The following is a 43,797-nucleotide window of genomic DNA, read 5'->3' as shown; positions in this document are numbered from 1 at the left end:
GCGGCGCAGCGGCGAGCCGGCCTCAGCGAGGGCACGCTGCAACGCATCGCCCGCCGCCCGTTGCAGTCCCTGCTCTACATCGCCGGTGCCGCTGGCGTGGTGTACCTGATGCTCTGGCCTTTCTTCACGTTGACATGATGACCGCGACGGTCATGGCCGACGCGGCGACCTCAGGCAAGCGCAGGCTGGCCGAGCGGTTGCGGTGGTCGGCTGCGCCGGGCCTACTGTCCCGCCAACGGTAAGCGGAAGGTGACGCTGTCCGGCCCGAGTGCCAGGCCGCCGCCGTGGTCCTGGGCGACGCGCTCGGCGGCCTTGGCCATCAGGCGCAGATCGGCGCGCTCGCGCGGCGGATCCGGTGGTTGAGCACCGGTGACCCCGATGACGAGCCAGGCCTCGCCGTCGCGTTGCCCGGTATGCAGGAGCGGCCGTTGCGCGCAGACACCGTTGCCATCGGTGCCGACACCCAACAGACGCAATGCATGGACGAAGGCCGCCTCCAGACTACAGCGCTCGGCGGGCATGACGATGCCGGCGGCGGCATCCGCCGCCGCATCGCCGCCGAAGCTGCGCACCACGGTAGCGGCCAGGGCGCCTACATCCAGCCGTTGGCGCGGACCATCACCGAAACGCGTGGCATTCACCGTCTCAGAGAGCTCAGTGGCCAGACTGCCCGCCGCCGTCTGAATGCGCGCCAGACGCTCGGCGAGCCGGGTGTCGTTGCGGCTTTCCGACTGCAAGGTCTCGGCGATGAGGTCAATGACACTCAGTGGTGTGCGCAGCCGGTGTGCCTGCTGACGCGCCTGCTCGGCGAGCAGGGAGCGCCGCTCCAGATCCGTGAGACGCTCCAGCACGGGATCGAGGTCGTTACCAGCCGTGGGCGCATCGGTCGCGGTGGGGCCGGATCCACCGCGGCGCAGCCTACTCCTTACCATCTTGGTGCCATGCGTGCTGTCAATCGGTCAGTCATCACTGGATGGATTGGCTCGCGCCATGTTGCATCAGCTGTACCAGATTCGAGCGTGAGCGTCCTGCCGCCGCCGTGACGCGCGACGCAGCGCCTGCGGCCGTCGCCGCCGTCGCGATGCCATCGGGTGATTTGCGCCAGTGCCCGGTCGCTAAGCCCCAACGCCGCATTCGGCGCCGCTCGCGCCGGCACGGACCCGCAGCCGGCTGCCCCGTACCCGACGGCGCTCCTCCGATACCGTCAGTCGAGCGCTTCGTTGTAACCACAATCGTTTGCGCCAATGGCGTATGGGCTCGCGCATATGAACGCTTGTCGCGGCGCGAAAACACATGGCCGGAGACACCCCCATGTCCGAGCCCGCTGTCCAAGCCCTGCTGCACGCGGCGCGCGTGCGCGTCGTGGCGGGGACGCTGGCCCAGCTGCTGGTGATGCTGGCACTGCTCTCTGCGGTGCCGACGATGGTGGCGCTGGGCCTCGGCAGCATTGCTCTGGCGCAACGCCTTGGCGTGATGACAACGCTGCTCTGTGTGGCTGGTGTCCTGCTGCTGCGGCTGCCGGGGCTCGACCTGCGGCGGATCGACCTGCAATGGAACGAGGCGCTGGCGGTCACAGCGCTGGCCTTCCTGCTCGCCGCGGCCGCGATGGTGTGGCCCTTGATGGCGGCGGGCATCGAGCCCCTGGACGCGCTGCTGGAGAGTGTCTCTGCAGTGACCACCACCGGCCTCACGGTGCTGCGAGGTCTCGAGACCACTGACCCGGCCGTGCTCTTCCTGCGCGCCTGGATGCAATGGTACGGCGGGCTCGGCATCGCCGTGCTGACGGCGGCGCTGATCATGCGCCATCACACCAGCGCCCGGCGCCTGCTGGAGTGCACCGGCGAGCACCTGACCAGCGCCGGGGCCCGCCAGCATGCGCGTACGGTGTTCGCCGTCTACGCGGCCTTGACGCTGCTCGCGGTGGCCGCCGTCTGGGCTGCGGGGGTGGCGCCCTTCGACGCGCTGCTCTACGCCCTGTCGGCGGCGGCCACCGGCGGCTTCGCCCCGGCGGACGCCAGCCTGGCAGGCCTGCCTCTGGCGGCCGTCGGCGTGCTGACGGCCGTCTGTGCACTCGCGGCGGTGAGCCTGCCATTGTACGCGCAGGTGCCCACACGCGGGCTGGCGATACTGTGGCGAGATGAAGAAGTCCGCATGCTGGTGGCCGTGGTACTGCTGGCGGCCCTGGCGCTGACGCTCATCGGTCTGTGGCAGCAGGGTCTCGACTGGCCCGAGGCCCTCGGTCATGGGTTGGCGCTCGGCGTCTCGGCGCAGACGGACACGGGCTTCAGCACGACGACGATCGCGGCGCTGCCGGCCGCAGCGCTGCTGGTGCTGATGCTGTCCATGACCATCGGCGGCTGCACCGGCTCCACCGCCGGCGGGCTCAAGATCGTGCGGCTGCTGGTGGTGCTGCGGCTGGTGCAGCTGGCCCTGCGGCGCACGGCGGTGGCCGAGCGGGCGGTGCTCAATGCCCGCATCGACGACGAGCGGGTGGAGCAGGACATGATCACCAGCGCCCTGCAGCTGCTCACGCTGTGGCTCGCGGTGCTGCTGCTGTCCTGGCTGGTGTTCCTGTTGCATGGCGCGCCGCCGCTGCCGGGCCTGTTCGAGGTGGTCTCCGCCACCGCCAATGCCGGCCTCAGCGCCGGGCTGACGGGTCCAGCGCTGGCACCGGCACTCAAGACCGTGCTCATCGCCGACATGCTCTTCGGCCGCGTCGAGATCATCGCCATGCTCGTGCTGTTGTACCCACCCACCTGGATCGGCCGGAGGCGCAAGACCTGATGCGAACCGCATTCATCGGCAGCAACTCGCTGACCATCACCACCGCCGAGCTGCTGCTGGCCGATGGCCACGAGGTGATCATCGTCGAGCGCGACCGCAACCGCATCGACGCGCTGAGCGAGCGCCTGGACGCCGGCTTCGTCCACGGCGACGGCACCTCGCCCGATGTGCTCAGGGACGTAGAGCCCGAGAATACGGGTGTGCTGTTTTGTCTGCTGGAGTCCGATCAGAGCAACATCCTGGCGGCGCTCATCGGCCGCTCCCTGGGCTTCGAGCGCGTGGTGCCGCGCATCAACGACCGTCAGTTCCAGCACATCACAGACGAATTGGGGCTGGATGACACGGTGCTACCGAACCAGGCCGTCGCCAGCCACCTGCGCGACCTGCTGGGCGGCGAGAAATCCCTGGAGCTGTCGTCTGTGATCCGGGACGATGCGGCGGTGTTCAGCTTCGTCGCCGGCGACGACGAGGCCGGTCCGCTGGAGGCTCTGGACCTGCCCGAGCGCACCCGCATCGTCTGCCTCTACCGCCGGGAGCGCTTCCACCTGCCCGAGCGCACCCGTCGTATCAAGGCCGGCGACGAGATCATCCTCATCTGCGCCCGCGAGCGTCTCGATGCGCTGCACCGCCGCTGGGGCGAGTCGACCGAGGCGCATAACTGAGCTCCGCCGCCGCGCCGACGCAGGCCGGTGAAGACGCTCGCCCGCTACCGTCCTGCCATCGCCTGCGCAGAGGACGGCGCCCCGCAAGACGCCACACCGCGCCTCTGGCCCCGGCAATGGCGGCCGACCAGCACGGCCGTGTCAGATTGTGCGCCGATGCAGCCCGCCGCGCTCCGAGTGCCCTCTGCGTGCGTCGCCGGGCATCTGGAGATCAGGCACCGGCGGCGCCCGGGCCCACCCCGCCGTGGGCGCTGTCCGCGGGCTCCGGCGCGTGCCCGCGCTCGGCGTTGAGATGGTATTTCTGGATGCGGTAACGCAGCGTCTCACGGGTGGTGCCAAGGGCACGGGCGGCGGCGGTCACGTTGTGCTGGCTGCGCTCGAGCGCCGTTTTGATGATGTAACGATCCATGTCATCCAGCGCCATGCTGCCGTCCAGCGGAATGCTGATGCGATTGCCGTCGACGAAGGGGCCGGCATTGGGCTGAGCATCCGTCGGCGCGGCGACGCCATGACCGAGCTGCAGCCACTCGATGGGAAACACCTCGTCCCTGGCGAGCAACACCGCGCGCTCGATGACATTGCGCAGCTCGCGCACGTTGCCCGGCCAGGTGTAGGCGCGCATCTGGCGATAGACGGCATCGGGGATATCATGCACCTGATGCCCGGAGCGGGCGTTGTACTCGTCCACCAACGCGGGCACCAGCTGCTCCAGATCGTCCAGGCGCTCACGCAGCGGCGGCAGGTCCAGGCGGAACACGCTCAAGCGGTGGTAGAGGTCGCTGCGGAAATCGCCCGCGCGCACGCGCTCTTCGATGTTGCGATTGCTGGCGGCGATGATCTGGACGTCGACGTCGATGGATTTCTCGCCGCCGAGACGCCGCAGACTGCGGTCTTCCAGCACCGTCAGCAGCTTGGTCTGCAGGTCCGGATCCATCTCGACGATTTCGTCCAGAAACAGCGTGCCCTCGTGGGCCTGCTCCAGGTAGCCGCGATGGCGGCCCTTGGCGCCGGTGAAGGCGCCGGCCTCGTGGCCGAACAGCTCCGACTCCAATAGATCCCGCGGCAGTGCGGCACAGTTCACCTCGATCATCGGACCGCCGGCGCGCGGACCGCCATGGTGAAGGATGCGCGCCACCAGGCCTTTGCCGGTGCCGGTCTCACCGCCGATGATCAGCGCGCTGAACGGCACCTCCGCCAGCCGCGCGATCATACGGCGCGTCGCCTCCGTGGTGGCGCTGGCGCCGATGTAGGACGCGGGCGAATAGCGCCTGCGGCCGTCGCGGCTCTGGGTATCCAGCCGGCGCTGGGCCAGCGCGCTGCGGCGTGCGCCGGTGACGACGATTTCCAGCCGCGACAGGGGACAAGGCTTCTCCAGAAAATCGTATGCACCGAGGCGCAGCGCGCGCACCGAATCCGGCACGCCGCCATAGCCCGTGAGCAGGATCCATTCCCCGGGCCTCTTTTGCTTGCGCGCCTCCTCCAACAGGTCCAGCGCGTTGCCATCCGGCAGGCTCATGTCGGCGAGAACCACCAGCGGCTCCAGGCGCCGGCCCAGCACCGCCTCACGCGCCGCTTTCAGGGTTCCGGCGCGCTCCACATCCCAGCCCTTGGCGGAGAAATGGCGCCCCAGCTCGGCGGCGAGCACGGGCTCGTCCTCGATGATCAGCAATGCGTCGGACATACGGGGAACCTCTGTCGGTGTGCACCGCGGCGAACACGTTTGCCCTGTTGGGCGCTGGCTCAAGCATGATGACAGCCAACGGGCATCATGCCTCGAGCGCGCGCAGCATAGCCCGCGCCGATGATCGCGTGCGTGCTTCACCGGATGCGGGCACGGCGCACGCCGACCAGACCCCGTGGTGCGGGGCTGCGGCCCCCGCGGCCAACCAGACCCGGAGCGGCAGACACCATGGCCTCCCGAACCGACCAGATAACGGGGCGACGCACTGGTGTGTCACCACCGTCTGCACCCAGGCGGAGATATCCCGCGAACTGCACGGCCGGCCGTGCATCTCACAGCGACGAAGGCACGTGCACGCACATGCTTCGGCGGACGCCGCGAGGCCGCCGATGCCCAATGAGTGTGTACCGGGCACAACTCGCTCATCTGAAAATAAGCTACTCTGAAAAAGAGGCATGCGGCAGTGTCGCGGGCTTCGCGCCGGCGCCGAGGTGTAGCGGCCCGCGACACCACCTGCACCGCCGCGATGCCGGCGGCGCCGTCGCATCGCGGGCATTCACTGAACGGAGGTCATTATGCTGCTCAAAGACCAAGACACCGGCAAGATCGTCGAGGTGCTCGCCTTGGGCGATCTCTACAGCCCACGACACGAGCGGGTCGCCGGGCGCCTGCATTATGGCGAGGAGGCCCAGGACCCGGCCTACTTCGACAAGACCAAGCTGCACTTCGCCTCCGGCGAGCCGCTGCCGCGCTGCTGGACCGACCCGCACTACCGCGATGCCGAGGTCGACGCGGCCCATCATCACGGCAAGGCCGCCTGAGCCAAATCGGTCGGGGCCGCCCCCACCGGGCCGCTCGCCGGCGGCCCGGTATGCCGCCGGCACCGCCGGGGGAGCAGTACCCAATTGGCGGTGTATACCCGTCGCATCTCGGTTTTCGCTTTCTGTGGGCTGGGTTGCGGCTGGCGGGGGTCTCGACAGCAGGGATGCTGTCGTGAAGCCTACAGGGACGTATTCACGGTGTCCTCCGCCAGCTGCAACCTAGCCCGCAGACGCCTGCGCCGGACATTGACATCCGCCGGGTATAAGCCGCACGTCCTTTGTCAGACGAGCCGGTGCCTGATGCACCGGCATGCTCCACCCGCAAAGCCCGGGACACCGGATCGAGCCGCAGCCGCTCGGTTTCTGGCCTGGGCCGACGCCGACCGGGATCTGCGCCCGCGCCGCACCCTCGGGGGTCAGCTCCACCACCCCGAACGCCATGACATCGCACTGGCCGTTGAAGCGTTATCATGCGGTTGGCGCACACACGCGCGGCAAAAGATCCCACCAGAGACGCGGCTATGTCCCTGCTCCAGCGCCGGCCACTGGTCGTCATCGTCATTGCGCAGCTGTTCGGGACCTCGTTGTGGTTCAGCGTGAACGGTGTGTGGCTTGCGCTGGCCGCCGAGCTGGGCCTCGATGAGGGCGACCTCGGGCGTCTGACGCTCATGGTTCAGGTTGGGTTCATTCTCGGTACGCTGACCCTCGCGACGACGGGTCTGGCGGACCGGTTCTCCGCCAGTCGCGTCTTTGCGGCGGCGAGCCTGCTCGGGGCACTGGTGAATGCCGGCCTCGTCCTGGCAGCCCCCGATGCGTCGGTGGCCGGCGTGCTGCGATTGCTGACCGGCCTGTGTCTGGCCGGGATCTATCCGCTCGGCATGAAAATGGTGATCGCCTGGACGCCTGCCCATGCGGGTGCCGCGCTCGCTTGGCTGGTGGGCATGCTGACCCTGGGCACGGCCACACCGCATCTGATGCGCAGCCTCACGCTGGGGCTGCCCTGGGAGTGGGTGTTGCTGAGCGCCTCGGGGCTGACGCTGGTCGGCGGTGCGCTGGTGCTGCGCCTGGGCGACGGGCCGCATCTGCCGCCCACCGCGGCGCCAATCGCCTGGCGCGGTGGCCTCGAAGCCCTGCGCCTGCCCCATTTCCGAGCCGCCGCCGGCGGCTACTTCGGCCACATGTGGGAGCTCTACGCCGTCTGGATGCTGGTGCCACTGCTGGTGGCGCGCGAGATCAGCCGCCTGAACGCGGCCGCGGGCCTCGTGCCGATGCTGTCCTATCTCATCATTGGCATCGGGGTGGTGGGCTGTGTCATGGGTGGACAGCTCAGTCGAAGTCGCGGAAGCGCGTGGGTGGCCGCACGCGCACTGGCCATCTCCGGCACGCTCTGCCTGGCCTATCCCGTGCTGGCCGCACTGGGCACATCGCCGCTGGTGCTGATCGCCCTGTTGTTTCTCTGGGGGCTTGCGGTCATTGCCGACTCGCCGCAGTTCTCGGCGCTGGCATCGGCCAGCGCACCCTCGCATCGCGTTGGTGCCTCGCTGGCCATCATGAATGCCATTGGCTTCGGCCTGAGCATACCCGCCATCTGGCTCACCGGCCATCTCTGGGCCAGCCAGGGTCCCTGGGTGCTGTTGTGGCTGCTCCCCGGCCCGGTGTTGGGCCTCTGGGCCCTCGGTCAGCGGCCATCAGCGGCCTGAAGCCGCGAAGCCAACGAAGGCGCCGTCGGGCGGGCACTAGCGGGCCGACACCGTGTTCAGCAAACGCCACGGCGCGGGTCAGCGGCGCAGCAGGCGACAGTATCCGGTCGGGAGCGCGCACTAAGGAGTCATGGTCCAACGCGAATCGGCAACCGGCGCGCAGTTGCTCAGGCGAGCCAAAGTGTCTGCTGATTGACGAATTCCCGGATACCCAGGCGGGAGAGCTCGCGACCATAGCCCGAGTCGCGGATGCCGCCGAAGCGGCAGCCTGGGGTTGGCGCGGCCCGCAAGCATCACCCCGTAACCGCGGTGTGTCGACCCGCGGGCGGGACTCGGCCGGCGGGCGCAGGGCCCGGGGGCGTGTCAGTCCTGCCAGTCGCCGAGCTCCCGCAGCAGTGCCGTCGCATAGCTGCCGGCGGGCAGGGTAAAGGCGAGGCCCAATACATCCGGAGCGCTCCTGTATAGACGCAGCGCCTCGGGATACAGCACCAGCGGACGGCGCTCCTGCTTGAGCCCGGCGGCGGCGAGGCCCCGCAGCCACTGCCCAAAGGGCGCGGCGACGGCGGCCTCCAGCGCCGCAACGGTGCCGGTCGTCAGCGGCTCGCCGGCGCCGAACAGCGGCCCGGTGGGCTGCGCGTCACCGCTGGCCACGCGCGCGCGGATGTGCTCGTCCACGCGCTCGGCCAGGAAGTGGGAATGGCTGCCGCGCAGTTGCAGGCGCTCACCCGGCAGGGCCCGGTGCCAATCGCCGCGCTCGACGCGGGCGGCGAGCAGCTCATTGAACAGTTGCGAGCGGGCGGCGGAGAGATAGAGCCCGCGCCGGTGGCGGTCGGGACGCTGCCCCCGCGCATCCGCCGCCGTGGCCATGAACATGGCCTCGGCCCGTGCCAGATTGCCGGCGTTGCGACCGAAGCGCTGGGGGCCGAAATAATTGGGCACGCCCTGCTGCGCGATGGCATCCACACGCGCGGCCAAGCCCTCCAGATCGCCGCTCACATCGCGCAGCACCAGCTGGAAGGCATTGCCCGCCAGGACACCGCGGCGGAGCTTGCGCTGGTGGGCATGGACTTCCAGCACCTCGATGTTGTCGGCGGCGAGCAGCGCCCAATCCGGCTCGGGCCGTTGGCCGAGGTGCACCGAGAACCATTGCGTGGTCACCGCATGGCGGTCCTTGAGGCCGGCGTAGCCCACGGCCTTGTGCGGAATGCCGGCGAGGCTCGCCAGGCGCCGTGCCACCCAGTCGGTGTTGGCGTCGGTTTTGCGGACCTTGAGCAAGCGATGCTCGCCGTCGCCGTCCGGACCGAAGGCCAGGATCTCGTCGACCACGAAATCCGCCGCCTGGGCGCGGATGCGAAAATGCATCAGCGGCGCGCCATGGGCCCGGGGCAACGCGTGGAAGTCGCGCCAGCGTGGCGTCGCCGCCGGGGCTTGTGCGGCCCCCGTGGCATCCGCATCGATGCGTGCAACGGGGATCGTCATGCTTCGTCCAGCAGCACCACGGCGAAGGCGGCGATGCCCTCGCCGCGACCGGTGAAGCCCATGCGCTCGGTGGTGGTGGCCTTGACGTTGACCCGGGCGCGCGGACACTCGAGGTCCGCCGCCAGGGTCTCGCACATGGCGGCGATGTGCGCGGCGAGCTTCGGACGCTGGGCGGCGATGGTCAGGTCGGCGTTGTGCACGGCGAGGCCGCGCTCGCGCAAGGCATCCATGACCCGCGCCAGCAGGATGCGGCTGTCGACGCCGGCGTAGGCGGCATCGGTGTCCGGGAAGTGATGACCGATGTCGCCCAGGCCGGCGGCGCCGAGCAGCGCGTCGCAGAGGGCGTGGATGACGACGTCGCCGTCGGAATGCGCAGCCAGACCCTGGTCGTGCGGGATCACCACACCGCCCAGCACCAGGGGCCGCCCGGACTCGAAGCGATGGGCATCGATGCCTTGGCCGATCAGCATGGGGGAACCTCGCGTGACCCTGGACGTCCGGCTGCAACGGGCCGGAACCTCCGCGGCGTGGCTCCGCGGCGGAGTTGGCACCGCCGCTGTCTGCCGGTGCCGGACTGCGCGCTCAGCACGCCGGTGGATGCGGTCGTTGGGGGCATACTCGCGCCTCGCTATTGATCGGCTTCGGATTGCTGTCCGCGGTGCTGTCGCTGCCGGGTCAAGCCTCAGCTATCAAGCAGCGTACAACCAAATTCTAATATTAAGTGCCCGAAACTGCAGGACGATGTGATGAATCCGGCGATACCGGCCGCAACGCCACCGCGAGGCCCGAGCCTGATCCGGCAGGCACGAAGCCCCCCCGCGTTGCTCCCAGCGCGCCCCCCGGGGGCTATCCGCTTCGCCCCTGCACGTCCAACTGCTGCTGCTGAAGATAGAAGGCGGCCAATGGCAGATCCTCCGGCCGCGTGATCTTGATGTTGTCGGCCTGACACTCGATGAGTGCCGGCCGCAAGCCCAGCAGCTCCACGGCGCTGGCATCGTCGGTGACCACCACATCCCGGGCTTGCGCCTGCGCCAGGGCCCGGCGCAGCAGGCCGAGGCGAAACGCCTGAGGCGTGTAGGCCCGCCAGAGCGCACTGCGCGGTAGGGTTTCTGCCACCTGGCCCGCGTCGGCACGCTTGACGGTGTCGGCGATGGGCACTGCCAACAGGGCGCCCACGGGCTCCTCGCGCAGCGCCGCCAGCAGCCGGTCCAGATCAGACCGCCGCAGGCAGGGGCGCGCGGCGTCGTGCACCAGCACCCAGTCGTCCTCGGCGGCCCGGTCTGCCAGCGCCGTGAGGCCGTTGCGCACCGAGTGGCAGCGCTCCGCGCCGCCGGGCGCGCGCAGCACATCCGGGTGGTTGGCGTAGGCACTGACATCCGACCACCAGCCATCGGCGCTGCCCAGCACCACCGCACAGCCGGCGATGGCCGGATGCCCGATGAAGGCGGCGATGGCGTGGTCGATGACGGGTCGGCCGGCGAGCGCGAGATACTGCTTGGGCACCTCGGCGCCGAAGCGGCGGCCGACGCCGGCGGCCGGGATCAGCGCCCAATGGCGCACGGCGCCGCTCACGCCAGCATGCCCTGCCGCCCGCCGGCGGCGCTGCGGCCCTGCGGCGCGGTCATTGGCCGCGCTCCCGCTTGGGCTTCTCGATGACCTGGAGGAACACCTCGCCGCGCTGGATCATGCCGAGCTCGCTGCGGGCCCGGTCCTCGATGGCCTCCAGGCCGGTGCGCAGATCTTCCACCTCCGCCGCCAGGGCCAGATTGCGCGCCTCCAAACGCCGCAGCTCCGCACGGTGCTCGTCGATCTGTGCGCGCAGAGCATACAGATCCTTGATACTGCCCTCGCCCACCCACAGGCGGTACTGGAGCAGGCCTAAGAGCAGCAGCAAACCGAGACTGACCCAGCGTGTCACGACACCGGCCCGCGCTGCTTATGCATGATGACCCGGGTATGTCTGCGGCTCTTAAAGATGCTTGAACGCCGCGCGACCGGGATAGACGGCCGCGTCGCCGAGCTGATCTTCGATGCGCATGAGCTGGTTGTACTTCGCTACACGGTCGGAGCGCGAGAGTGAGCCCGTCTTGATCTGGCCGGTGCCGGCGGCGACCACCAGATCGGCGATGGTGGTGTCTTCGGTCTCGCCGGATCGATGCGAGACCACGGCGGTGTAGCCCGCGTCCGTCGCCATCCGGATGGCCGCCAGTGTTTCGGTCAGGGTGCCGATCTGATTCACCTTGATGAGGATGGAGTTGGCGATGCCCTTGTCGATGCCTTCCTGCAGGATCTTGGTGTTGGTGACGAACAGGTCATCGCCCACCAGCTGCACCTTGCCGCCGAGGCGGACGGTGTGGTCCCGCCAGCCGTCCCAGTCGCCCTCCGCCAGGCCGTCCTCGATGCTGATGATGGGATATTGCTCGCACCACTGCAGCAGCAGGTCCGTCATGCCGGCGGCGTCGAGCTTGCGGCCCTCGCCCTTGAGATTGTAGACGCCGTCCTCGTAGAACTCGGAGGCGGCCACATCCATGCCCAGGTAGATTTCCGAGCCGGCCTTGAAGCCGGCCTTGTCGATGGCCTCCAGGATAACCTCGATGGCGGCCTCGTTGCTCGGCAGGTCAGGTGCGAAGCCGCCCTCGTCGCCGACGCCGGTGGCGAGTCCGCGGCCGTTGAGCACGGCCTTCAGCGCATGGAAGACCTCGGCGCCGTAGCGCACCGCCTCGCGAATGCTGGACGCGCCGACGGGCAGGATCATGAATTCCTGGAAGTCGACGCTGTTGTCGGCGTGCTCGCCGCCGTTGATGATGTTCATCATGGGCACCGGGAGGGTGCTCGCATCCTTGCCCAGAGACTGATAGAGCGGCAGCGCGCCCTCCTGGGCGGCGGCGTGAGCGGCCGCCATGGACACGCCGAGGATGGCATTGGCGCCGAGACGCCCCTTATTGTCGGTGCCGTCGAGGTCGATCATCTTGCGGTCGACGGCCTCCTGCTCGCTCACGTCCATCCCCTTGACAGCCTCCTTGAGCTCGCCGTTGACATGGGCGCAGGCCTTGAGCACGCCCTTGCCGCCGTAGCGGGCCTTGTCGCCGTCGCGCAATTCCAGTGCCTCGCGGGAGCCGGTGGAGGCACCCGAGGGCACGGCGGCGCGGCCGATGGCACCATCGGCGGTGATCACATCCACCTCGACGGTGGGGTTGCCGCGGGAATCGAGCACCTCACGGGCGCGGACATCGACGATCTCGGACATGGTTCGGTTCTCCAGCTTGGGTCGCGGTTACTGCGGGGCGAATCGCCCATTGGGGAGCCTGTCGGAAAGCCTGTTCGGGACGTGGAATCGATGCGTTACGTGTCCGGCGGGCTGTGGGGTACGTTGGGGCGTCGGCGTCAGGCCACCGGCTCCGGTGCTGGCGCCTTGCCCGCCGGCATCGCGCCGCTGCGGCGCTGCTGCGCCAGCGCGGCCTCCACGAAGCCGCGGAACAGCGCATGGCCGTCGCGCGGCGTCGACGTGAACTCCGGGTGGAACTGACAGCCCACGAACCAGGGATGATCCGGTATTTCGATGATCTCCACCAGCCTGGAATCGAGCGACCAGCCGGAAAAGCGCAGGCCCGCGTCTTTCATGGCATCGCAGTACCGGTTGTTGAACTCGTAGCGATGGCGGTGGCGCTCGCGGATCTGGTGACGGCCGTAGACGCGGCGCGCGAGGCTGCCGGGCTCGAGCCGGCAGTTCTGTCCGCCCAGGCGCATGGTGCCGCCCTTGTCGGCATCCGCCGCGCGGATTTCGCGCTGGCCGCTCTCGGTCTGCCACTCGGTGATGAGGGCGATGACCGGATGCGGGGTGTCGGGATCGAACTCGGTGCTGTGGGCGCCGGCGAGCCCGGCGACGTTGCGCGCATATTCGATCACGGCCACCTGCATGCCGAGACAGATGCCCAAGTAGGGCACGCGCCGCTCGCGGGCGAAGCGGGCGGCGGCGATCTTGCCCTCGATGCCGCGCTCGCCGAAGCCGCCGGGCACCAGCACGGCATCGATGCCCGCGAGGCAGTCGGTGCCGGTGCGCTCGATCTCCTCGGAGTCCAGGTAGCGGATCTGCACCCGGGTCCTGGTGTGCACGCCGGCGTGCGCGAGGGCCTCCGACAGGGATTTATAGGCCTCGGTGAGGTCCATGTACTTGCCGACCATGCCGATGGTCACGGTCTGCCGGGGATGCTCGAAGCCCTCGAGCACCCGCTGCCACTCGCTGAGATCCGCCTGCGGCACGTCGAGCCCGAACTGTTCCACCACCAGCGCGTCGAGGCCTTGGGCGTGCAACAGCATCGGGATGCGGTAGATGTTGTCCGCATCGACGGCGGAGATGACGGCCGCCTCGGGCACGTTGGTGAACAGCGCGATCTTGCGCCGCTCGTCCGGCGGCAGATCCTGCTCGGCGCGGCACAGCAGCACGTCCGGCTGGATGCCGATGGAGCGCAGTTCCTTGACCGAGTGCTGGGTGGGCTTGGTCTTGATCTCGCCGGCGGTGCGGATGTACGGCACCAGCGTGAGATGGATGAACATCGCCGCCTTCGGGCCGAGCTCCACCCGCATCTGGCGGATGGCCTCCAGGAAGGGCAGGGATTCGATGTCGCCCACGGTGCCGCCGATCTCCACCAGGGCCACGTCGGCGTCGTCGACGCCCAGCAGGATGCTCGACTTGATCTCGTCGGTGATGTGCGGGATCACCTGCACGGTGCGGCCGAGATAGTCGCCCCGGCGCTCTTTGCGGATGACGCTGTCGTAGATCTGGCCGGTGGTGTAGTTGTTGTTGCGGCCCATGCGTGTGCGCAGGAAGCGCTCGTAGTGGCCGAGGTCCAGGTCGGTCTCGGCACCGTCGTCGGTGACATAGACCTCGCCGTGCTGGAACGGGCTCATGGTGCCCGGGTCCACATTGATGTAGGGGTCGAGCTTGATCATGGTGACCCGCAGACCGCGGGCCTCCAGCAGCGCGCCGAGGGACGCGGACGCGATGCCTTTACCGAGGGACGACACGACGCCGCCGGTGACGAAAATGAGCTTGGTCATGGCTTCCTTGAAGGCCCGACGCCGGCTTTGCCGACACACGGGGAGAGCGCACAGGGCTGCGTGAAAAGTAACAAATATACCCCCCGCTCTCAATTGGCGCGGCAAACCATGCGTCTCCCCATGCGTCTCCCTGAGACTCGCGCCGAATTGCCTCAAGAAACCGATCCCTACCGCGCTTCACAAGCCGAAACCCGACACGTATACTCCGCCTCGTTCGTATCCTACGGACCACGGGGATCGGCGGGCGGACGCGCCGCTTGGGCCACCCCGGTACGCTGCACTCACAAGAGAATTCCTCAGGAGCGTCAGATCATGCAAAAGCTTGCCAAAGTCCTCGGCATCGCCGCCATCGCCGGTGCGGCCACCTTCTCGATGAGCGCCGCGCAGGCGTGGTTCGGCCCTGGCTACGGTGGTCCGGGCTACGGTGGTCCGGGATACGGCTCCGGTTTCGGTGACGGCATGGGCGACATGCTCGGTGACATGTTCGGAGACGGCTACGGCGACTTCAACATGAGCATGTCCGGTGGCGGTCGCGGCTACGGCCGTGGCTATGGCCGCGGCTACGGCTACGGCCGCGGCTACGGCTACCCCTACGGTGGTGGCTACGGCTACCCGGGCTACGGCTATCCGGGCTACGGCTACGGCGCACCGCCCATGCCCTACGGCGCCCCTTACGGCGCTCCGGCTGCCCCCGCCGCACCGGCTGGCGAACAGGCCAAGTAAGCTCAAGCCCCAGGAAGCTCAGGCTCAACGTAGCTACCGCCGCTGCTCAGCGGCGGCGACAAAAACCGCGCCCGCAGGCGCGGTTTTTGCTTGGGGCGCCAAAAGTCAGCCAATCGCGCTAGCCGACCGACTGGCGCGGCGCCCAGCGGCCGGGCACCGCGATGCGGTGACCTTTGGAATGCCGCGCCTCGAGCCACAGCCGACAGTGCAAGCCCCACGGGTTTATCGCATCGCCTTAGGCAATAACATCAACATGGGCGCGTGAAAACGACGATATTTACCCTTGATGCATGTCAACCTGGGTTGCACAATGGAATCGTCAACTAGCCAGGTACACTGCCTTGACTCAACGAAAAGTTATCTCCTTCGAGACCATCAGGGTCGCCTGCAAGAACTGCACGCTGTCTCAGTTGTGCCTCCCCATGGGCATGTCGCCAGAGGACGTGGACCGGCTGGACAGCATCGTCAAACGCTCACGTCCACTGCACCGGGGGGATCACCTCTTTCGCAGCGGCGAGCGCTTCCGCTCGTTGTATGTCGTCAAAACCGGCTCAGTCAAAACTTACACGCCGAGCGAGGAAGGCGGCGAGCAGGTGTTGGGCTTCCATCTGCCCGGAGAGATCATCGGTCTCGACGCCATCGACCAGGACGCCCATGCCTGCTCGGCGAAGGTGCTGGAGACCTCAGCCATCTGCGAGGTGCCCTTCCAGCGCTTCGAGGAGCTGGCCGCGTCCATCCCCAGCTTGCAGCATTCCATGTTCCGCCTGCTGAGCAAAGAGATCGGCCACGACGCCGAGATGCTGCTGCTGCTCGGCAAGAAGAACGCCGAGGAACGCCTCGCGGCCTTTCTGGTGAGTATGTCGCAGCGGCTGAGCAAACGCGGTCTGTCGCCGACGGACTTCTACCTCAGCATGTCACGGCACGAGATCGGCAACTATCTGGGCCTCGCGGTCGAGACGGTGAGCCGGCTCTTTACCCGATTCCAGGACGAAGGGCTGGTGAAGGTGGACCGCAAGCACGTCGAGATTCTGGATCTGCACAGCATCGAGACGATCGCGGGCGCCGCACAAGCCGCCGGCAGCCGCAAGCACTCCAACTGAGCGCCGAGCCGGAGCGGGCTCTTGCCCATGGCATGCGGTGGGTGCCCGCCCGGGTGTGCGGCATGCTTGCGTCTTCCGCAGGCTCATGCGGGCGAACGGGCGCGCGCATGGCGCTCGTTACGGTCTGTGATGCGGCCCGCACCTTGGCGTCTTGGCTCGGCCATGCCGCCATCCCCGGCCACGGGCGAGCGGTCTTCTCTGGCAGGACGCCCCATCAGCCGGTGGCTGTCCCGACGGCAGCATCGTCCGGCGCCAGCCAAACGCAGGCACCACTGGCCTGGTGGATGGCGGCGAGTCGGGCGTTATGCGCTACAAGCTCGTCGCTGCTCGGGCGGATGACGCGCAGCTGGCCGCGAGGCACCGACACACGACGCACCGCCTCCCGCCGCAGCCCCGTCTCCACGTGCTCATCGCCGCCCAGATGCAGGCTCACCTGGCCGCCGGTCATGGCCAGGTAGACCTCGGCCAAGATCTGCGCGTCCAGCAGCGCGCCGTGGAGATCGCGCTGGGTGTTGTCGATGCCGTAGCGTTTGCAGAGTGCGTCGAGGCTGTTGCGCTGCCCCGGGTGCAAGCGGCGCGCGAGCACCAGGCTGTCGGTCACCGAACAAATCGCATCCATGGCCGGCGCGTCCTTCTGCCAATGCTTTAGCTCGTGGTTCAGGAAGCCGATATCGAAGGGGGCATTGTGGATGACCAGCTCGGCGCCGCGGCAATAGTCCAGGAGCTCGTCCACCACGTCGGCGAAACGCGGCTGGTCGGCAAGAAAGTCGTTGGTGATGCCGTGCACGGCCGCGGCGCCGGCATCGACCTCGCGGTCCGGCTGCAGGTAGCGATGGAAGTTGTTGCCGGTGGGCCTGCGCTCGATGAGCTCGACACAGCCGATCTCGATGATGCGGTGGCCCGCCGCCGGCTCCAGGCCCGTGGTTTCCGTATCCAGCACGATCTGGCGCATGATGTGTTGAGGCCTCCTGAGGCCATTGGTTACTGGCACCGAGAGCAATGACGACACCGCGGACCGTCGCGCCGGGTACCACCGAGGGCGACTGCAGCGGGAGCTTACCCAACCCGAGCCCATCAGCACAAAACGCGATCCGACACCATGCCCGATACCCCGCCCAGCATCCCACCCAGTATCCCATCCAGCATCGACCTGAAGCTCCCGCCCCTTGGCCATCATGGCCCGCGGCGTGCCCGCACGCTCATGATTCAGGGCACTGCTTCCGACGTGGGCAAGAGCCTGCTGGTGGCGGGGCTCTGCCGGGCCTACGCCCGCCGGGGACTGGTGGTACGCCCCTTCAAGGCACAGAACATGAGCAACAATGCGGCGGTGACCGAGGACACGGACGCGCCGCCCGGCGCCGACGGCGAGGCGCCCCGCGGTGAAATCGGACGTGCTCAGGCACTTCAGGCGCGGGCCTGCGGTGCGCCGCCGTCCATTCACATGAATCCGGTGCTGCTCAAGCCGCAGACCAACGTGGGCTCCCAGGTGGTGCTGCGCGGCCGGGCGCTCGGCAACTGCCCGGCGCGGGTCTACCACCAGATGCGCCAGGGCATGATGCCCGCCATCCTCGACAGTTTCGAGCGCCTCTGCGCCGAGGCCGACCTGGTGCTGGTGGAGGGCGCCGGCAGCGGCGCAGAGATCTATCTGCGCAACAGCGACATCACCAACATGTATTTCGCTGAGCGCGCCGACGTGCCGGTGGTCTTCGTCGGCGATCTCGACAAGGGCGGCACCATGTCACATCTGGTGGGCACCTGGCTGCTGCTGAGCCAGGCCGACCGCGAGCGCGTGGTCGGCTACATGGTGAACAAGTTCCGCGGCGACTTCTCCCTGTTCGAGCCCGCCTGCGCGACCATCACCGATCATACCGGCTGGCCCTTCCTCGGCGTGGTGCGCTGGTTCGAGGGCGCCTCCAGGCTCCCCGCCGAGGACTCGCTGGCCTTGGAGCGCCCGGCGGAGGACAGCTGGTCCAGCACCGGCACCCTCAACATCGCCGTGCCGCGCCTGTCCCGCGTCGCCAACTTCGACGACATGGACCCACTCGCCGCCGAGCCAGCGGTGAATCTGCGCTGGCTGCTGCCGGGGCAGGCCCTGCCGGCGGACACGGATGTCGTCATCCTGCCCGGCTCCAAGGCCACGCGGGCGGACCTGGATATCCTGCGCAAAGAGGGCTGGGACATCGACATCCTCGCCCATGTGCGCCGCGGCGGACGGGTCGTGGGACTGTGCGCCGGCTTCCAGATGCTCGGGCGCGTGGTCCGCGACCCGCAGGGCATCGAGGGTGCACCCGGCGACACGCCAGGCCTCGGGCTCCTGGACATCGAAACCGAGATCGGCGGCGACAAGCGCCTCATCGAGCTGGCGGCCACGGACGGCATCAGCGGCTGCCCGGTGGCGGGCTACGAGATGCACATGGGCCGCACCACCGGCGCCGGCCTGGAGCAGCCCTGGCTGGTGCTCCGGGGCGCCGACGGTACCGGGACCACCAGGCCCGAGGGCGCCACCAGCCACCACGGCCGCGTCATGGGGGGCTACCTGCACGGCATCTTCGCGGACGATGCGTTTCGTGCCCACTGGCTCGAGCAGATGGGTGCCAGGGCCGCGCGGCTCGACTTCGAGGCCCGCATCGAGCAGGCGCTGAACGACCTGGCGGATCACATCGAGGCCAATCTCGATCTGGATGCGCTGCTGACGCTGGCGCGCTAGTGAGTGCGTCCGTGCCGGCGGCGCACGGCATCGTGTCACGCCCGCCCGGGCACTCGACGCGGCCCATCGCCATGACCCGCACGGCATCGCCGGATGCGGCGACGGCGAGCCCGACCTGCGCGCGAAACCGCCGGCACCGCCCGCGGCCAGTGTCTGCGCCCAGTGCCGGCGCCTAGCGTCCCACCGTAGCCGCCGGTGGTCGCGGCGTCTGCCGCCTACCCCGGAACAGGTAGATCAGGAGCGCGATCACGGCGCCGACGGCAGCGCCCGCGACCCATGGGTTGAGCTGCCGCAGCAGAGCGTGGATGTCGCGCAGGTGCTCGGACAGGTAAAAGGTGCCCAGGCCCCAGAGACCGACCCACAGCACCGCCCCCATCACGTTGAACAGTGTGAACCGCCACCAGGGCATGGCCAGGGTGCCGGCGAGGATGCCGTTGAGCTGCCGCGGGCCGTCGAAGAACCGGGCCATCAGGATGAAGCCACCGCCGTAGCGGTCGAACAGGCCCGCCAGCTCAGCCTCGCGCGCCGCGTTGATGCCGAGCCTGCGCAACAGCGGCCGGCCACTGAGCCGGCCGATCAGATAACCCAGGCTGTTGCCGAGCACCGCCGCCAGCACCGCGACCAGCAGCAGCAGCAACAGCCGCAGGTGACCCTTCGCCGCCTCCAGCGCGCCGGCCATCAGTAACGACTGGCCGGGGGCCGGAACACCGAATCCCTCCAGGAACACGGCGCCGGCCACTCCGGCGTAGCCGTATCGCTCCACCATGGGCTGCACCCTGTGCACAGCCGCTTCCAGGTCGTGGCTCGTGCGTGCGGCCGTGGCCTCGAGGGCGTGCGCCACGCCGTGCGGCGGCGCCGGCTCGGCCGCCGCGGATAGCCCGGGCAGCGCCATCAGAACCGTTGCGAACAGGACTTGGAACCAGCGGCGTGGACGGGCGCTCATGGGGATGCTCTCGCGGTGACGGGCCAACGGACAGGGGCATCGGGGAACGGTGGTCGCGGGCGGGCGCCATCAGCGCGCGGGCGAGGCGCTGCGCGCCGGCCTGCGCCCGCCGAAGCAGCGCGAGACAGCGTTCGCGGGTAATGACGACGACGCCCGGAGTTGCTCGGGCATACGCGACCTGCGCCGGCCGGCGAGGTCATGGCTCAGGCATTGGTGGGTTTCGTGGGCAACGCTGATCTCGGTGGCGATCCACCAGCCGCCCGGGCTCGCAGGTCGACGCAGGGTTTGCAGCTCGCCGAGGACGTTGCCCCGCGTCATCGCATGCTCACCGCGCGCCATGGGCCGGCGCACGATCTCGCCGTCGATGAGCGCCACCCGCTCCTCGGGGTGGGCGAGCAGGTCCGAGACGGTTGCGAGCTTGATGGTTTCCATTGGACTTGGCTTGCTGAGCATGGTCCTCCCCGCCGATCACCGGTGGATCGCACCCGGGAGGCGGTGACGTGATCAGCACTAGCCTAGCGCAGGCGGCGTCGGGACGCGATGGCGGCCTCGCAGGTGAGCCGCTGTCGCTGCGCTCACGCGGGCCGGATCGCACGGCAGCCCGGTCCGGGCATGGGCGGGGAGACGCGCACGCTTGTGCTGTGCGATGCCAGCCCGGAGTGGGCCGGCGGGACGCCAGCGGACCCGGGCTACCCTTGGGGCGAGAGACTGCGCCCTTACCTGCTAGAGCCTCTAGCGCAACAGACCCAGACCACGGCCTCCAGCCTTCGGCCCCCGGCCCCTGGACCTTCTCTCCGCCATGCAACCCAAAGACACGACGACCAACGAGGCCTTCAAGGGCTTCACCAACCACGAATGTCCGTTCCTGCCCTGTCACCCAGGCGTCAAGCGGGAATTCAACTGTCTTTTTTGTTATTGTCCCCTCATCGCGTATGAGTGTCCGGGCCCTTACCAGGTCTTCACCGACGCCAATGGCGTGCGCCGCAAGGACTGCTCGGCCTGCACCCTGCCCCACGATGGCTACCAAGCCTCCTGGGCCTTCATCCAAAAATGGCTCGCAAAGCCTGTGATCTGGGACGGTCACGCGCAGAGCCCGCGCTACCTGCCCAAGGAACGGCCCCCGCGCGACGACGACGGGGATTGATCAAAGCCGCGGACAACGGACCCGCACCGCCCCGCGCGGCCATCGGCACCGCCGACGTCGCACCGCCCCGGTGGCCAGCGCCCGCAAGGCGCATCGGCGCTGCACCGGTGCCACGTGTCTCGATCCGGCTGATCGAACGCCGCGATCGATAAGGGGGCAAACGCGCTACCCGGCAGACCGCCGGGGGCGGCGTGTCGATCGGCAGCAGCCACCGCCCGTGCCGTGCGCACGTGGCACCGCGTCACGCGCAGATCCAAGCTCAGCATCACCATCGGAGCCAGCATTTGCGCCACAATCTGCACCGGTAACGCCGGCACCGCGCGCCCACTCGCATCGCCCACGCAATAAACGCGTGCAGCCAAAATCACCTTCGAACGGCAGCCCGGGCCCCAGTGCCCCGCGCCCAGCAACACGGCAGTAACGCTATGACAGACCGCACCGCCCTGCTCCACGAACGACTCGCGAACCAAATCCTGATCCTCGACGGCGCCATGGGCACCATGATCCAGCGCCGGCAACTGGAAGAGGCCGACTACCGCGGCGAGCGCTTCAAGGACTGGCCGTCGGATCTCAAGGGCAACAATGACCTGCTGGTGCTGACCCGACCGGACCTGATCGCCGACATCCACGGCGAATACCTCGCCGCCGGCGCAGACATCATCGAGACCAACACCTTCAACGGCACCCGCATCGCCATGGCCGACTACGGCATGGAGGAGCTGGTCTACGAGATCAACCTGGCCGCCGCGAAGCTCGCCCGGGAGGCCGCCGACGGCTACAGCACGCCGGACAAGCCCCGCTTCGTCGCCGGTGTGCTCGGTCCCACCAACCGGACTGCATCCATCTCGCCGGACGTCAACGATCCGGGCTTTCGAAACACAGACTTCGACACTCTGGTGACGGCCTACGCCGAAGCCACCCGCGCTCTCATCGAGGGCGGCTCGGACATCATCCTGGTGGAGACGGTCTTCGACACCCTGAACGCCAAGGCGGCGCTGTTCGCGGTGTGGCAGGTGTTCGATCAGGACGGCGTCGAGCTGCCCATCATGATCTCCGGCACCATCACCGACCAGTCCGGGCGCACACTCACGGGCCAGACCACCGAAGCCTTCTACAACAGCCTGCGCCACGCGCAGCCCTTGAGCATCGGCCTCAACTGCGCCCTGGGGCCCCATGAGCTGCGCCCGTACGTCGAAGAGCTGAACCGCATCGCCGAGTGCCGGGTATCCACGCACCCCAACGCCGGCCTGCCCAATGAGCTGGGCGGCTACGACCTGGGGCCCGAGGAAATGGCCAAGGAAGTCGCCGACTGGGCCCGCGAGGGCTGGCTCAACATCATCGGCGGCTGCTGCGGCACCGGCCCCGAGCACATCGAGGCCATCGCCCAGGCCGTCGCCGGCATGGCCCCGCGCCAACCGCTCGTGTTGGAGCCCGCCTGCCGCCTGTCGGGGCTGGAGCCCTGCAACATCACCAAGGACAGCTTCTTCGTCAACGTCGGCGAGCGCACCAACGTCACGGGCTCCGCGCGCTTCAAGCGCCTCATCAAAGAGGGCGACTACGACACGGCCCTGTCCGTGGCCGTGGAGCAGGTGGAAAACGGCGCCCAGGTCATCGACGTGAACATGGATGAGGGCCTGCTCGATGCCGTCGAGGCCATGCGGCGGTTTCTGAATCTCGCCGCCGCAGAGCCGGATATCTCCCGGGTGCCGGTGATGATCGACTCCTCCAAGTGGGAGGTCATCGAGACCGGGCTCAAGTGCGCCCAGGGCAAGTCCATCGTCAACTCCATCTCGCTGAAGGAGGGCGAAGAGAAGTTCATCGAGCAGGCCCATCTGTGCCGGCGCTACGGCGCGGCGGTGGTGGTCATGGCCTTCGACGAGGTGGGCCAGGCCGACACCCACGCGCGCAAGGTCGAGATCTGCACCCGGGCCTACAAGATCCTCACCGAGCAGGTGGGCTTCCCGGCCGAGGACGTCATCTTCGACCCCAACATCTTCGCGGTGGCCACGGGCATCGAAGAGCATAACAACTATGCCATGGACTTCATCGAGGCCACACGCAGCATCAAACAGACGCTGCCGAATGCGCTCATCTCCGGTGGCGTCTCCAACGTGTCTTTCTCGTTTCGCGGCAACAACCCGGTGCGCGAGGCAATCCACGCCGTGTTTCTGTACCACGCCATCAAGGCCGGTATGGATATGGGGATCGTCAACGCGGGTCAGCTCGCCATCTACGACGACCTGGACGAGGAACTGCGCGAGGCCGTCGAGGACGTCATCCAAAACCGCCGCGACGACGCCACCGAGCGCCTGCTGGACATCGCGCCCAAATACAAGGGCGACGGCAGCAGCGCGGACAAGGCTGAGGACCAGGAGTGGCGCAGCTGGCCGGTGGAAAAGCGCCTGGAGCACTCGCTGGTCAAGGGCATCACCGACTTCATCGAAGAGGACACCGAGGCGGCCCGGCAGAACGCCGACAAACCGCTGGAGGTCATCGAGGGACCGCTGATGGACGGCATGAACGTGGTCGGCGACCTCTTCGGCGAGGGCAAAATGTTCCTGCCGCAGGTGGTGAAATCCGCCCGCGTCATGAAGAAGGCCGTGGCCTACCTGTTCCCCTATCTGGAAGCCGAAAAGGAGGCATCCGGCCAGGCGGGCTCCAGCAACGGCAAGTTCCTGATCGCCACGGTCAAGGGCGACGTCCACGACATCGGCAAGAACATCGTCGCCGTGGTGCTGCAGTGTAACGGCTACGAGGTGGTGGATCTGGGCGTCATGGTGCCGGCGGAGACCATCCTGCAGCGCGCCCGCGAAGAGCAGGTCGACATGATCGGCCTCTCGGGGCTCATTACGCCGTCCCTGGACGAGATGGTGCACGTGGCCAAAGAAATGGAACGCCAGGGCATGGACATGCCGCTGCTCATCGGCGGTGCGACCACGTCCAAGCTGCACACCGCGGTGAAGATCGCGCCACAGCGCAAGGCGCCGACCGTCTACGTCGTGGATGCCTCCCGTGCCGTCGGCGTGGTGAGCAACCTGCTGAGCAAGACCCACCGCGACGGCTACGTGACAGAAATCGCCGCCGAGTATGAGCGCATGCGCGTCGAGCGCGAGGGCCGGGGCACGACGCGGAAGTTCATGGCCCTCAACGACGCCCGCGCCAATCGGGTGGCCATCGACTGGTCCGCCTACACCCCGCAGCGCCCGGCCATCCTCGGCGACGACATGGCATTGCCCGACGGCCTGGCGCTGGATATCAAGCTCGAGCGTGTCGGCGACGGCGTCATCGCCACCATCGATGACTATCCCCTCGAAGACCTGAAACACTTCATCGATTGGTCGCCGTTCTTCAATGCCTGGGAGCTCGCCGGTAAATACCCGGCCATCCTGGATGATGAGATCGTCGGCGAGGAGGCGCGCAAGCTGTTCGCCGATGCCCTGCCCTTCCTGGAGACGATGGTAAAAGAGCGGTGGGTCAAGGCCAGCTGTGTCTGCGGCTTCTTTCCGGCCAATCGCATCGGCGACGACGACATCGCCATCTACTCCGACGAGACCCGCAGCGAGAAGGCCTTCGATCTGCATATGCTGCGCCAGCAGATGTTCCGGGCGGCGGGCAAGGGCCAGCCGAACATCTCCCTCGCCGACTACGTCGCGCCCGCCGATAGCGGTAAGCGTGACTGGATCGGTGCCTTTGCGGTCACCGCCGGCATCGGCATCGACGCGCACGTGGCGCGCTTCGAGGCGGACCACGACGACTACAGCAGTATCATGCTGAAGGCACTGGCGGATCGCCTCGCCGAAGCCTTCGCCGAGCGCCTGCACCAACTGGTGCGCACCAACCTCTGGCGCTATGTGCCAAACGAGCAGTTGGACAACGACGCGCTCATCGCCGAGCAATACACGGGCATCCGTCCGGCGCCCGGCTATCCCGCCTGCCCGGACCACACCGAAAAGGCGACGCTCTGGGAGATCCTCAAGCCCGATGAGCGCATCGGGCTCACGCTCACCGAGAGCTTCGCGATGATGCCGACGGCGGCGGTCTCCGGCTGGTACTTCTCCCACCCCGACGCGCGCTATTTCGGCATCGGCCGCATCCAGAAGGACCAGGTGGAGGATTATGCCGCACGCAAGGACATGACGGTGGAGCAGGCCGAGCGCTGGCTGTCGCCGGTGCTGGGCTATGATCCGGACTGATTGGAACGCCGATCCATGCGCACGCGCTGTCCGGGGCGGGATGCCCGGACGGAGCGTGTCGGCGCGGGTGCAGTGGACGCAGCCCGATGGCGCGCCAGCCTGCGCGACGCCGCCGCCGGCGCCAGAGGCCGTCCGCCGGCGCAGGTGCCCGTTCTAAAGCGCGCGGCCCTCCGCGAGCGCCCGCAGGCCGTCGACCAGGCTATCGGCCTCGCCATCGCTCGCCTGGTGCCGCGCCACCATCTCGCGCCCGAGCGCCAGCCAATGCTCGCGGCCCTGCGCGGCCACGGCAGCCAAGGTCTCGGTGTCGCCGCCCGTGCGCCAGGCGTCGTAGGCGCCCGTCAGCGCCGGGAACAGGTGCTTGCGCATGTTGTTGAGGTTGCCGACGTAGAAGTGCAGCGCCGGCGCGTCTGCCTGCTCGGCGAGCTTGGGCAGGGTGACCAGCGTGTCGGCGAGGTGGTCACGCACGGCACGCGCCATAAGCTCCGCCGCGGTACCGGCGACGTCGGCGACCATGGCGTTCCAGGCGACGTCGTCCAGCAGCCGGCCGGCCTCGTGCTCACCCTGCTCGTGCAATAGCGCATTGTCGATCTCGCGGTCCGTCATGGCGTCCAGCGAGCCCTCCAGGTCGGCGTCGAAGTCGTAGCAGGCGAAGGCGCGGCCGAGGGCATTGTCCGGACGGTTCCAGCGCCAGCTCTCGAGCTTCTCCCAGAGCATGCGGCGCATCGACTCCCGGCGCAGGAAGATGGTGTTGCCCCGCGTCATGGCGGGCGGTGCGGTGAGATCGCGGGCGTACTCGCCGGCGGCGACGTAGACGGTATAACCGCCGCGGCTCAACCGCTGCTCCAGCCGGCCGAGGAAGAAATGCGGCTTGGCATGATTGCCGAGGCCGCTGCTATAGACCAAGCCTTCGCCGGCGAGGTGCGCATTGATGGCGTCGGCATCGAAGGGGTCATAGTCGCAACCCTGGATGCTGAGGGGGCGCAGATCCGCATCCTCGAGTCCCTCCCACAGCTGCTCACGCGCCGCCAGCCAGTTGCCGACGGCATCCTTGCCGAGCGGCGCGCCGTAGGGCAGCTTGTGCTCCCAGCGGTAGTATTCGCGCATCTTCATCAGATACACGCACAGGGAGTAGTCCCCGCCGTGCCGGGCGTCGGAGACATGGCAGTTGTACTGGACCGTATCGGTGAGGGCTTCGAGCTGGCTCGACTGCATCACGACGACCTCGATGGCTTTCGGCGGCGAGTGCCGAACGAACGGCGACGGGACACGAAGCCCCGTCAGCCGCAAATCCTGAGAAAAATAGTCGGGTAAAACGCCCGGCAGTTCAAGCCCCGTCGCGGCGACGACTGCGCGCGTGCGGATCAGCGGCATGGACGGCGATGCTTTGTGCCCCCGCTGCCCGCCCCCACCTGCCCGACAACACGACGAGCAGGAGACACACACCACATGGCGCTTCGCATCAAGAGCCACTGGCAGAACGAAGACATCGAGCGTTCCTTGAGCGAGGTCGGCGGCGCCCTCGCCTTCATCGCCTTTCGCATCGCCACCGACAAGGCCATTACGCTGCACTGCGAGCGCTTCGTCTACCGCGACGACGCCCAGCGCATGCGCGTCATCCAGGAGTACGTCATCTTCCTGATCCAGATCGCCGACCGACTCGCCCATGGCATGCTCGACGACGAGCGGCGCCGCGAGCTCATCACCGCGGTGGCCAGAAAGGCCGTCGAGCATGTGCAGGACAACAGTCAGGACCTCATGGGGCCGGAGGACTATGGGACGCCCTTCATCCGCCGGCTCAACGAGCGCTCGAGCGAGTACGCCGAGCTCCAGATGGACGACGAAGGGCCCTCGTACAGCTTCCTGCGCCACCTCGGCTTCGAGATCCAGCAGCTCATGGGCGAGCAGGAGGAGAACCGCTGGGTCATCGACCAGGTCATGGACAAAGACGGCTGGGATGCCTACAAGCGCTTCGCCAAAGCGTTCAGAGACCTGTTCGAGTAGTGCGCAGTGCGGCGCCGCCATCCGCCGGCGCCCGCCGCGGCGGCCTGCGGGACCACAGAATGCCCGCGAGGATCAGCAGCAAGCCCAACAGGTGGCCAAGCGTGGGCTCCTCGCCCAAGAAGACCACGCCCACCGCCACGGCCCAGAGCGGAATCAGATAGTTCAGCTGCGACGTGAACGACGGCCCGGCGCTGCGAATGAGGCGGAAATAAACGACCATGGCCGTGGCCGTCGAGAAGAGACCCAGGAAGAGAATCGCCCCCAGCACGGCCACGGTCACCTCCCCGGTGGGCATGCCGACACTGCCACCGAGCCAGCCATTCAAGCCCATGGGCACCGAGAATATCGACGCGAGCCCGATGGTGGCCGCGGCGGTGGACAGGGCATCGCTCGGCGGGCGCAGTCGCGCCAAGATCGCCGAGATGCCGTAGCAAAGCGCGCCGGCGAGCACCGCCAACATGGGCAACAGCGGCCCCTGTTCGCCGCCGACGGCGAGCAGGGCTTCCGGGCCGATCAGCACCACCACGCCGACGAACCCCATGAAGAAGCCGACCACCCGATGCCCCGTGAGCCGCTCGCCGGGCACGAACAGGTGCGCCAGCCCGAGGGTGGCCAGCGGCATGACCGCCATCAGAATACCCGCCAGGCCACTCTCGATGGCCTGCTGCCCCCAGGTGATGAGCGAGAACGGCAGCAGGTTGCCCACCACGGCGATGAGTCCAAAGAAGAGCCAGAGCCGACCGCCGCGCGGCACACCGCGTCCGAGCAGCCAGGCCAGTGCGACCAACACCAGGGCGCCGATACCGAGCCTCGCCATCACCACCCAGGCCACGGGCAGCGCCGTCACCGCAACCTTGGTGAACAGGAACGAGGTGCCCCACATGGCCGTCAGCGCCAGCAGGCTGAGCCATTCACTCAGAGCATGGCGATGCGGTGCACAGGTGTCCCCGCTCATCGCCGCGACGCGCCTGTGCCCGGCGCCCATCGCACACCGCAGCAGACGGTGTCAGCGCGAACGGATACGGCGGTACCGCTCACACCAGCACCAGCGCCAGGGCCGCTGCCAACAGCAGCCACTGGGCAGCGTTGATCACCACACTGTAGCGATGCAGGCGATTGAAGCGCACCTGCGCGCCGGCATCGCGGGCGGCGTTGATGCGCGGCATCAGCACCTGCCGCGCAAACCAAAAGCCCACCGCCACCACTGCCACCAGCGCCGCACCCGGCCACTCCCCGGCGAGCAGCAAGGCCAGGGCTGCCGCCACCGAAACGGCGCCGATACTCAGGTAGTACCACGGGAACACCTGCCGGATGAAACCGCTGGCGGTCTCGAAGGGCAGCTTCGTGAACACCAGTGGCGCCATCACCGCCGAAAAGAAGGTCATGCCGCCGAAGGCGAGCGCCAGTGCGAAGCCGGCGATCACATGGGATGCGAGGAACAGGTTCATGATTCAGCTCCAAAGGCTGGCCGTTGGCTGACGCCGGGGGATGAGCGTCGGGCGACATGCAGGCCACTGTGATGGGGGTACGCCCAGCGCCTGAGAGGTCTTGGATGGCCGCAGCGCTCGACTCAGACCTGACAGCGCTCACACCAGTAGGTCGAGCGCGGGCGCATGCCCAGCGGGTCGCGACGCACCGCCGCCCCGCAGCGCCGGCAGGGCAGATCGGCCCGGCCGTAGACCCAGAGCCTGCCGCGCCCGTCAGCGCTGAAGCGCGTGGTCCGCGGCCCGCCGCCGAGATTCTCAGCCAGCAGTGTCGCCGCGCGCCGATAGAGTGCCAGCAGGGCATCCGCCGTGAGGTCCTGCACGCGGCGCAAGGGTGCCCGGCGCTCCAGGAACAGCACCTCCGATTTGTACACGTTACCGACGCCAGCGGCGACGCGCTGATCCAGCAGCAGATCCACCAGTGGCGTGCGCGGCTCACAGAAGGTCCCGATTCGCCGCAGCAGTTCCTCGTCGCCGACGCCATCGCGGATCAAGTCAGCACCGAGACGCGCCCCCTGATCGGTGCGACGAAAACCATGCGAACGCAGCCACTGCACCTCCTTGGCGTTGAAGCACACGAAGTCGCGGCGGCCGCCGCCGATGACGATGGAGGCCTGTCGGCGCGGCTTGTGCCAGGCGGCGCCCGCGGGATAGGCGTGCCAGGCACCATACATGCCGAGATGGCTGCGCAGCGCCATGCCGTCGACGAAATGAACGAAAAGGTGCTTGCCTTCACTGACCACCCGCCGGACCACACGCGCCCCCATCGACGGCCCGAACGCCGGGTGCACCCGCACCATCTCCACACGTTGTCCACGCAGGGCGTCGTCCAAGTAGGCGGCGACCTTGTGGATGGTATCTCCCTCGGGCATCTTCGACTGCGGGCTCCCATCCAGGCTCAAGATCGCGTTGTGCGCATGGGTGGGCACCATGCGCGGCGGGAGCTGTCCCCGCAGCCCGGTCTCCCGCTACGACGGATGTGTTACTCCGCCCGGCGGTGTCCCCTTACGAAAAAACCCCGCCCGAGGGCGGGGGAACACGACAAGGAGTCAGAGAGCTTCAACGAAGCTCGCGGAATTGGAGCGTCCCGCGGGTGGAAAGTTCGCCGCCCCGAGGGCGCGAAAACTGCGAATTTGTTGTGGCAATGCCGCCGCCGGGATCGAGCCGACCGTCGTCGAAAATACGACAGCTATAGCGACGCGATAGCAAAGGTGTGCTATCGTTCGAAGAAAGTTCGGGTCGTCACGCCGCCCGGCGTCCGCCAGCTCGCCGCCCGAACCACTTCGACGCGCCACACCCGCCACCGTCGGCAATCCCACAAGGGCGGCCGCGGCGGATTCGCACCGAAAAGCAGGTGGCCAACGCGCCCCGGCAGCCCGGACGCCAGACTGGCCGCCAGCCGAGGTGGCAGTCGCCGGGCTGGCAGTCGCCGGAAGGGTACGGGGTAGCATCCCCTCAACGCACAGGCCGCGCCGCTGCCCGCCTGCGACTGTCGTGCTCGACGGCCATGGTGGCTGACATCGCTGCGGATCTGACGCGCGTCGGAAGCGACTTCATCGCATTGAGTCCAAGGCCCCCGGGCAGTCCTAGTTGGAGCCGATCGCCGTTGCAGATACCCCACCACAGGTCGCGGAGCTCGCGACCGAGTCTGCTGCATCGATGCAGACCCGAATACCCAGGGCCGAGGCGCACAGGCGAGGGCCGAACCGCTCGCAGCCGGGGCGCCCACACCGTCAGCAGCCACACGCAGGCGCTGCCCGTCGGCGGCATTTCGCCGCAACCGCCGGGCCTGACCAGGCACGGACACGACGCAACATCCATTGACTGCAACACGGGCCATTTGGCCCGTCAGCCCCGTCCCGGCGTCCGGGACCGCTCGAAATATCACAACGAGGTAGTGAATGAGCGTACGCATCACGGGAGATACGCTTGCCCTGGATCGCAAGCTTAACCGCCGGATCAACCGCCTTGCGGCCGATCTCGGCCAATCGGCACCGGATCAGCCGCTCGACCTGCAAGCCCGCATCGCCGAGGAGTTCGACCAGCTCAGAGGCCACCGGGTGCGCTGCGAGCTGGTGGCCACCCTGCCCGGCAAACGTCAGATCATCGTGCGTGAGGCACAAAAAAAGGCCGAAGACGCGATCGACGCGGCCTTCGGTGGGCTAAGAACCAAGCTTCGCCGATTACGCATCCGCAGTCTCAGCAAAGCCGGGGCGGCAGACGATCTGCGAGCCACCGGAACCTGATGCCGGCGGCGGTCGGCACGCGCCCTCGGGCGGCGTTCTCCGGCCCGGCCGCGGGTGCGTATGCCGGGACAGTCCGGGCGTCGCGCCGTCAGCCGGTGCCCGTGCCGCAAGCGCGGTTTACGCTGGCAGCCGACCGGGACAGATCATGCTGCCCGCTCCGTGCCAAGCCGTCTTTAACCGTTGCTCAGAATAGCCGGCACGAAGACAAGCCGCCGTCCAGGGTGATGATCTGACCGGTGACAGACGGCGCGTCGGCGAGCAGCCAGGCGCCCGTTCGTGCGACGTCGTCGGCGTCGTTGATCCGCTTGAGCGGATGACGCTCCGCCGCCGCCCGACGCTTGTCGTCAGACCCCAGCAGCCGCTGCGCCAGCGGCGTGTCGGTCAGCGTCGGCGCTATGGCGTTGACGCGGATCTTCGGCGCCAGCTCCGCCGCCAGCGAGCGCGTCAGCCCCTCCACGGCGCCCTTGGCTGCGGCTACCGCCGCGTGGAAGGGCATGCCGGTCTGCACCGCGACGGTGCTGAACAGCAGCACGGAGGCCATCTCGCTTTGCTTGAGCGCCGGCAGCACAGCCTGCAGCGTGCGTACGGCCCCCAGAAGATTCAGTTCCCACTCCTCGTTGAAATCCTGCTCCTTCAGACGTGGGAAAGGCTTGAGCCGGATCCCGCCGGGACAGTAGGCGACGCCGTCGAGGCGCTCCGCCAGCGCGGCGGACGGCAGGGGCTCGTGCTGCAGATCCCAGCGCACGCCAGTGGCGCCGGGCAGCTCGGGAGCGCGCTCAGGCTCGCGGGACAGGTGCGTGACCCTGTGACCTGCACCCACAAGCCGTTGTAGCAAGGCGGCGCCGATGCCAGCGCTGGCGCCGACGATGAGGAAATGCTTGGACATCAACTCGGTGCTCTCTATATGCTTGGGTAGTGCGAGCACATGAAGCCGGACAAAGCATAAACAAGCACCAATCCAGCCCATCGAAAACCTCTTCGCAATCGAGACAGTGACGCTACGCACCACCGCAGCCCTGAACACTCCCGGAGCAACAATCCGCCCGTAAGGGCTGGAATTCGTCTCCGGGTGCCGCACATCGCGGGCGAGAGCGACGCCGAGTCACGGCCACCACCGCCGGCGCAGCCCTGCGCCGGCGGCGCACAAGTCCACACCCCCCTGCGACCCAACGGAGCCCACATGAAAATCGGCATCATCGGCGGCACTGGTTTCGTCGGCAGCTACCTCCTCGACGCGCTCACCGTTTACGGCCATCGCATGCGGGTGCTGGTCCGACCCGGCAACGAGCATAAGCTGCCGGCCCGTGCAGACCTGGAGGCGGTGCCCGGCGACATCAGCGACGAAACCGCGGTGCGCGCTTGTTTCGAAGGCTGTGACGTGGCCATCTATCTCATCGGTATCCTGCGCGAGCAGCCGAGCCGCGGTATCACCTTCGACGCAATGCAGCGCCGCGGCGCCGAGCGCGCCATCGCCATGGCCGAAGCGCAGGGGGTCAAACGCTTCCTGCTCATGAGCGCCAACGGCATCGACGCCGCGGCAACGCCCTATCAGACCACCAAGCTCGCCGCCGAGGAGGCACTCAAGGCGTCGACACTGGACTGGACCATCTTCCGGCCTTCGGTGATCTTTGGACCGCCGCGCGGGCGCATGGAGTTCTGCACCCAGCTGAAACGCGAGCTCATCGACAGCCCCGCGCCGGCACCGCTGTTCTACGAAGGCTGGCTGCCCACCAACGCCGGCGCCTTCGAGCTCGGGCCGGTCCACGTCGAGGACGTGGCGGCGGCCTTCGCCAAAGCGCTGGAGGTGCCCGAGAGCATCGGCGAAACCCTGGAACTGTGCGGACCAGACGCCTGGAGCTGGAAGCAGATCCTCTCGGGCATCGCCGCCGCAGTGGGCAAAAAGAAGCTCATGCTGCCGGCCCCGGTGATGTTCATCGGTCCGGTGGCCGCGGTGATGGGCCGGTTCGACTGGTTCCCGGTGACGCGCGATCAGCTCACCATGCTACTCGGCGGCAACACCTGCATCGCAGACGGTTTCGCGCCCCTGGGGATTGTGCCCAGGCCGTTCGATCCGGACAGCCTGGCATACCTGGCGGCGCCGTCGACTGAGGCCTGAAACGCCGCCGAGTTCCCCGGGCCTTAGGCGACGCCCGGGCAGTCACGTGGCGCCGGACCGACGACACCGGCTCCGAGGGGTGGCAGGATAGCCGATGCGCTGCAGGCAGCCACGGCTCCGGCGGGTTTTCAGGAAGTGGCGTCGGCCTCCCGCGGGCGCATCTGCTCGGGACGGAGCTTGGGCGTGAAATAGACGTCGGCGTCGTCGAGGTCCACGTCGCGGCCGGCGCCGTCCACCAGCGGCTGCTCGTAGTCCTTCCAGCCGCGCAGCCCGGTCTTCAGCGACGCGACTTTCCGATAGCCCAGCACCTGCATGGCATTGGTCGCCAGCACACTGCGATAGCCCGAGCGGCAGACGACGACGATCTCGCGGTCGCGGGCACGCACCAGCGCCGGTACGGTTTCTTCATAGTCCCATTCGCAGGCGGACTCCAGGATACCGCGCGGGACATTGATGGACCCGTCGATGTGCATGGCAGCGAACTCGTCCGGCTCGCGTACGTCCACAACCAGCAGATCCGGATTCTCGGCCAGGCGTTCCTCCAGATCCCAGGGCATGATCTCGCGCACGTCTGTCAGACAGTTGCGGATGAGCTCCAGAAAGTTTTTCACGACGTTCTCCCGATGCTGTGTTTGGCTCGCGGGCGTTATAACCAAGCAACCCCGTCGGTTGCAGCCAAGATTGTCAAAGCGCCGGCATCAGTCTCGGGCGCAGAGGCCCTGCTCCACCGCCATCACCGCTGCTTCCACCCGCGAGCGCACCGCGAGCTTGCGTAAAATGGCCTTCACGTGCAGCTTCACCGTGCCATCGGAAATGCCGAGCTCGCGGGCGATGGCCTTGTTGCTCTGCCCCGCCGCCAGATGGCACAGGATCTCTTGCTCGCGCGGCGTCAGCTCCGAAAATGCCGGCGGCGCTGGCACCTCCGGCGCCGGCTCAGGGCGCAGCGCCCGGGCCAGAATGCCCGTCAGCTCCGGTGCGACGACGGTCTCGCCGGCGACGATGTCGGTCAGCGCCGCAACCAGCTCATCGGGCTCCATGTCCTTGAGCAGATAGCCGTTGGCGCCCGCCTGTAAGGAGGCGATGAGGTCTGCCTCCTCGGTGCTGGTGGTGAGCATGGCAACGCGCCGATCCAGCCCCTCGGCGCGGATCTGCTTCAGGATCTCGAGGCCGCCCGGACCCGGCATGCGCAGGTCCAGCAGCACCACGTCGGGCGCACAGTCGCGGGTGAGCCGCAAGCCCACGTCGCAATCGCCCACGGCATCCACCACTTCGATGCCACGGCGCTCCAGGAGCTCCAGGAGGCCGACCCGAAACAGGGCATGATCGTCGATGAGCAGCACGCGCATCAGGCGGCCTGCTCCGTGGTCACCCCCCGCCCCGCCGCGCGCCCGGCCGTGAAGGCCACCTCCACCCGGGTGCCTTCCCCCGGCTCGCTCTCGATCTCCAGCCGCGCGCCGATGCGCCGGGCGCGCTCCTCGAGAATGGACAGGCCGATGTGCTCACCGGGCCGGCCCGCCGCCTCGCGCCGGGCGCTGAAGCCAACACCGTCGTCCTCGATGAGCAGCACATGGTCGCCGTTGGGCTCACGGGTCAGCAGGACACGCACGGTCTGGGCCCCGGCATGCTTGCGGACGTTGGTCAGGGTTTCCTGGACGATGCGCACCAGCTGCATCTCCTCCGTCGGGGTGACCTCAAAAGGTCGACAGTTCAGCTGCAGCACGGCGTGGATGCCGGTCTGCTGGCCGAAACGCCGGATGAGGTCCTCCAAGGTGGGAATCAATCCGCGCCGGTCCATGGGGGCACGGAAGCTCGAGAGCAGCTCGCGCAGCTCCGCATGCGCCTCGTCGATGCCATTTCTGATACGCGTCAGGTCGGCCCGCGCCTCGGTGGCAACCTCGGCGTCGTGCAGGGCATCGCCGAGCATACGCACCTGCAGCCGCAGGCTCGCCAGCGTTTGCGCCAGAGAATCGTGGAGCTCATGCGCCAGGGAAGCCCGCTCCTCGACGATGGACAGACGCCGGGCCTCGACGTCGGAGCGGTGCTTGGCCACCGCGACGCCGATGTGCTGGCCGATGGTGCTCAGCAGCTCCAGGATATCCTCCCGTTCCCTGAGCCCCGGGCGGTCGACGAAGATGCTATAGGCGCCAAGCAGCTCGGCGTGGTGCTTCAACGGTACCGTGACGATCTCCAAGGCATCGCTTGCGAACATGCGCCGGCCATAGACCCGGGAACAATAACGAAAATCGTTATCGCAGACGATCTCTCCGGGACCGAGCACGGTGCCGCAGAGACACAGCTCCACCGGCTGCATGTCCTGCTGGCGCACCAGGTCGTCGTCGAGTCCGATGGAGCCCACCAGGCGCATCTCGCCGTCCGCCGCCACCACCCGGACGGTGGCGGCGCGGCCGTTGACCATTTCCTTGAGCACCCGCAGGAAGTGCAGCAGCAGATCCTCCAGGGTATCGGCCCGGGTGATCTCGGCGGCGACATCGTAGAGAATCTTGAGCGAGGCGGTCTTCTGCGCCAGGCGCTGGGTCTGGCGGGCGACGCGGCTGTCCATGTCTTCGTAGAGATCGGTCAGCTCGGCATTCAGGCTGCCGATGCCGCGGGCCATGGTCTCGAGCACGCCGACGTTCGCGAGCGCACGGCTGGCACCGGGCTCGCCCTGACAGACGCGGGAGACGGAGTCTTCCAGGTTCACCAACGGCTGCAATAGCTGGGTCCGGAGCCGGTGCGCCGTCAGCGCCGCCGCGGCGAAGCCCATGATAAGGAATCCCAGGCAGACATACTTGGGCCAGGCCTGCTCCGGTATCGCCGTGTTCACCAGCAGCAGTACCAGGGCTGCCACCAGCGTCACGGCAACCCCGAGCAGGGGCCCCAAAAGACGCGCCGCGCGCAGGATCTCGACGATGCGCTGGCGGCGGCTTCCGGGTTGGAGCCGGGGCATGAGCGGAGGCTCGACGGTCATGACAGGGCTGCTGCGGCACGGGATCGGCGATCCTCGATGACGTTCGACTATAGCAGACCCCGCACCCACCGGCGCCCGCCCGGCACCGAGCGGCCATCAAGGCCCATGCCGCTGCGCCAGCGGCGACAGACACCAAGCCGCGGCGGCCGTCTAGCGTCCCCGATCCTCGTTGCGATTCACCACGTAGCCGATGCCGGCGCCGACACCAGCCCCAATGGGGCCCGCGACAACACCGCCGATGGCGGCGCCGGACACCATGCGTTGCTCGGCGCTGTTCATATTCGCGCAGCCGCCGAGCAGCAGCGCGAGCAACACCCCGAGGCATGGACCAATGTTCATGTGTTGTCTCCTCTTGATCACCGGCGTCAGCCAATGTCCCGCGCAAGCTGCAGCGGGCTGGATGACGGCTGGCGGGGTCTCGATAGCGGCGATACGGCAGGGGCGCCGTCGTGAAGCCCATGGGAATGGCGTCACCGCATCCCACGCCAGGCGCCCACCAACCGGCGAGCACTGAAAACTCGGATGCGACGGGTCTATCCGCTAACCCGTGATCGAAATGGCCCGGGGATTATCGTCAACCTCGACTGACGACACGGCCGGTGTGACGCAACTGCCGGGGGCTGTCTGTTCTGCAACGGGCGCGAGTGTCAGCGGCAACCGCGCCAGGCATCGTCGGTATCGCGTCTCGAGCTCCGCCTCAGAATCCGCACCGATGTATAGCGTCGCCAACTGGTAGCTGTAGCTGTCCTGGTCGCGCAGCGACGATAGCCTGTCGCCCGCCGCCACCTCGATCTGGACGCGCGTGCCGGGCATGGCCTGCTCAACCGCAGCGATCTCAGCCGCCGTCGGCACGCGCAACACACGCGCATCCTCGAAGTGGCGCAGCATGAACTTGGCCGCCAGCTTATACGCACCGCGGCCCTGCCGGAGCCTGGGCTCGCGCGCGAGTCCCAAGTCCAGCATCACCTGGTGGTGATACTGCCCGTCCACCAACCGAAACAGCGGCGCGTGGGATTTGGACAGACGGCTATTGATTTCCAGCAGCGCGAGACGGTCCGTCTCGGGATCCCAGAAATGCTCGATATTGAAGGGCGCCATGTCATAGCCGATGTGACGCATGACCCGCCGCGTCACCGCCGTCATGCGCGCCTGCACCGACGCCGGTAACTGCGACGGGTACTGATAGCGATCGAACGACGAGCCCGCCGGGCCGCTGCGCCGGGAGTCCACCGTGCCGTAGACGTGCACTTCACCACCGTAGACATAGCCCTCCTGGGTGACCTGGTGCCCCCGGGAGATGATGGCCTCGGCGATGCAGTGCCAACCATCCACCGCGGCGACCTCGGGCGGCAGGTCGGCGTAGTCCAGGATCAGATTGAAGGGCTCGGCATAGCGGCCGATCCTGGCCCGGATGATGGACAGGGCCTCGCGCAGGTCCGCGTCGCACGCAATGCGAAAGCCCAGGTGCGAGAGCACCGACTTCACGGGTTTCAGCCAGAAGGGAAAATCCAGGGGGCAGTTGGCCAGCGGATCATCGGCGAAGGGGTCGACGGCACAGAAGGCCGGCACCTGCGCCGGCACCACCTCCGCCTGCTTGAGGCGGCTCCAGTATTTGTGCTCGCATTGCAGCACCGACTCCAGGCTGGGTCCGGGCAAGCCCACCGCGGCCCGCAGCATGGGCAGCACAGTGCTGACGGGAAAATCCCAGTAACCGATCACCGCATCGACGCGATCGGGGAAAGCCTGCAGTCTCCGGCGGCCCTCGCGCAAGAGCCGCGCCACCGGGAAGACATCCTGCTGCTTCAGCTCGGCGTGAGTGAAGAGCGGGTGGAAGCAGATCTCGTCGGTCCCCGGCAGGGTGCGCAGTTGCCGCAGATGGACGTCATCGAGCCCGACCACAAAGATGTGTCGCATGCAAGCCCCTCGCGTCGCCTGAAGTCATGACTTGACCTTACAAGGCGACGGCGGCACCCGCGCTGCACGGACGATCGGCAGACCGAAAGCACCGACGGGTGTGGCCAGTGCGCCGATGCGCGGCGATGCCGTGCCTGGCCGTCTCAGCCCTGCGCCTTGCGCTCGCGGCGACGGCGGTGCAGCGCGGGCTCGGTGTAACCGTTGGGCTCGGTGCGGCCGTTGAAGATCAGATCACAGGCGGCCTGGAAGGCGATGCCGTCGAAGCCCGGGGCCATGGGCCGGTACATCGGATCACCCTGGTTCTGGCGGTCGACCACCGCGGCCATGCGTCTGAGCGCGGCCATGATGCTCTCCCTGTCCACCACGCCGTGGTGCAGCCAGTTGGCGAGCAGCTGGCTGGCGATACGCAGGGTGGCGCGGTCCTCCATCAGACCGGTGTCGGTGATATCCGGTACCTTGGAGCAGCCGATGCCCTGGTCGATCCAGCGCACCACATAGCCCAGGATGCCCTGACAGTTGTTGTCCAGTTCCTGCTGTATGTCGTCGGCGCTCCACGCGGCGGGATCTGCGAGGGGAATCCTGAGCAGTGTCTCCAGATCCGCGCGCCGGCCGCCGGCGGCGAGCGCCGCCTGGCGGGCGGCGACGTCGACCGCGTGGTAGTGCAACGCGTGCAGGGTCGCGCCCGTCGGTGACGGTACCCAGGCACAGTTCGCACCGGCCTGGGGATGGCCGATCTTGGTGTCCAGCATGGCGCGCATCTCATCCGGCATGGTCCACATGCCCTTGCCGATCTGCGCATGGCCACGCAGACCGCAGGCAAGCCCGACATCGACGTTCCAATCCTCATAGGCCAGGAGCCAGGGGGCGGCCTTCATGGCGCCTTTACGCAGCATGGGCCCGGCGTCCATGCTGGTGTGGATTTCGTCCCCGGTGCGGTCCAGAAAGCCCGTGTTGATGAAAATGACCCGCTCGGCGGCCCGGCGGATGCATGCCTTCAGGTTCACGGTGGTGCGCCGCTCCTCGTCCATGATGCCGATCTTGAGCGTGTTGCGCTCAAGGCCCAGCGCCTCCTCGACCCGTGCGAACAGATCCACGGCGAATTGCACCTCGTCTGGCCCATGCATCTTGGGCTTGACGATATAGATGCTGCCGGCGCGGCTGTTGCGCAGGGCCCCCAGTCCCTTGAGATCGTGCAGGGCCGCGAGCGCCGTTACCATCGCATCCAGGAAGCCCTCTGGAATCTCCGCACCGTCCGCCGTCAGGACGGCGTCGGTGGTCATCAGATGGCCCACGTTGCGCACCAGCATCAGCGAGCGGCCGGGCAGCACCAGCTCGCCACCGTCGGGGGTGGTGTAGACGCGATCCGGGCTCAGGCGGCGCTCCGTCATCTCGCCGCCCTTGCTGAAGCGCGCGCTGAGGTCACCGCGCATCAGCCCGAGCCAGTTGCGGTAGACGCCGACCTTGTCCTCGGCGTCCACGGCGGCCACGGAGTCTTCGCAGTCCTGGATGGCGGTCACCGCGGACTCCAGCACCACATCCCTGACCCCCGCGGGGCTCTTGGCGCCGATGGGATGCTCACGGTCGATGACCAGTTCCACGTGCAGGCCGTGATGGGTGAGCAGCACCACCGTCGGTGCCTGCGCTGACCCCTGGTAGCCCGCGAACTGCATCGGCTCCGCCAGCCCTGTCTCGCCGGCGACGAGCTGGCCGTTCTCCACCCGGTAGCCGGGCACTGTGCCGTGGGAGGCGCCGTCGGTAAGCGGGAAGTGGCGGTCGAGAAACTCCACCGCGGCGGCCACCACCCGCTCGCCGCGCACCGGGTTGAAGTCACTGCGCCGCTCAGCGCCACCGTCCTCGGCGATGGCATCGGTGCCGTAGAGGGCGTCGTACAGGCTGCCCCAGCGGGCGTTGGCGGCGTTCAGGGCGTAGCGGGCATTGTTGACGGGTACCACCAGCTGCGGACCGGCGAGGGTGGCGATTTCAGGGTCGAGATTCGCCGTGGTCACCTGAAAATCCGGCCCTTCCGGCTCCAGGTAGCCGATCTCCTGCAGGAACGTCTTGTACGCCGCAGCATCCAGGGGCTGCCCGCGGCGCGCCCGATGCCACGCATCGATCTGCGCCTGCAGCGCGTCGCGGCGCTCGAGCAGGCGCCGATTGCGCGGCGCCAGATCGGCAACGATGGTGGCCAGGGAGGCCCAGAAGGCATCGGGCTCGATGCCGGTCCCCGGGGCCATCTCGTCGCGAATCAGGGCGTGCAGCGGCGCAGCGACCTGCAGGCCACCGACGGTGATGCGCTCAGTCATGGTGATATTGCTCCAGCCAGCGGTGACTCGGCGGACAGATTCGCCGAGCATTCCGCTAGGATTCGCCAGAACCAGGGCCAGACGCAATATCGATGAGATAAATTATATCAAGCCAAGCCATAAGACTGGGCAATACTTGTGCCGTCGTCTCCGCGGCGCGCGTCAGTGACCGGACGCGGCGCACGCGCACCGGGTGTCCTCTCCGGGCAGCAAGCACAGCGGCGTCGGGCGGTACCCCGGGTTGTAGCGCCCCCGAGCGATGCCAGCTCCCGGGAGCGCCATCCGGTGGCGGCCGCCTTCAGCCCGCAGGCTGGTTTTGGGCTTCGTCCTCAGATTCGTCCTCAGACAGGCGCTTTTGCAGCGCGTCGATCTCGGTGCGCACCTCAGCCGAGACTTGGTCGCGCAACGCCTTCAGCTTGTCGAGCACGCCCTGGGCCGAATCGAGGTCGTTCTCGCGCAGATAATCCCGCACCTCGGTGATCATGGAATCGGCCTGCGCCTGGGCGCTTTGGGTCAGCGCCGCGGTCTGCTCCGACGCCGCCTCGGCAGCCGCCGCAGCCGCGGCACTCGCCTGGGCGCTGGCTTCCCTCAGGCTCGCCGATGCCTCGTCCGCTTTGACCTGGACCTGTTCCATGGCGCTGCCGGCGGCATTGCGGGCGGCGGCGCCGGCCTGCTCGCCGGCCTCTTGCAGCCTCGCCATGGCGGCGGCGGCTTCAGCTTTCGCCCGCTCGAGCTGATCCTCCGGGATAGCGACGGGTTCGGCGCCCTGCTGCTCCCCGCTCTGCGCGGTTTCCTCGATCTGCTCGGTCTGTTCTCCCTGATCACAGCCACCCAGGGTCAACGTCAGCGCCAGCATGGAGGGCGCGGCCAGCATCATCAGTGGCGTGATTCTCATGAGGTATCCTCCGGTGAACGGTGTCTTCGTCCGCGATATGGCGCGCGGCTGGCGCTCTGGGGCAGGGAGTGCGACAGCGTGCCTCCTCCGGCATGGGTGTCGGTCACGCAATCACTCTCGCCGCCCCGCCGGGACCGGCCGCGCTGCACCCATGAGTCAGGCTAACCTAGTTCGACGCGGCACACACGACCGCCCGGAGCCGAGTCGATGCCGTTGGCACCAGACAGCCGGCCCTCTGCTCGCAACAGTCGCCGAAAGTTCGCCCCAGTCCGTCGCGACGTGGGCGCGAGCCCGCAGCGGGCGCCTGCGAGCCATGGTTGCAATCCCTGCACCCTTTGGCTAGCGTGAAGCTTAGTCCTGCTGGGGGTGCCCGCCGTAGGCGGGCTGAGACAGTCCCTTAGAACCTGATCCGGTTGATACCGGCGGAGGGAAGCGAGGATGCAACGCGGCCGCATCGGCCCGCCCCTGCGCCCTGCTCCCCGCCGCAACCGGTCTGACCTGCCCTGACACGGGCACGACTCGCTGCGAGGAGCCGTCATGAGCGCCATTCCCGAAGCCTTCGTCACCACCACCGCGCGGCTATCCGACGCGGTCACCCGCCCCTTCCCCGCCGCCGCCAAGCGCTACGTGACCGGTTCGCGCCCGGATATCCGGGTACCCATGCGCGAGATCGCACAGACACCCACACACACCGCCGACGGCGACGAGGCGAACCCGCCGATCTTTGTCTACGACACGTCCGGCCCCTACACCGATCCCGCCGTGTCCATCGACCTGCTCAAGGGGCTGCCGGATGTGCGCAGCGCCTGGATCGAGGCGCGCGGCGACACCGAGCCGCTCACGGGTCCCAGCTCCGAGTTCGGCGGTCGTCGCCAGCACGACCCGGCGCTGGCGCATCTGCGCTTCGAGCACCTGCGCACGCCGCGCCGCGCCAAGCCCGGACACAACGTCAGCCAGATGCACTATGCCCGCCGCGGCGAGATCACGCCGGAGATGGAATACGTCGCCATCCGCGAGAACATGCGCCTCGACGAGCTGCGTGCCGACCCGCGCTACGAGAAGCTCCTGCGCCAGCAGCGCGGGCGGTCCTTCGGCGCCAATCTGCCTGACACCATCACGCCCGAGTTCGTCCGCGAGGAAGTGGCCCGCGGCCGCGCCATCATCCCCGCCAACATCAACCATCCGGAGCTGGAGCCGATGATCATCGGCCGCAATTTCCGGGTCAAGATCAACACCAACATCGGCAACTCGGCCACCACGTCCAGCATCGAGGAAGAAGTCGAGAAGATGGTCTGGTCGGCGCGCTGGGGCGGCGACACCCTGATGGACCTCTCCACCGGCAAGAACATCCACGAGACCCGCGAGTGGATCCTGCGCAACGCGCCCATGCCCATTGGCACCGTGCCCATCTACCAGGCACTGGAAAAGGTCGACGGCGAGGCCGAAGCGCTCACCTGGGAGATGTTCCGCGACACCCTCATCGAGCAGGCCGAGCAGGGCGTGGACTACTTCACCATCCACGCGGGCGTGCTGCTGCGCCATATCCCGCTGACCGCGGACCGGGTGACGGGCATCGTCTCCCGCGGCGGCTCCATCATGGCCAAATGGTGCCTGGCCCATCACCAGGAGAATTTTCTCTACACCCACTTCGCCGAGATCTGCGAGATCATGCGGGCCTACGACGTGTCCTTCTCATTGGGCGATGGCCTGCGCCCGGGCTCCATCGCCGACGCCAACGACCGCGCCCAGTTCGCCGAGCTGGAAACCCTGGGCGAGCTCACCCAGTTCGCCTGGGAGCAGGACGTACAGGTGATGATCGAGGGTCCGGGTCATGTGCCGCTGCAGATGATCGAGGAAAACGTCACCAAGGAGCTCAAGGACTGCTTCGAAGCCCCCTTCTACACCCTGGGTCCGCTGATCACGGACATCGCCCCGGCGTACGACCACATCACCTCCGGCATCGGCGCCGCCAACATCGGCTGGTACGGCACGGCCATGCTCTGCTACGTCACGCCCAAGGAGCACCTGGGCCTGCCCAATAAACAAGACGTCCGCGACGGCATCGTCACCTACAAGATCGCCGCCCACGGCGCGGATCTTGCCAAGGGTCTGCCCGGCGCCCAAGTGCGCGATAACGCGCTGTCCAAGGCGCGCTTCGAGTTCCGCTGGGAAGACCAGTTCAACCTGTCCCTGGACCCGGAGCGCGCCCGCGAGTACCACGACCAGACCTTGCCGCATCAGTCGCACAAAGTCGCCCACTTCTGCTCCATGTGCGGCCCGCACTTCTGCTCCATGAAGATCACGCAAGACGTGCGCGACTATGCCCGGGCGCGGCAGCTGCAGGACGCCGGGCAGGCCCTCGAGGTGGGAATGCGGGAGAAGGCGGAGGAGTTCGTGCGCGAGGGGGCGCAGATCTACAAAGAAGTCTGACGCGCACCGGAAACGCCGGCTACGGACCGGTACACCAAGGTCGGCGGCGCCCCCTGGGGTAGAGGATGGCGATTACCAGGAGACGCGCTGATCAAGCTGACGGCGAGCAGGTCGCCGTCGTCGCTTATGCGTGCCAACAGCGCCGCGTCCAGCCAATCGGCGTCTGCCTGGGCCTTCTATGTGCCTGTCATGGGCGGCCCATGAAGAAGCCCAGCCCGGCATCGCGCCCGCGGGTGCATTGTTTGACCTCGCGGAGCTGGCGCTGCAACTGGCCGTGGTCGATCAGGTCGGCCAGCTCGGGTTAGTTGTTTGGTTTCCGCTTGGCGAGCCAGGCTTCGATGATGGCGGGATCAAGCCCCCGGAGCCGGTCCTCCGGATCAAGCCCCCGGAGCCGGTCCTCCGGATCAAGCCCCCGGAGCCGGTCCTCAGGACCGAACCGCTTGAG

38 protein-coding genes and 1 riboswitch are annotated in these 43,797 nt (G+C 67.9%); of the genes, 14 read left to right on the top strand and 24 right to left on the bottom strand.

All coding sequences use genetic code 11. The annotated features are described in order from the left end of the window. Nucleotides 1-221: 221 nt before the first annotated feature. Entirely contained in the window at nucleotides 222-851 is a 630-nt protein-coding gene (locus tag QZ588_RS11130) for a hypothetical protein (protein WP_295542703.1), read from the bottom strand. Between the two features lie 460 nt (nucleotides 852-1,311). Here QZ588_RS11130 and QZ588_RS11125 point away from each other — a divergent pair, with 460 nt between their 5' ends. Further along, nucleotides 1,312-2,784, top strand: a complete 1,473-nt coding sequence (locus tag QZ588_RS11125; RefSeq protein WP_295542700.1) for a potassium transporter TrkG — start codon at nucleotides 1,312-1,314, stop codon at nucleotides 2,782-2,784. After that, nucleotides 2,784-3,446, top strand: coding sequence for a TrkA family potassium uptake protein (locus QZ588_RS11120; RefSeq protein ID WP_295542698.1), 663 nt, complete (start codon nucleotides 2,784-2,786; stop codon nucleotides 3,444-3,446). Before QZ588_RS11125 ends, QZ588_RS11120 begins: the two co-directional genes overlap by 1 nt. A gap of 211 nt (nucleotides 3,447-3,657) precedes the next feature. Here the strand turns inward: QZ588_RS11120 and QZ588_RS11115 are convergent, their stop codons facing one another. Further along, on the bottom strand, nucleotides 3,658-5,127 hold the full coding sequence (locus QZ588_RS11115; protein WP_295542696.1) for a sigma-54 dependent transcriptional regulator: 1,470 nt from the start codon (nucleotides 5,125-5,127) through the stop codon (nucleotides 3,658-3,660). 575 nt (nucleotides 5,128-5,702) lie between these two features. Here QZ588_RS11115 and QZ588_RS11110 point away from each other — a divergent pair. Both QZ588_RS11110 and QZ588_RS11105 read left to right on the top strand, forming a co-directional pair. Further along, nucleotides 5,703-5,948 carry an acetyltransferase gene (locus QZ588_RS11110; protein ID WP_295542694.1) on the top strand — a complete coding sequence of 82 codons (246 nt, stop codon included), beginning with the start codon at nucleotides 5,703-5,705 and terminating at the stop codon, nucleotides 5,946-5,948. 527 nt (nucleotides 5,949-6,475) lie between these two features. Beyond that, nucleotides 6,476-7,648, top strand: a complete 1,173-nt coding sequence (locus tag QZ588_RS11105; RefSeq protein WP_295542707.1) for an MFS transporter — start codon at nucleotides 6,476-6,478, stop codon at nucleotides 7,646-7,648. 167 nt (nucleotides 7,649-7,815) lie between these two features. Here the strand turns inward: QZ588_RS11105 and QZ588_RS11100 are convergent, their stop codons facing one another. From QZ588_RS11100 to QZ588_RS11070, 7 genes are all read right to left on the bottom strand, one after another. Beyond that, nucleotides 7,816-7,938, bottom strand: a complete 123-nt coding sequence (locus QZ588_RS11100; protein WP_295542712.1) for a hypothetical protein — start codon at nucleotides 7,936-7,938, stop codon at nucleotides 7,816-7,818. Between the two features lie 73 nt (nucleotides 7,939-8,011). Further along, the gene (gene truD, locus QZ588_RS11095; protein ID WP_295542692.1) at nucleotides 8,012-9,127 is read right to left on the bottom strand and encodes a tRNA pseudouridine(13) synthase TruD; all 1,116 of its coding nucleotides are present in this window, start codon (nucleotides 9,125-9,127) and stop codon (nucleotides 8,012-8,014) included. After that, entirely contained in the window at nucleotides 9,124-9,597 is a 474-nt protein-coding gene (gene ispF / locus QZ588_RS11090) for a 2-C-methyl-D-erythritol 2,4-cyclodiphosphate synthase (RefSeq protein WP_295542690.1), read from the bottom strand. Before ispF ends, truD begins: the two co-directional genes overlap by 4 nt. A gap of 376 nt (nucleotides 9,598-9,973) precedes the next feature. After that, nucleotides 9,974-10,699, bottom strand: coding sequence for a 2-C-methyl-D-erythritol 4-phosphate cytidylyltransferase (ispD, locus tag QZ588_RS11085; RefSeq protein ID WP_295542688.1), 726 nt, complete (start codon nucleotides 10,697-10,699; stop codon nucleotides 9,974-9,976). A gap of 49 nt (nucleotides 10,700-10,748) precedes the next feature. After that, entirely contained in the window at nucleotides 10,749-11,045 is a 297-nt protein-coding gene (gene ftsB, locus QZ588_RS11080; protein ID WP_295542686.1) for a cell division protein FtsB, read from the bottom strand. Nucleotides 11,046-11,096: 51 nt separating this feature from the next. Then, entirely contained in the window at nucleotides 11,097-12,374 is a 1,278-nt protein-coding gene (eno, locus tag QZ588_RS11075) for a phosphopyruvate hydratase (RefSeq protein ID WP_295542684.1), read from the bottom strand. Between the two features lie 137 nt (nucleotides 12,375-12,511). Further along, nucleotides 12,512-14,185 (bottom strand): CTP synthase, encoded by a 1,674-nt coding sequence (locus QZ588_RS11070; RefSeq protein WP_295542682.1) that lies wholly within the window; start codon nucleotides 14,183-14,185, stop codon nucleotides 12,512-12,514. A gap of 312 nt (nucleotides 14,186-14,497) precedes the next feature. On the opposite strand from QZ588_RS11070, the gene QZ588_RS11065 reads away from it, so the two are divergent. Then, nucleotides 14,498-14,908 (top strand): sulfur globule family protein, encoded by a 411-nt coding sequence (locus tag QZ588_RS11065; RefSeq protein WP_295542680.1) that lies wholly within the window; start codon nucleotides 14,498-14,500, stop codon nucleotides 14,906-14,908. Nucleotides 14,909-15,249: 341 nt separating this feature from the next. Then, the gene (gene fnr, locus QZ588_RS11060) at nucleotides 15,250-16,008 is read left to right on the top strand and encodes a fumarate/nitrate reduction transcriptional regulator Fnr (protein ID WP_295542678.1); all 759 of its coding nucleotides are present in this window, start codon (nucleotides 15,250-15,252) and stop codon (nucleotides 16,006-16,008) included. Nucleotides 16,009-16,222: 214 nt separating this feature from the next. Here the strand turns inward: fnr and dnaQ are convergent, their stop codons facing one another. Next, nucleotides 16,223-16,960: a DNA polymerase III subunit epsilon gene (gene dnaQ, locus QZ588_RS11055; RefSeq protein ID WP_295542676.1), complete on the bottom strand. Its 738-nt coding sequence runs from the start codon at nucleotides 16,958-16,960 to the stop codon at nucleotides 16,223-16,225. A 249-nt stretch (nucleotides 16,961-17,209) separates the two neighbouring features. Between dnaQ and QZ588_RS11050 the strand changes: the two genes are divergently transcribed. Beyond that, nucleotides 17,210-18,715: a cobyric acid synthase gene (locus QZ588_RS11050; protein WP_295542705.1), complete on the top strand. Its 1,506-nt coding sequence runs from the start codon at nucleotides 17,210-17,212 to the stop codon at nucleotides 18,713-18,715. A gap of 172 nt (nucleotides 18,716-18,887) precedes the next feature. Here QZ588_RS11050 and QZ588_RS11045 read toward each other — a convergent pair whose 3' ends face one another. Further along, nucleotides 18,888-19,658: a DedA family protein gene (locus tag QZ588_RS11045; RefSeq protein WP_295542674.1), complete on the bottom strand. Its 771-nt coding sequence runs from the start codon at nucleotides 19,656-19,658 to the stop codon at nucleotides 18,888-18,890. Between the two features lie 69 nt (nucleotides 19,659-19,727). Beyond that, nucleotides 19,728-20,111 (bottom strand): hypothetical protein, encoded by a 384-nt coding sequence (locus QZ588_RS11040; protein ID WP_295542672.1) that lies wholly within the window; start codon nucleotides 20,109-20,111, stop codon nucleotides 19,728-19,730. 346 nt (nucleotides 20,112-20,457) lie between these two features. Between QZ588_RS11040 and QZ588_RS11035 the strand changes: the two genes are divergently transcribed. Together QZ588_RS11035 and metH are read left to right on the top strand one after the other, a co-directional pair. Beyond that, a complete protein-coding gene (locus QZ588_RS11035; RefSeq protein WP_295542670.1) occupies nucleotides 20,458-20,802 on the top strand; it encodes a cysteine-rich small domain-containing protein in 345 nt (114 codons plus the stop codon). Nucleotides 20,803-21,227: 425 nt separating this feature from the next. Beyond that, nucleotides 21,228-24,995, top strand: a complete 3,768-nt coding sequence (gene metH, locus QZ588_RS11030; RefSeq protein WP_295542668.1) for a methionine synthase — start codon at nucleotides 21,228-21,230, stop codon at nucleotides 24,993-24,995. Nucleotides 24,996-25,148: 153 nt separating this feature from the next. Here the strand turns inward: metH and QZ588_RS11025 are convergent, their stop codons facing one another. Then, the gene (locus tag QZ588_RS11025) at nucleotides 25,149-26,366 is read right to left on the bottom strand and encodes an Sfum_1244 family protein (RefSeq protein ID WP_295542651.1); all 1,218 of its coding nucleotides are present in this window, start codon (nucleotides 26,364-26,366) and stop codon (nucleotides 25,149-25,151) included. Nucleotides 26,367-26,441: 75 nt separating this feature from the next. Here QZ588_RS11025 and QZ588_RS11020 point away from each other — a divergent pair, with 75 nt between their 5' ends. Next, nucleotides 26,442-26,996: a hypothetical protein gene (locus tag QZ588_RS11020; RefSeq protein WP_295542648.1), complete on the top strand. Its 555-nt coding sequence runs from the start codon at nucleotides 26,442-26,444 to the stop codon at nucleotides 26,994-26,996. Here QZ588_RS11020 and QZ588_RS11015 read toward each other — a convergent pair. The 3 genes from QZ588_RS11015 to QZ588_RS11005 all read right to left on the bottom strand — a co-directional run bounded on the left by QZ588_RS11015 (nucleotide 26,977) and on the right by QZ588_RS11005 (nucleotide 29,352). Next, a complete protein-coding gene (locus tag QZ588_RS11015; protein WP_295542646.1) occupies nucleotides 26,977-27,951 on the bottom strand; it encodes a DMT family transporter in 975 nt (324 codons plus the stop codon). The genes QZ588_RS11020 and QZ588_RS11015 overlap by 20 nt on opposite strands. Nucleotides 27,952-28,030: 79 nt before the next feature. Continuing rightward, on the bottom strand, nucleotides 28,031-28,444 hold the full coding sequence (locus tag QZ588_RS11010; RefSeq protein ID WP_295542644.1) for a DUF4149 domain-containing protein: 414 nt from the start codon (nucleotides 28,442-28,444) through the stop codon (nucleotides 28,031-28,033). A 122-nt stretch (nucleotides 28,445-28,566) separates the two neighbouring features. After that, the gene (locus QZ588_RS11005; RefSeq protein ID WP_295542641.1) at nucleotides 28,567-29,352 is read right to left on the bottom strand and encodes a DNA-formamidopyrimidine glycosylase family protein; all 786 of its coding nucleotides are present in this window, start codon (nucleotides 29,350-29,352) and stop codon (nucleotides 28,567-28,569) included. A 1,029-nt stretch (nucleotides 29,353-30,381) separates the two neighbouring features. Here QZ588_RS11005 and QZ588_RS11000 point away from each other — a divergent pair. Beyond that, on the top strand, nucleotides 30,382-30,726 hold the full coding sequence (locus QZ588_RS11000; protein WP_295542638.1) for an HPF/RaiA family ribosome-associated protein: 345 nt from the start codon (nucleotides 30,382-30,384) through the stop codon (nucleotides 30,724-30,726). A gap of 184 nt (nucleotides 30,727-30,910) precedes the next feature. Here the strand turns inward: QZ588_RS11000 and QZ588_RS10995 are convergent, their stop codons facing one another. Next, on the bottom strand, nucleotides 30,911-31,612 hold the full coding sequence (locus QZ588_RS10995) for an SDR family oxidoreductase (RefSeq protein ID WP_295542636.1): 702 nt from the start codon (nucleotides 31,610-31,612) through the stop codon (nucleotides 30,911-30,913). Nucleotides 31,613-31,906: 294 nt separating this feature from the next. Between QZ588_RS10995 and QZ588_RS10990 the strand changes: the two genes are divergently transcribed. Continuing rightward, a complete protein-coding gene (locus QZ588_RS10990) occupies nucleotides 31,907-32,842 on the top strand; it encodes an NAD(P)H-binding protein (protein ID WP_295542634.1) in 936 nt (311 codons plus the stop codon). A gap of 128 nt (nucleotides 32,843-32,970) precedes the next feature. Here QZ588_RS10990 and QZ588_RS10985 read toward each other — a convergent pair whose 3' ends face one another. From QZ588_RS10985 to QZ588_RS10955, 7 genes are all read right to left on the bottom strand, one after another. Beyond that, nucleotides 32,971-33,453: a rhodanese-like domain-containing protein gene (locus QZ588_RS10985; protein ID WP_295542632.1), complete on the bottom strand. Its 483-nt coding sequence runs from the start codon at nucleotides 33,451-33,453 to the stop codon at nucleotides 32,971-32,973. A gap of 87 nt (nucleotides 33,454-33,540) precedes the next feature. Next, the gene (locus tag QZ588_RS10980) at nucleotides 33,541-34,188 is read right to left on the bottom strand and encodes a response regulator (RefSeq protein WP_295542631.1); all 648 of its coding nucleotides are present in this window, start codon (nucleotides 34,186-34,188) and stop codon (nucleotides 33,541-33,543) included. Next, the gene (locus tag QZ588_RS10975; RefSeq protein WP_295542629.1) at nucleotides 34,188-35,789 is read right to left on the bottom strand and encodes an ATP-binding protein; all 1,602 of its coding nucleotides are present in this window, start codon (nucleotides 35,787-35,789) and stop codon (nucleotides 34,188-34,190) included. The genes QZ588_RS10980 and QZ588_RS10975 overlap by 1 nt, the downstream gene beginning before the upstream one ends. Before the next feature lie 171 nt (nucleotides 35,790-35,960). Further along, the gene (locus QZ588_RS10970) at nucleotides 35,961-36,149 is read right to left on the bottom strand and encodes a hypothetical protein (protein ID WP_295542627.1); all 189 of its coding nucleotides are present in this window, start codon (nucleotides 36,147-36,149) and stop codon (nucleotides 35,961-35,963) included. Between the two features lie 201 nt (nucleotides 36,150-36,350). Continuing rightward, the gene (locus QZ588_RS10965; protein WP_295542625.1) at nucleotides 36,351-37,724 is read right to left on the bottom strand and encodes a D-alanine--D-alanine ligase; all 1,374 of its coding nucleotides are present in this window, start codon (nucleotides 37,722-37,724) and stop codon (nucleotides 36,351-36,353) included. Between the two features lie 143 nt (nucleotides 37,725-37,867). Then, nucleotides 37,868-40,027, bottom strand: a complete 2,160-nt coding sequence (locus QZ588_RS10960; RefSeq protein WP_295542623.1) for a malate synthase G — start codon at nucleotides 40,025-40,027, stop codon at nucleotides 37,868-37,870. A gap of 298 nt (nucleotides 40,028-40,325) precedes the next feature. Further along, on the bottom strand, nucleotides 40,326-40,922 hold the full coding sequence (locus QZ588_RS10955; protein ID WP_295542621.1) for a hypothetical protein: 597 nt from the start codon (nucleotides 40,920-40,922) through the stop codon (nucleotides 40,326-40,328). A gap of 352 nt (nucleotides 40,923-41,274) precedes the next feature. After that, a riboswitch (TPP riboswitch) is annotated at nucleotides 41,275-41,370 on the top strand. 89 nt (nucleotides 41,371-41,459) lie between these two features. On the opposite strand from QZ588_RS10955, the gene thiC reads away from it, so the two are divergent. Beyond that, nucleotides 41,460-43,352, top strand: coding sequence for a phosphomethylpyrimidine synthase ThiC (thiC, locus tag QZ588_RS10950; protein WP_295542619.1), 1,893 nt, complete (start codon nucleotides 41,460-41,462; stop codon nucleotides 43,350-43,352). Nucleotides 43,353-43,530: 178 nt separating this feature from the next. Further along, nucleotides 43,531-43,797, top strand: a 267-nt coding sequence (locus tag QZ588_RS10945; protein WP_295542709.1) for a hypothetical protein, incomplete at its 3' end; no start/stop codon positions are given.

The organism is uncultured Thiohalocapsa sp., assembly GCF_913062725.1.
Taxonomy (GTDB): Bacteria; Pseudomonadota; Gammaproteobacteria; order Chromatiales; family Chromatiaceae; genus Thiohalocapsa.
Note: the sequence above shows the minus strand (reverse complement) of the source record. Positions and strands in the feature narration are given on the sequence as shown.

Coding starts and splice junctions, on each gene's coding strand:
- QZ588_RS11125 (WP_295542700.1), top strand. CDS start 1,312: ATGTCCGAGCCCGCTGTCCAAGCCCTGCTGCACGCGGCGCGCGTGCGC.
- QZ588_RS11120 (WP_295542698.1), top strand. CDS start 2,784: ATGCGAACCGCATTCATCGGCAGCAACTCGCTGACCATCACCACCGCC.
- QZ588_RS11115 (WP_295542696.1), bottom strand. CDS start 5,127: ATGTCCGACGCATTGCTGATCATCGAGGACGAGCCCGTGCTCGCCGCC.
- QZ588_RS11110 (WP_295542694.1), top strand. CDS start 5,703: ATGCTGCTCAAAGACCAAGACACCGGCAAGATCGTCGAGGTGCTCGCC.
- truD (WP_295542692.1), bottom strand. CDS start 9,127: ATGACGATCCCCGTTGCACGCATCGATGCGGATGCCACGGGGGCCGCA.
- ispF (WP_295542690.1), bottom strand. CDS start 9,597: ATGCTGATCGGCCAAGGCATCGATGCCCATCGCTTCGAGTCCGGGCGG.
- eno (WP_295542684.1), bottom strand. CDS start 12,374: ATGTCCGAGATCGTCGATGTCCGCGCCCGTGAGGTGCTCGATTCCCGC.
- QZ588_RS11070 (WP_295542682.1), bottom strand. CDS start 14,185: ATGACCAAGCTCATTTTCGTCACCGGCGGCGTCGTGTCGTCCCTCGGT.
- QZ588_RS11065 (WP_295542680.1), top strand. CDS start 14,498: ATGCAAAAGCTTGCCAAAGTCCTCGGCATCGCCGCCATCGCCGGTGCG.
- dnaQ (WP_295542676.1), bottom strand. CDS start 16,960: ATGCGCCAGATCGTGCTGGATACGGAAACCACGGGCCTGGAGCCGGCG.
- QZ588_RS11050 (WP_295542705.1), top strand. CDS start 17,210: ATGATTCAGGGCACTGCTTCCGACGTGGGCAAGAGCCTGCTGGTGGCG.
- QZ588_RS11045 (WP_295542674.1), bottom strand. CDS start 19,658: ATGAGCGCCCGTCCACGCCGCTGGTTCCAAGTCCTGTTCGCAACGGTT.
- QZ588_RS11040 (WP_295542672.1), bottom strand. CDS start 20,111: ATGCTCAGCAAGCCAAGTCCAATGGAAACCATCAAGCTCGCAACCGTC.
- QZ588_RS11035 (WP_295542670.1), top strand. CDS start 20,458: ATGCAACCCAAAGACACGACGACCAACGAGGCCTTCAAGGGCTTCACC.
- metH (WP_295542668.1), top strand. CDS start 21,228: ATGACAGACCGCACCGCCCTGCTCCACGAACGACTCGCGAACCAAATC.
- QZ588_RS11025 (WP_295542651.1), bottom strand. CDS start 26,366: ATGCCGCTGATCCGCACGCGCGCAGTCGTCGCCGCGACGGGGCTTGAA.
- QZ588_RS11020 (WP_295542648.1), top strand. CDS start 26,442: ATGGCGCTTCGCATCAAGAGCCACTGGCAGAACGAAGACATCGAGCGT.
- QZ588_RS11015 (WP_295542646.1), bottom strand. CDS start 27,951: ATGAGCGGGGACACCTGTGCACCGCATCGCCATGCTCTGAGTGAATGG.
- QZ588_RS11010 (WP_295542644.1), bottom strand. CDS start 28,444: ATGAACCTGTTCCTCGCATCCCATGTGATCGCCGGCTTCGCACTGGCG.
- QZ588_RS11005 (WP_295542641.1), bottom strand. CDS start 29,352: ATGCCCGAGGGAGATACCATCCACAAGGTCGCCGCCTACTTGGACGAC.
- QZ588_RS11000 (WP_295542638.1), top strand. CDS start 30,382: ATGAGCGTACGCATCACGGGAGATACGCTTGCCCTGGATCGCAAGCTT.
- QZ588_RS10995 (WP_295542636.1), bottom strand. CDS start 31,612: ATGTCCAAGCATTTCCTCATCGTCGGCGCCAGCGCTGGCATCGGCGCC.
- QZ588_RS10990 (WP_295542634.1), top strand. CDS start 31,907: ATGAAAATCGGCATCATCGGCGGCACTGGTTTCGTCGGCAGCTACCTC.
- QZ588_RS10980 (WP_295542631.1), bottom strand. CDS start 34,188: ATGCGCGTGCTGCTCATCGACGATCATGCCCTGTTTCGGGTCGGCCTC.
- QZ588_RS10975 (WP_295542629.1), bottom strand. CDS start 35,789: ATGCCCCGGCTCCAACCCGGAAGCCGCCGCCAGCGCATCGTCGAGATC.
- QZ588_RS10970 (WP_295542627.1), bottom strand. CDS start 36,149: ATGAACATTGGTCCATGCCTCGGGGTGTTGCTCGCGCTGCTGCTCGGC.
- QZ588_RS10965 (WP_295542625.1), bottom strand. CDS start 37,724: ATGCGACACATCTTTGTGGTCGGGCTCGATGACGTCCATCTGCGGCAA.
- QZ588_RS10960 (WP_295542623.1), bottom strand. CDS start 40,027: ATGACTGAGCGCATCACCGTCGGTGGCCTGCAGGTCGCTGCGCCGCTG.
- QZ588_RS10955 (WP_295542621.1), bottom strand. CDS start 40,922: ATGAGAATCACGCCACTGATGATGCTGGCCGCGCCCTCCATGCTGGCG.
- thiC (WP_295542619.1), top strand. CDS start 41,460: ATGAGCGCCATTCCCGAAGCCTTCGTCACCACCACCGCGCGGCTATCC.